The sequence below is a fragment of the Actinoallomurus bryophytorum genome (assembly GCF_006716425.1).
Classification (GTDB): Bacteria; Actinomycetota; Actinomycetes; order Streptosporangiales; family Streptosporangiaceae; genus Actinoallomurus; species Actinoallomurus bryophytorum.
Genome location: NZ_VFOZ01000003.1, coordinates 1 through 56,313, shown reverse-complemented (window position 1 = coordinate 56,313; position 56,313 = coordinate 1). Strand labels below are relative to the sequence as shown.

The following is a 56,313-nucleotide window of genomic DNA, read 5'->3' as shown; positions in this document are numbered from 1 at the left end:
CCTCGCCGACCACCTCGATGCCGTCCTCGGACTCCAGCAGCGCCCGGATGCCGCTGCGGATGAGCGCCTGGTCGTCGGCGAGCAGGATCCGGATCACGCGGGTGCCTGCGCCGGGAGTTCGGCCCGTACACGGAAGCCGCCCTGCTCGCGCGGCCCGGCGTCGAGCCGGCCGCCGAGAGCGGCGACGCGTTCGCGCATGCCGATCAGCCCCAGCCCCCGTGCGGGTGCCGGCTCCCGGCCGTCCTCTGTGCCGACGGGTCCGGAACTGTCCCCGTCGTCCCCGGCGCCCGGGGCGTCGTTGTCGACCTGGACGGTCAGCGTGTCCGGCCCGTACCTGAGCCGCACCGACGCGCATGCCGAGCCGGCGTGGCGGGAGACGTTGGTGAGCGCCTCCTGCACGATCCGGTAGGCGGCCTGGTCCACCTCGGGCGGCAGCGGCCGCTCGGTCCCGGCCACCGTCACGGTCGCCGTCAGCCCGGCCGCCCGCGCCCGGGAGATCAGGCCGGCCAGCCGGCCGAGGCCGGTCCCGCCGTCGGCGTCGCCGTTGCGGAGCACGCTGAGAGTGGCGCGCAGCTCGCGGGCGGCGTCGGCGCTCGCCTCCGTGATCGCCAGCAGCGCGGGCGGGACCTCCTCGCCGCGCTTGCGCGCCAGGTGGGCGGCCACGCCCGACTGCACCCGGATCACGGAGATACTGTGCGTCAGGGAGTCGTGCAGCTCGCGGGCGATGCGCAGCCGCTCCTCCACCGCACGCCGCCGGGCGACCTCCTCCCGGGTCCGCTCCGCCTCCTCCGCGCGCTGCTCGACCTCGCGCAGATGCAGGTGCCACATGCGGAAGGCCACCAGTGTGACGCCCGCCGAGATGAGCCAGCCGGCCCCGTAGAGCCGGCGCAAGCGACGATCCATGCGCATGCCCCGAGCCTAGGTGCTCGGTCTCCCGTCACATCCTCCCTGCGGAGGCATTCCCGCCTACTTCCGGTGGGGTACCGCCGCCCTCTCACGGGAGTACCGGCGCGGTCCATCCGGTACCTGCCGACCAGGCGTAAATGACACCCCGTGCACGACGACGGGCACCCCCGCGTCCCGGCAGCATCGCCGCCATGAAACAGACATCACCGTCCAGATCCGTCCTCGGCCGCCTGCCCGGCGAGGTGCTGGCGCCCGGCACCGTCGGCTACGCCGAAGCCGCGGCCACCCTGTTCGCGGCGGGAACACCCGACCTGGTGGTCCGCCCACGCGACGCGGCCGGGGTGGCCGCCGCCGTGCGCCACGCCACCGCCGCCGGCCTGGCGGTCACCGTGCGGTCCGGCGGGCACAGCATGGCCGGGCTCAGCACGCACACCGACGGCATGGTCATCGACCTGCGGAACCTGCACGACGTCCAGGTGCTGGACCGGGCACGCCGACGGGTCCGCATCGGGGCGGGCGCGACCTGGGGCTCGGTGGCCGCCGCGCTGGCGTGGTACGGGCTGGGCCTGACCGCCGGCGACACCCGGGAGGTCGGCGTGGGCGGGCTCACCCTCGGCGGCGGGATCGGCTGGCTGGTGCGCCGCCACGGACTTGCCATCGACAGCCTGACCGCCGTGGATCTGGTCACCGCGGACGGGGAGCCGCTCCACGCCGACGCCGAACAGCACGGCGACCTGTTCTGGGCGCTGCGCGGAGGAGGCGGCAACTTCGGCGTGGTGACCTCCTTCGAGTTCACCGCCCAGCCGGTCACCACCGTGCACTTCGGGACGATCGCCTACCGCTCCGCCGACCTGACGCGGCTCATGGCCGGCTGGCGGGAGCTCACCCAGGCGAGCGACGAGAACCTGACCACCATTCTCAACCTGATGCCGGGGGTACCCGGCCCGTCCACGGCCACGCTGCAGTGCTGCCACGCCGGCGCCGACCCTGACGCCGCCGCGGCGGCGCTGCGCCCGTTCCGCGCGCTCGCCCCGGTGAGCGCCGACACCGTACGCGCGATGCCGTACGCCGATGTCCTGGAGGCCTGCCCCGCTCTGCCGCCCGGGGCGCGGATGGAGATGCGCAACGCCCTCGTCCCGGCCCTGGACGACGCGATGACCCGCGCCATCGCGGACCTGCACGCCGACGGCGCGGCGATCGGGCTGCGCGGGCTGGGCGGCGCGGTCGCCCGCGTCGCACCGGACGCCACCGCCTACGCCCACCGCGACGCGGAGGCGCTGGTCGTGGCCGGCGCGATGCTGCCGCCCGGTACGCCGCCACGGCTCGCCGCCGCGCCGCTCGCCCGGTGGTCCGCGGTCGCGGACCAGGCCCGCGGCGCCTACGTCAACTTCCTCGGGACCGCGACCGACGCCGACGTCGCGAGCGTCTACCCGCCGGCCACGTACCGGCGGCTGGCCGGCGTCAAGCGGCGCTACGACCCCGGCAACGTGTTCCGCCGTACCCACAACATCCGCCCCGAGCGCGGCTGACCCGGCCCGGACCCCCGGAGGAGATCTCATGTCCGAAACTCAAACGGTGGCCGTGCCGCCTGCGCGGGGCGCCGCGCAGGCCGTCCGCCGCCCCCGGCAGGGCCTGTCGCTGCTGGTCATCGCCACCGCCCAGCTGATGGTGGTGCTCGACGCGACCGTGACGAACGTCGCCCTGCCCCGCATCCAGGAGGCGCTGCGTTTCTCCGCGGCGAACCTGTCCTGGGTGGTCAACGCCTACGCGCTGGCGTTCGGCGGACTGCTGCTACTCGGCGGCAGGGCCGGCGACCTGCTGGGCCGCCGCCGGATGTTCGTCGTCGGCCTGCTGGTGTTCTCCGCCGCGTCGCTGGCGGGCGGGTTCGCCACCTCCACGGGCTGGCTGCTGGCGGCCCGCGCCGTGCAGGGCGCCGGCGGCGCGATCGTCGCGCCGGCCGCACTGTCGCTGATCGTCACCACCTTCCCGGAAGGCAGGCCGCGCGCCCGTGCCATGGGCGTGTACTCCGCGATGAGTGTGGCGGGCGGCGCGCTCGGGCTGGTGGCCGGCGGGCTGCTGGTCAACTACGCGTCCTGGCGGTGGGTGCTGTTCGTCAACGTGCCCTTCGGGGTCGCCGCGGCCCTGGCCGCTCCCCTGGTGCTGGCCGGGGCACCGCGGATGGCCGGCCGTCTCGACATCCCGGGGGCACTGACCGGGACGGCCGGGGTCGCCGCGCTCGTCTACGGCCTGTCCGGTGCGGCGACCGGCCCGGACGGCGTGTCCCACTGGGGCGACGCCAAGGTGGTCGTCTCGCTGGCGGCCGGCGTGGTGCTCCTCGCCGCCTTCGGCCTCGTCGAGGCGCGGAGCCGGCATGCGCTGCTGCCCGGCAGGCTGCTGCGCGACCGCGCCCGGCTCGGGGCGAACCTCATCATGCTCGGCGTGGGCACCGTCCTGTTCGGCGTGTTCTTCTTCCTCACCCTCTTCGCGCAGGAGGTCTGGGGGTATTCCGCCATCCGGACCGGGGTGGCGTTCCTGCCGCTGACCGGCGCGGTGCTGGCCGGTTCCGTCGTCGCCTCCACGCTGTTGCCGCGGGTCGGCGCCCGCCCGCTGCTGCTGGCCGGCACCGCCGGCTGTGCCGGCGGCCTGTTCTGGCTGTCGCTGATGACCGAGAACGCCGGCTACGCGGGCGGACTGCTCGGCCCGATCCTGGTCACCGCGGCCGGGCTGGGCCTGCTGTTCGTGCCACTGCCACTGGTCGCGCTGGCCGGCGTCGCCGACTCGGACTCCGGCGTGGCCGCCAGCCTGCTCAACGCCACCCGGCAGATCGGCGGCGCCGTCGGGCTCGCCATGCTGAGCACCGTCGCCTGGACCGTGACCGCCGGCTCCACCCGCGCCCACGGCGACCACCGGCACGCGCTGGTCGCCGGCTTCGACCGGGCCTTCGCCGTCGCCGCCGGGATCGCGGTGCTCACCCTACTCGTCACGATCGCCACGATCCGGAAAGAAAGGCGCTGAGCGGGCGGCGTGCGCGATCCGGCGACTTGTCCTACCTTGGTAACATGGTACCAATTCAGCGAACACAGACCGGGCTGCGGATCGAGCGGAACACGCTCAAGGTGCTCAAGGGGCTGGCCGAGTATCTCGACCTGTCGCTCGGTGACCTGGTCGAGGGCATCGTCCTGCACGCGTTCGAAGGGCGGGCGCCGTTCGGGCCGGAGACGCTGGCCAAGATCGAGCAGCTCAAGGCCGTGTACGGGCTCGAACTGACCGCCGCCGACGCGCACCGGCTGGGCGAGGAAGGATGAACGGCCCGGCGGGGCGTCTCAGCGGCCGGATCCGGGTCGGCCTGCCACCGGATGAGGCCCTGCGGCTGTTCACCCCACGTGGCGAGCGGGACTGGGTCGCGGGATGGTCGCCGCGCTTCCCGGTCCCGACCACGGACGACGGCGCACCGGGCACCGTCTTCGAGACCGAGGCCCATGGCGCGACGACGACCTGGCTGGTCCTGGCCCGGCAGCCGGGCCGGCACATCTCCTACGCCCGCGTGACCCCACGCGATCGGGCCGGGACGGTCACCGTCACCGTCCACGGCTCAGGCGGTCACAGTGAGGTCGAGGTCACGTACGCCCTCACGGCGCTCAGCGATGCCGCCGCAGGGGGCCTCCAGGACTTCGCCGACGGATATCCCGCCTTCCTCCGGTCCTGGCAGGACGCCATCGAGGCCTGGCTGTCCGGACCGGGCGGCGTACGCTGCCGAGCATGACGGACTTCGACGCGTACGAACGCGACCTGTGGGCGGGCCGGGCCGGAGCGTACGAGCGGGGCTTCGCCCGCCTGACCGCGCGGGCCATCGGACCGCTGCTGGACACGGCCGGGGTGACGGAGGACAGCCGCGTGCTCGACCTGGGCACCGGCCCGGGACTCGTGGCGGCCGAGGCGTCACGCCGGGGCGCGAAGGTCTCGGCGGTGGACGCCGACCCCCAGATGGCCGAGACGGCGGCACGTAACGCACCGGCCGCGGAGGTACGGGTCGCGGTCCTGCCCGACCTGCCGTACGAGGATGAGACCTTCGACGCGGTGGTCGGCAACTTCGTCATCAACCACGTGGGAGAGCCCGAGACGACGCTGAAGGAACTCCGCCGGCTCCTGCGGCCGGGCGGGCGGCTGGCGCTGACCTGCTGGGTGATGCCGGGCAGCGGCGTCCTGGCCGTCGTACGCGACGCGATGGAGGAGGTCGGCGTCCCCTGGCCGGACGACGTGCCCCTGAGCCCGTTCATGGAGCACGGGCGGCCGGACGCGTTCGCCGCCCTGGTGGGCGGCGTGTTCCGCGAGGCGGCGGTGGAACACCTCGACTGGGACTTCGCGTTCGACCCCGGGGAATGGTGGGAGAACGTCGCGACGGCCAGGGTCGGCTCGAACGGCCTCGTCCTGTCCCAGCAGGATCCGCCGACCGTCGCGCGGGTCAAGGACGCCTACTATCGCCGGCTCGCGCCTTTCACCGGCGAGAACGGCGAGGTCTCGTTCCCGGCCCACGCGCTGCTCGCCCGCGGTCTCCGCTGAGAGCGGCCCGCCTCCGCGTACCGGCCCGCCTCAGAGCAGCCGTCTCTGCACGACGTCGGCGATGACCGTGGTCACGACCTTGTCGACGTCTCCGGGCTCCGGCGGGGTTTCCTGCCGGCCGGCGAACAGCAGGTGCCCGGCCCCGACCAGCGCGAGCGCGAGCGTGTCGACGTCGGCATCCGCCGCGATGCGGCCCATCTCGCGCTCGGCGGTGAGATAGGAGGCGAGCATGGCCACCGCCTCGGAGAGCACCGGGACACCCGGACGCGTGGCCTGGCGCAGACGGGCGCGGAGTTCGTCACGGAAGGTGATGAGGCCGACGATCGCCACGGCGACCGACGCGAACAGGTCCGTCAGCGCGCCGCCGAGGTTGCCGGCGACGGTGCCGGTCCCGGCGGAGTCGCGCAGGGCGGTGGCCTGGTCCTCGATCCGGCCGATGCGGTCGAGCACGAGCTCGGCGAGGAAGGCGTCGAAGTCGGCGAAGTGCCGGTGCAGAACGCCCTTGGCGCAGCCCGCCTCCGTGGTGACCGCCCGGCTGGTCAGCGCGTTCGGCCCGTACCGGAGCAGGACGCGTTCGGCGGCGGCGAACAACTGCTCGCGGACGTCGCGGATGGCCACCCCTGTCGGCACTGTGCATCCCTCGTTCGGTCGATCGCCCGCCCGATGACGAGTGGCACGTGCCCACCGCCGCGGGCGCGCGCCCACCATACCGCCGGCGCGAGCACGCGGCCTGGCGCGGCGGTTCGGGGGGCGGGTCGTCACGTGCCGCCGGATCCGGACACTCGGGCATGGACGTCACCAAAGGTTCTTAAGCGGTTAACCGTACGGCGCTTTCTCGGCTCGCGTCCGGGCTTCACACTCTGGCGGGGCGTCGCCCCCAGCCTCTCCTCGCCTCAACCGGAGGTCCATGTGAACCCACTCGCCGGAAGACCCACCCGCCGTGTCCTGACCGCTCTCGCGTCCGCGTTCGGCCTCGCCGCCGCGGCCGCGGGAGTGTGGGCCGGTGTCGGCACCGCCAACGCGGCCGGAAGTGTTCCGACGCCCGACCACGTCGTGGTCGTGATGATGGAGAACCACGCGTACACCCAGATCATCGGCAGCTCCAGCGCCCCGTACATCAACTCGCTCAAGTCCGGCGGCGCGAGCCTGACCTCCTCCTACGCCATCACCCACCCGAGCCAGCCCAACTACTTCACGATCTTCTCCGGCGCGACCCAGGGCATCACCGACGACGGCTGCTACACCGCCGGGTTCAGCTCCGCGCCGAACCTCGCCTCCGAGCTCACCGCCGCCGGCAAGACCTGGGGCAGCTACAACGAGACCCTGCCCAGCCAGGGCTCGACCACCTGCAGCAGCGGCAAGTACGCGCGCAAGCACAACCCCTGGTTCGGGTTCAGCAACGTCCCGACCTCCACGGCCAAGACGTTCGCGCAGTTCCCGGCCGACTACACCACCCTGCCCAAGGTCTCCTTCGTCACCCCGAACCTGTGCAGCGACATGCACGACTGCTCGGTCTCGACCGGTGACACCTGGCTGAAGAACAACCTCGGCGCGTACGCGACCTGGGCCAAGACGCACAACAGCGTCCTCATCGTCACCTTCGACGAGGACAACAGCCTCAGCGGCAACAAGATCGCCACTGTGTTCTACGGGCAGCCGGTCAAGGCCGGCAGCACCTCCGCCACCAAGTACACCCACTACAACGTCCTGCGGACGATCGAGGACATGTACGGCACCTCGCACGCGGGCAACGCCGCCTCGGCGTCGGACATCACCGGCATCTGGGCGAGCTGACCGGATGTACGTCGCGGACAGCCGCGGCGCCACCGCGGCCCGGGACGCGCTGCGTCCCGGGCCCCGGCGGACCGCCGCCATCGCCCCCACCGTCTTCGCGCTCGGCGCCGTCAGCCTGATCACCGACATCTCCTCGGAGATGATCACCGCGGTCCTCCCCCTCTACCTCGTCGCCGGGCTCGGGCTGTCGCCGCTCGGCTTCGGCCTGCTGGACGGCGTCTACAACGGCTTCAGCGCCGTCGTGCGGCTCGTGGGCGGCCACCTCGCCGACCGCCGGGGACGGCACAAGTCCGTCGCGGTGGTCGGGTACGGCCTCTCGGCGGTGTGCAAGCCGCTGCTGCTGCTCGTGCACACTCTCCCGCTGATCGGCGCGGTGCTGGCCGTCGACCGTACGGGCAAGGGCCTGCGCACGGCGCCGAGAGACGCCATGATCTCGCTCGCGTCGGCGCCCGCGACGCACGGCCGCGCGTTCGGCGTGCACCGGGCGATGGACACCGCGGGCGCGCTGCTCGGGCCGCTCGTCGCGTTCGTGATCCTGCGGCAGGCCGCCGAGGGGTACGACGCGGTCTTCACGGTGAGCACGTGCGTGGCGGTGATGGGCGTCCTGGTGCTCCTGCTCTTCGTCCCCGGACGCCAGGCCACCGCGCGCGGCGCCGCCACGACCGGGGACCGTGCCTCGTTGCGAGCCGCCCTCGCCCTGCTGAAGCGACGTGACCTGCGACGCCTCGCGATCTGCGCGCTGCTGCTCGGGCTTGCCACGGTCAGCGACTCCTTCGTCTACCTGGTGCTCCAGCACCGGTTCGACGTCCCGGTCCAGTGGTTCGCGCTGCTGCCGCTCGGGACCGCCGCCGCGTTCCTGACGCTCACCGTGCCGCTGGGCCGCCTCGCCGACCGGCTGGGCCGCTGGCGGGTCTTCCTCGGAGGGCACGTCGCCCTGCTCGCCGCGTACGGGCTGCTGCTGACGCCCTGGCACTTCGGCGCGCTGCCGTACGCCGTGCTGGCCTTGCACGGCACCTTCTACGCGGCCACCGACGGGGTACTCATGGCCGCGGCGTCCGCGACCGTGCCGGCCGCCCTGCGCTCGAGCGGTCTCGCGCTCGTCCAGACCGGCCAGGCCGCCGCGCGCTTCGCCTGCTCACTCGCCTTCGGCGCCGCCTGGACGGCGTGGGGCGACCACACCGCGCTGACCGCGACCGCGATCGCACTCATGGTCTGCGTCGGCGCCACCGCCTGGCTGCGTCCTGTGGAGGCCGCCGTATGAGCACCGGGCAGCCGATGAACCACCGCAACCGCCTGCTCGTCCTGGCCGCCGCGGTGGCGGTGCTGGCCGTCGTCGCGACCGCGTCCGTTCTGCACGCCGCGGGCCGCGCCGACCGCAAGGACCAGGCACAGGCCGGCGGGCCGCCGATCGCCGCCGGGCACGTCTCGCTCGCCGCGAGCGCCGAGCGGCTGATGGTCTTCCGGAACATGGCCTGGGGACCGCACCGGGACGAGCTCTCCACCGTCCCGGCCGCCGCGCCCGACGGCCCGCGTACCGCCTCGGGGGTGAAGTGCCTGCGGTTCTACGCGGCCGCCGGCACCGGGATCTGCCTGCAGGCCGTCCACGGAGCCGTGCAGGACACGTACCGCGCCGTCGTCCTGGACTCCCGCCTGCACGAGCTGCGCCGCTTTCCGCTCGGCGGCATCCCGACACGTGCCCGGGTCTCGCCCAGCGGCCGGATGGTCTCCTGGACCGTGTTCGTCAGCGGCGACTCCTACGCGGGCACCGCGTTCTCCACCCGTACCTCGATCGTCGACACACGGACCTGGCAGCTGGCGAGCAGCCTGGAGTCCTACGCCATCACCAGGGAGGGCCACGCGTACCGGGCCGCCGACGTCAACTTCTGGGGCGTGACGTTCGCCGACGACACCCGTTTCTACGCGACCCTCGCGACCGGCGGGAAGACCTACCTCGTACAGGGCGACGCCGCCGCGCACACCGTCCGCACCCTGCGGGAGAACGTCGAGTGCCCGTCCCTGTCCCCCGACGGCACGCGGCTCGTGTTCAAGAAACGCGTCAAGGGACTGTCGCCGGACGCCCCCTGGCGGCTGTACGCGCTGGACCTGCACACGATGCGCGAGACACCCCTGGCCGAGCACCGCAGCGTCGACGACCAGGTCGTCTGGTCCGACGCCCACACCGTCGTCTACTCCCTGGCCGGCGACTACGGCAGCGACCTGTGGACCGTCCCGGCGGACGGCACGGGCACCGCACGACGAATCATGACCGCGGCACTCGCCCCCGCTTACGTCGGCGGCTGAGCGGCGTCGGTCAGGAGGTGAAGGACCCGAGGCCGGAGTGGCCCCATGCGATGAATGCCGCGAGAGCGAGATAGGCCATGTTCAGCACCACGAACCTGTTGAAACCGCCGTGGCGGAGATGGGTGATCATCGCGCCGACCATCAGCAGGATCCAGCAGACGGCGGTCACCGGCACCAGGACCGGCGCGATGCCGACCACGGCGGGAAGGGTCAGGCCGACCGCGGCCAGGAGTTCGAGGACCCCCAGACTCTTGACGAAGCCGACGCGGGCGTCCTCGGTCCATTCCCCGCCAGGGGCCTCGGCCAGGTTCTCCTTGGGCACGAACGCCTTGCTGATGCCGCCGACCAGGGCGACCACGGCGAGCAGTCCGGCGGCGGTCCACAGTGCCAAGTTCATGAGGCTCTCCTTCGTTTCCAGGGTTCGGCCTCAAGACACCGCCTGTTCGATCGTTGTGACGGCATGTGCGGCAGATCACTTGCGAGCGCGCCGCAGAGCGGTGCCGTGCGGTCCGGTGGAGGGAACGCGCGGACCGGCGCCGTTCAGGGCACCGGGAGGCGGTGGCGTCTCCGGGGACCGGAGGTGTGCGACGTCAGGATGGCCCGCCGAAGGGATCCTCGCCGGGAAGGACCGTGTCCTTCCCTGCGGACGGCAGGCGCGGTCACGGTCGCGGCGTCGTGCCCGCTCGTCCCGGCGACGGTCAGAAACTGGGCTCTCTGACGAAGGCCTTCGGCGCCTGGCAGCGCCAGGCGCCGGTGAGCGGCTCTCTCAGCTCGTCCTCGTCGATGGCCGGCAGCCGGACCAGCACCGCGGGGAAGCCGTTGTAGTGCGGCTCGGTGAAGAACTTCCCGCCGTCGGAGGAGGCGAGGAGCTCCTTCTTCTCACCCTGGCCGGCCACCCTGACGGCGATCACATCCGGCCGCGGGACACGCGGCTTCTTCGGCTCGACGCGTCGAGCCACACCCACGCGATCCCTTTGTTCTTGCCCCGGCTGAGCACGGAGAACGCGAAGCGGTCCTCGTCCTCGACCGTCCCGGGCAGTGAGAGCGCGATACGGCGCACGTCCTCCTGGTCGGCCATCTCCACCTCTCCCGCAAGGGCGTAATCATGCCACCGGCCTCCGCCGCGATGGCCGGCGTGGCCGCTGCCGGGAGCCGCCTCGAGTACGGCGGACACGGGCCGGTGGCCGAATCCGGCGACGCCGAAACGCCGGCGAACCATGCGTCATCGTGGCGAGTCGTGCCCTACTCCTCAGTCCGCCGGAAAGACCGCGACCTCACTCAGGCCGGTGTTGCCCTCCCAGCGTGGGGCCTGGATGGCGACGTAGCGGGCGGTCGCGCCGCCGAGCGGCAGCGTCTCGTCGCCCTTGCCTGCGGCGGTGGTGAGCTGACGGTAGGTGAGCCCGTCGCCGGAGACCGAGATGACCGCCGGTGTGGCGCGGCCCGGCTGCCAGTTCAGGGTGATCCGGTCCAGGGCGTACGTCGCGCCCAGGTCGACCACCATGCGGCCGCCAGGCGTGAGCGGCGTCTGCGACGTGGCCGCCGGCGCGACGTCCGCGCCGTGCTCGTTCCGGGTCGGCTTCATCGACCCCCAGGCCAGGCCGATCGTCGTCGCGACGCCGCAGGGTGACCCGGGCGGCGCCTACTGGGTGAGCGACACGAGCGCCACCGGCTTCACCCTGAACCTCTCCTCGGCGGCCCCGGACTCGGTGGACTTCGGCTACCACGTGGTCGCGCTCTACCCGCCGGCCGCGGCCCGCGCGAAGCTGCCCTCGGCCGCCCGGCCCGAGGTGCGGCGCACACGCCGCTGACCGTTGACGGAGGCGAGCCCCCGCGGAGACACTCCTCCTAGCTTCGACTAGGTCGGATGGGCGGTCGCCGTGGGGTGGTCTGAAGCGTTTCGGGGGCCTGTGGCCATCGCGTCCGGAGTCGCGCTCCTTGCTCTCGGCGGCGCGTCCGTCTCCGCGGGCGCGGCGCCACGTGCCCGGCCCACCGGTCCGTGGGCCGGCACCTGGCAGGGCACGATGGCCGCCGCGATGGACGGTGGCTGCGCGGACTGCACGATCCGCGACGTCGTCCACACGAGCATCGGGGGCACGGCCGTACGCGTGCGGCTCTCGAACGTCTTCGGCACCGCTCCCCTGCTCGTGGGGCACACGACGGTGGCACTGCCCGCGGTCCCCGGCACCGCGCAGGTGGCACCCGGCACTCTGCGCCAGGTCACCTTCCACCGGAGGGCGGCGGTCACGGTGGCGCCGGGCGCCGAGGCCGTCAGCGACCCGGTCCTCCTCACGGTGCCCGCCCGCCATGACCTGCTCGTCACCACGTACACGCCCGGTCGCCGGGTCCGGATGAGCTATCACCCGATCGCGATGCGGCACTCCTTCTTCGCCGGGGGCGCCGACGTGGCGAACGCCCTGGACGCGAGCGCGTTCCCCTCCCCCACGGTGGTCTGGCGCTTCGTCTCGGGCGTCGACGTCGCCGGCGCGACCGCGGCTCCCGGCTCGATCGTGGCGCTCGGCGACTCCATCACCGACGGCTACCGGTCCTCCGACGACGCCGACCACCGGTGGACCGACGTCCTCACCGGACGGCTGCTGCGCGGTCCGGCACAGCGCAGGTTCGGCGTGCTCAACGCCGGGATCGGCGGCAACCGCGTCCTCCTGGACGACGGCGAGGACGGCCCGTCCGCGCTCCACCGTCTCGACCGGGACGTGCTCTCGCGGCCGGGCGTGCGCACGGTGATCGTGCTGGAGGGGATCAACGACATCCAGCGGGCCCCGTACCAGCTCGATGCCGCCAAGATCACCGCGGGGCTCGCCGAGATCGCCGTACGGTCCCGCGCACGCGGCCTGCGCGTCATCGGCGGCACGCTCACGCCCTTCGGTGGCTGCTCGTGCTACACGGCGCGTAAGGAGCGCACCCGGCAGGCCGTGAACTCCTGGATCCGGACCGGCGGCGCGTTCGACGCGGTCGTCGACTTCGACGCCGTGCTCCGCGACGCCCGCCACCCCCACCGCATGCGCCCGGCGTACGACTCGGGCGACCATCTGCACCCGGGTGACGCGGGATACGCGGCGATGGGGGACGCCGTGGACCTTTCGACGCTGTAGTGCACGCGCGGCATCCGGCCGATGAATTCGCCCCCCAGGGGCGACCGGCCGATCGCGCCTCCGCGATGATTGACGACAGACACACCCATATCGGGACAGGTTGGTAGGGATGAGCAGGGGATTCTCCGGCCGGAGCCCGAAACTGAGAGGACCCGTGAAATGCCGTACATCACCGTCGGCGAGGAGAACGGCTCTCCCGTGGAGCTGTACTACGAGGACCATGGTTCGGGAGCACCCGTGGTCCTGATCCACGGCTGGCCGCTGTCCGGCCGGTCATGGGAGAAGCAGGTGCCCGCGCTGGTCGAGGACGGGTACCGGGTCATCACCTATGACCGGCGTGGATTCGGCTCCTCGTCCCAGCCCTGGGACGGTTATGACTACGACACGTTCGCGGCCGACCTGAACACCCTGCTCGAACGCCTGGACCTGACCGGCGTGACGCTGGTGGGCTTCTCCATGGGCGGCGGGGAGGTCGCCCGCTACGTCGGCAGGTACGACAGCGGACGCGTCGCCAAGGCGGTGTTCGCCGCCGCCGTCCCGCCGTACCTGTTCAAGTCCGAGGACAACCCCGAGGGCGGCATCGACGAGGCCACGGTCACCGGCTTCCACGACGGCCTGCGGGCCGACCGCATCGCGTTCCTCGACGGGTTCGTGACGAACTTCTTCGCCGTGAACGGCCGTACGGACCTGGTCAGCGAGCAGCAGCGCGCCTACAACGTCACGATCGCCGCCGCCGCCTCGCCCAAGGGCACGCTGGACTGCACGACGGCGTTCTCCACCACCGACTTCCGCGAGGACCTGAAGGCGTTCACCTTCCCGACCCTGGTCATCCACGGCGACGCCGACGCCATCGTGCCGTTCGAGGTCAGCGGAAAGCGCACCGCCGAGGCGATCGAGAACAGCAAGCTGGTCGTGGTCAAGGACGCTCCCCACGGGCTCAACGTCACCCACGCCGACACCTTCAACGCCGAGCTGCTGGCGTTCCTGCGTTCCTGATCATCGCCCGGTCGGAGGCCGTGCGCCCGGAGGAGAGGATCCCGGCGCGCGGCCTTTGACGGCCGCGGTACTCGGCCCGCCGGATGTGTCGGCAGGGTCAGCCGGCACCGTCCCGAATGTTGCAGTGAAAGCACCGGGCTAGCCCGGTGGTGACACCGCACTCTCGGTTGGACACTTACCGTGAGATTTCCGGTATACACGGTAGCGAATGCCAACGGGGGCAATCATGCTGGGTGACCTTAGGGATACCGCCTGCAAGGTACGCGTCGTCACCACCTATTCCACGTCGTGGCACTACCAGGGCACCTCCTCGGAGGACCTGGGCGACCGCCTCGAGCTGGGCGGCCTGCAGCGGCACTACGAGCTGTACAAAGACCAGCTGCCGCGCCTGCTGCCGTTCGACCTCATCGGCGGCGGCACGGTCGGCGAGGCCGTGGATGTCCGGCTGATCGATCTGGTGGATGGCATCGGGATGGCCAGGACCGACGCCCTTCTCTTCGCCCTTCCATCCAACCAGGTCGTGCTGGCAGTGATCCTGGAGTTCACCACCCAGCCGTTACGCGACCTGTCCAGCGTCAAGCCGATCACCAGGGTGCTGGAGCAGTGCATCGAGAACGAGGTCAGGATCGGCGGGAAGGACCTCCAGGACTTCGTGCGCGACCTCCCCACCGGGGACCTGGTCTGGGAAGGGCTGGCAAAGGATGACCAGACCGGCAGCGACGACGCCCTTCTGCCCGAACGGCATCAACTGGTGTTCGTCGAGCGCAGGAACGAAGAGGAGCGCGCGCCCGGTCCGGTCGTGATCAACGAGATCGTCTACCGGGAGACCCCTCCGTACCGGGAGGAGTTCGGCATTCCAAAGACGCCGGAACAGCTGAACGCGGTCAAACTCTCAGACCGGCCGTTCCCCAATGGCCGAAGCTGGTTGCAGGCCCTCCGGCAGGAGCCCGTGCACGACGCGAACCTCAGCACTCTCGGTGTGGTCACGCCCTACGTCAGTCTTCTCTACGGCCACCAGCGCTACGTCGAGGACAGCATCTTCCTGTCCACGGTCCACGCGGTCGGCACCTCTTCACGCTTCCGCCAGATCTGGCACGACGCCTATCAGCAGGTGCGCCAGTTCAAGGAGCGGAAACAGAGCCAGGAGGCCGGCCTGCAGACCCGGGCCGACCTGGAGGAGCTCGCCGACAACCTGGGCAACCTGGAGTTCGACCTGACGTTCAGCGTGGAGTTCCCGCTGATGCGGATCGAGACCTTCCAGACGGCTCTCTACGAGGCGATGGATCTGTCCAACCAGGCCAAGGCTCTCAGCCAGATGTTCGACCAGCTCGACGGGAGTCTCCGCTCCGAGATCACCGCGATAGACGTACGTGAGCGGCGCAGGAACGACGGCCGCCAGAAATGGAACGCCTTCGCCGCCGGCGTCCTCAGCCTGATCGGTGTGTCGGTGGGATTCGTGATCGCCTTCCTCGGCGTCAACACCACGGAGGTCCCCGACGACGGCGGAAAGCACCTGTCGATGTGGGACCCGCACTTCGCCTACCTCTACCTGATCGCCGGCGTGTTCGCCCTGGTCCCGGTCTTCCTGATCTCCTTTCCCTATCTGCGGGAATGGACCTCCCAGACCAGGGGCCGCCGTCCGCTGTGGTGCGGGCTCGCGGCGACCGCGGCCGGCGCGGTCGTCCTCGCCGCGACCTTGGCGGAGGACTGGGTCGCGGGACGGACGATCGTCTTCGACGCCATCGGGAAGGCCGTCGCCGCCTTCGCCCTGCTGGTCGGGCTCACCATGGGGGCCCTGTGGCTCTGGTACCGCAGAGCCCGCCACGCGCGGCGCCAGGAGATGTCCACGCTCGGCCGCGGCTGAACGGGCGGCCGCGCTCGCCGGCGTGACCCGATCGGGCGGTTCGGGTCACGCCTAGAGCGGGATCGTGATGCGCAGTGACGTGCCCTTGCCCGCGGGACTCTCCACCTGCATCGCGCCCTCAAGGGCCTCGACGCGGTCGCTGAGGCCGATCAGGCCGGACCCGCACTCGAGATCGGCTCCGCCGCAGCCGTCGTCGCGGATCGAAAGGCAGAGCCGGTGTTCCTGCTTCTCCAGGTCGACGCGCACCGTGGACGCGTTCGCGTGCTTGAGCACGTTCGTCAGCGCCTCGCACACGATGTAGTAGATGGTCACCTCGACCTGCTCCGGCAGCCGGTCGGACAGGTGCTCATGGAGCTCGACCGGCACCGGCGACCGGCGCGCGAGCATCTTGAGCGCGGCGTCCAGGCCCGACTTCGACAGCACGGCCGGGTGCAGTCCACGGGAGATCTCCTGGAGCTCCGACAGAATGCCGGCCAGTTCCTCGGCCGTGTCGGACAGGCGCCGCTTCAGCTCCGCCTGCCCGGCCGAGACCGTCGCCTCCGCCGCGCGAAGGTCGAATCCGATCGAGACCAGGTGCTGCTGCACTCCGTCGTGCAGGTCGCGCTCGATGCGGCGGCGCGTCGCGTCGGAGGCGGCGATGACCCGCGCGCGCGAGTCGATGAGGTCGGCGCGGCTCTTGGCCTGCGCGATCGTGCAGGCGACGAGCTCGACGAAGTCACCCAGGCGTTCTTCGGTGTCCGGGGGCGGCGGGCTCTGCCCACGGAACATCACCGCCATTTCTCCCCACAAGCGGCCCTCTACCCAGATAGGGCACGAAACGACGTAACCAATTCCGCACGACCTGGTCCAGGTTCCGATCTCACTGCCGATGGAACTGCTCGTTATCCGTATCGGCTTTCCGGTCCGCAGCACCGCGGCCGCCGCGGTGTCGCTCCCGATCGGCCACCGCCCGCCGAGGGGCGTGACGGCATCGGGGACACCGGGGTCGGACCAGGAGGTGACCACGGTCGCCGTGCGGTCGCGCTCGTACCGGTTGATCGCGGTGTAGTCCGCCCCGATGAGCGCGCCGAGCTCGCCGGCGACCGTCTTGAACGCCTGTGGCGGCGAGACACCCCGGGCGACCAGGGTCGCGACGCGCCGCAGCGCACCCTGCGACTCGGCGAGCCGGTGCAGCTCGACACGGTCGGCGAGCACGCATCGCACCGCCGAGGTGAGGCATGACGCCACCGCGCGCGAGTGGACGGCTACTTCTCGCCGCCCGCTCGTGGCCCAGTGCAGTGCGTGCCTTGCCGCCACCGGTTCGCCTCTTGATCGATTGGGGACAAGTAAATAAGGAGATTAAATGCCTCCGAATACTCTACAGTGGCAGGTCCAGAGTGGCCAAAATTCGCCATTTCCTGCAATTTGGTCGCACGGAACACCGCCACACCGCTGGCCCCATCGGCCTCATGAATGGGAAGATCGGCGGTCGCGACCACAGGAGCGTCCAGATGACAGAGCAGGCCGATCCCGCCGTGCAGGCCGTTCTCGACGCCGCGAACGCCGGTGACCTCGACGCGTTCCTCGCCGGGTTCACCCCGGACGGTGTCGTGGACGACTGGGGCCGCGAGTTCCACGGCAGCGCCCGGATCGCCGGATGGAGCGACGCGGAGTTCATCGGCGTCCAGGTCAGCCTGCGGGTCACCGAGGTGAGCGAACGCGACGGCCAGGTCGTGGTCACCGCACAGGTCGGCGGCAACGGGTTCAACGGCCCCAGCCACTTCGCCTTCCGCGTCGAGGGCGACAAGGTCTCCCGCATGACGATCCGCGCCTGACCCCCGCGACGGCTCGCCGGAATCAGCACTGGTCGGTTGCGGTATTTTTCCGTCACTACATCGGGGTTCGTCCGGGTGGGCAGGTGCCCCCTGGCGGCGTACGGGGGGCTCATGGGCGTTTGGGGCGAGGACGGCTGGGCGGTACGGCCGGGCGAGGGCCGGAGGGTGGACATCGGCGGGCCGCACTGGCTGGAGGTCCTCGTACGAGGAGCCGACGTCGACCAGGCTCTCGGCGCGTTCGTGTTCACCCATGACGTGATCGAGGAGAACCCGCCGCACGCGCACCACGGGTTCATGAAGATCGCGTACGTGCTCGAGGGCGAGTACGCCTTCCGCGTCGGCGACGCGACCTTCTCCGGCGGGCCAGGGACGATCGTCGTGATACCTCAGGGCAGCCAGCACACCTTCACGACGCCGACCGGCGGCCGGATGCTCTTCGTGTCCTCTCCGGCGGGCAACGAGGAGATGTTCCTGGAGATGGGCCGGCTCGGCCCGGACGCCACGGCGGAGCAGTTCCAGGACCTGAACGCGCGCTTCCAGACCAACGGCCTGCCCGGCGACGGGGGAGTGCCCTGGCGCCAGATGCGCGCCGCGGAGTAGCACCGGCGTCCCGCGCTCGGACAGGGAACGCGGACGTCCTCGGCCGGCTCAGTCGGTCAGGGCCTTCTGACGGCGAGGGCCGGGGCGGCGCGAGGACGGCCACGCCCTCCGTGAGCTCCACACGGCCGCCACGGCCCGGGTCGGCGCGAGGATGCCGGTCTGCAGGCGGCGGGCCGCGTCGATGTGGTCCGCGGTCCAGATCACCCGGACCGCCGTCGCCGTCGCGTGCCCGTCCTCGCCGGTCAGGTCGCGGCGTACGGCCTCGATGAGGCGGCCATCCGCGTCCTTGTCATGGGTGAGCGGGCCGGGCACGGGGCCGGCCCCGACCAGCGCCCGTGCCGTGTCCTCGTACCATCCGGCGAGCAGCGTGCCGGCCTCCACGATCTCGGTCCGCGCCGTGGTGCGGTCTCCGGCCGGCGACTCGTCCTGGCGCGCCCACAGGTCGAGGATGGCGTCGGCGGTGAGCCGGAGCACGGCGACGCCGGTGATCAGCATCGTCACGTCCGCGAGCGGGACGTGCTTGGTGCCGCGCTCGGCGAGGAACCCGCGGAACGCGTCGTCGAGCCGGCGGGCCGCGGCGGCGGCGCGACGCCGCTGGTCGTCGGGGCCGGCCGCCGCGGGCACGAGCACGTCACACCGTGTGATGCCGTACTCGACCGCGCCGCGCAGGTACCGCGCGCTGTCGGAGAAGGCCTCCGACAGCGCCCGCCCCAGGGCCGAGCCCGCCCCACGTGGCCAGAAGAGCGCGCCGACGATGAGGCTCACCGCGCAGCCGATCGCCACGTCCTCGATCCGGACCAGGCCGATCCGCCAGCCCGCGGGCTCGATGATGTTGTAGAGGATCAGCAGGACGACGGTGAAGCCCGCCTGGCCCGCCGTGAAGGAGATGGCGGCGGGCGCCAGGCCGACGAACACGATGGCCGGCGGGAGGAGCACCCAGAGCATCGTCGTGCCGGTGCCGACGGCGAACACGAGCAGGCCGCCGATGATGAACCCCGCCACCGTGCCGAGCAGGGCGCGCAGGGCGTTCTGGCCGGTGTTCAGCGCATTGGAACGCAGTACCGCCAGCGTGCCGAAGACGACCCAGAACGAGTGCTGGACGCCCCCCGCCTCGGCCACGAGCACGGCCAGGCCGAGCGCGATCGCCCCGCGCACGCTGTTGTGCAGCCAGACCGAGTGCGGCTCGATGTGGGCACCGGCACGTTCCTGCGCCGACGACAGGGGCGACGTCACGCCCTCGGGCCGGCGGCCCAGAAGGCGCTGCCACCAGGTACGCCTGCGCGCGGCCACGGTGAGTTCGATGTTCGTGGCGATCGCCGAGATCGCGAACGTCATCTCCTGCGCGCGGAAGCTCGGCTCCAGTGAGCTGACGAACTCCGCGACGCCGTCGCCCACGCGCCGCACCGGCAGAGCGGAGGTCACCGCGTGTTCCATGGCCTCCCGCGCCTGCCGCAGCCGGTGCAGATCGGGTTCGAGGCCGTAGGCGTCTCCGGCCACCGACTCCAGCAGCGCCGCGCCGCGTTCGAGAAGCAGCGCCGCGGCCAGCTTGACCTCGCACACCTGCGCGTCGTTCGGTCCCGGCCGCGGGTCCGCGGGCGTCCGCTCGAGCACCGAGCCGAGCCACACCACCTCGTCGATGAGGCGGACGAGCGTACGGGTCGCCGTCGTGAGGCCCGTCGGGCGATAGGGCGTGGCGAAGAACGACTCACGCAGCGCCGTGACGGCGGCCGTCGCCTCGTCTGCGAGCACGCGGAGAGCCTCGCCGCCACCGGTTCCGAGGCCGCCGCGTACGCAGTCGACCTCCGCGCGCAGCCTCCGGGCGAGCAGCGCGCACGCCTGAGCGGTCGAGAGCCGTAGCGGCTCACGCGTGGGAGCGGGCCACATCACGGCGATGGCGAGCATCGACGCCGCTCCGCCCATCAGCCAGCCGGCCAGCCGGTCCGGGATCGTGCCGACCGATCCCGGCAGGGTGACCGGGAGCACGAGGCCGACGAGCAACGCGGTCGTCGCGCCGGCGAGTACCGAGCTGACGACACCGGCGAACAGCACCCCGAAGGCGACGACGAGGGTAGCGAGAGCGGCGAGCCAGTCCTCACGGGACGCCAGGGTGCCGACGCACACCAGGGCCGCACCGGTCAGCACGAGCCCGGCCTGCTGCGCGAGCCGGTCGCGCACCGAGCCGCCGAAGTCGACGAACAGCAACGTCGAAAGGCCGCTGAACGCCGCGAACGTCGCGATCGTCGGGTTGCCGAGCAGCTTGTCGGCGATCGCGAAGACCGCCGGCATGACGACCGCGGCACGGCCCGCTCGGCGCAGGGCCGACAGGTCCGCGTCACGGGTACGGAGCCATCCCAGGACGTTCATCCGCGCGGGGGCACGATCACGCGCCGGCGCTCAGGTTCGTGCTCCGCGTCGAGGTGGCGTGCCATCTCGCTCCTTTCGCCGTCCGCGCGCGGGGACTTCTGTACTGCGGTTCCCGGACGAGGATGGAGCGTGTCACGGCCGCGTCGCCCCGGGCAAGAGGATCATCGCCGGATCGTGCCCAGCGGTCATGCCTGGTCGCCGGCGGCACCCGGCTCCACCGCGTAGGCCCTGACCTGGTCGAGCGCCATGTCAAGGGCGATCTCCATCGGGGTCGTGTCCCGCGCGGTCTGGGCCAGCAGGTATCCGCCCTGCAGGGCCGCCATGACGCCCGTGGCCAGTCTTTCGGCGTCCGCCTCGGGCCGGAGCGCCCCGTTGTCGCGCATCCGCCGGAGCCCTGCGGCGAGCAGCGCCTGCCATGTCGTGAAGTGCGCCGCGAGGGCGAGGCGGGCGTCTTCGTTCTGGTCGGCGAGCTCGTTCGCCAGCGAGCCCAGCTCGCAGCCGTACGCCCCGTTGCGCAACGCGTTGCGCTGGACTATCGCGTCCCGCCAGAGCTCGAGCCCGCGCAGCGACTGGAGCCGCTCCAGCCGCTGCCGCTGGCGTTCGAGCAGCTGCCCCGCCTGCAACGCGATCACCTCGCGCACCAGAGCGTCCTTGTCGGCGAAGTGATGGTAGAGCTGCGACTTGCTCGTGTCGCTCGCCGCCCTCACGTCGTCAAGAGTCGTCGCCCCCACGCCCCTGACGTACATCAGCTCGGCGGCCGCCCGCAGAATCCGGGCCCGGGTGGCCGCTCCACGTGCCGTCAGCCGGGAGGTCCTGTTCTCACCCGCTGTCCGCGCCACAGCCGACAGATTACCGAGTCGGCGACAGTGACAGTTCGTAGTGGACCCAATAGTCCCGTATTTTGGAGCTTCGCCCTTTACGTATGCACTATGTAGGTAAAGAGAAGTTCAGAAGTTGGACGCAGCGGTCCATTAGATGGCAGGATCGGCGCCATGTCCACTCCTGAGTCCTTCGACGCCGGTGTGGCGCACCAGATCGGCCGGTACGCCGATGCCGTGCGTGTGCCGGCCGGCCACGACCAGATCCTCGTCTCGGGAACACCTGGGCTCGGCCCGGACGGCACGCTCCCGGACACGATGGCCGGCGAGGCGACCCAGGCCTGGCAGAACATCACGGAGATCCTCTCGCGGGCCGGCGCGAGCCTGTCCGACATCGTGGGTGTCCGCCAGTGGCTGACCAGCGCCGAGGACATCGCGGCCTATGTCGCCGTTCGCAAGGAGTTCATCCACCACGAGCCGGTCTACATGCTCGCGGTCGTACCCGGCCTGGTGCGGCCGGAGTTCCGCGTCGAGATCGAAGTGATCGCCGCGGTACCCGCCACAGCCGCCTAGCATCCGGACGGTTCGAGAGAAAGGGCGCCGGTCATGGACACCGATCACTCACCACTGACCACGATCGACCTCGACGCGGCACGCGAGCTGGCCGCCCAGCTCCGGGTCGACTCGATCCGGTCCAGCACCAGCGCGGGGTCCGGGCATCCCACCTCGAGCATGTCCGCCGCGGACATCCTCGCGGTGCTGGTGGGGCGGCATCTGCGCTATGACTGGGACCGGCCGGACGCCGACGGCAACGACCACCTCATCTTCTCCAAGGGGCACGCCTCCCCGCTGCTGTACTCGGTCTACAAGGCGGTGGGCGTGGTGTCGGACAAGGAGCTGATGACCGGCTACCGGCGCTTCGGGTCGCGGCTGGAAGGGCATCCCACTCCGGTGCTCCCCTGGGTCGACGTCGCCACCGGGTCGCTCGGCCAGGGGCTGCCCGACGGGGTGGGCGTCGCGCTCGCCGGCAAGTACCTCGACCGGCTGCCCTACCGGGTCTGGGTGCTGTGCGGGGACAGCGAGATGGCCGAGGGCTCCATCTGGGAGGCCATCGACAAGGCCTGCTACTACCGGCTCTCCAACCTGGTGGCGATCGTGGACGTCAACCGCCTTGGCCAGCGCGGGCCCACCGAGCTCCAGTGGGACCTCGGCGCCTATGCCCGCCGCGCCGAGGCGTTCGGCGCGCGCGTACTCACCATCGACGGGCACGACCTCACCCAGATCGACGAGGCACTGACGACGGCCACCGGCGGAGACGAGGACCGGCCGACGGTGATCTTCGCCCGTACGATCAAGGGCCGGGGGTTCTCCGAGGTCGAGGACCGCGAGGGCTGGCACGGCAAGCCCTTCCCCGAGGACATGGCCGCGCGGGCCATCGCCGAGCTCGGCGGCGAACGCGACCTGCTCGTACGGGGCCCGCTGCCCGGCGCGGCCAGCGTGCCGGTCGCCAGGCCTGTGAGCACGGCGGCGCCGGTGTACTCCGTGGGTGACAAGGTCGCGACCCGCAAGGCGTACGGCGACGCGCTCGTGGCGCTCGGCGACCGCGACCCCAGGGTCGTCGCCCTCGACGGCGAGGTGAGCAACTCCACCTACGCCGCCGAGTTCGCCGAGGCGCATCCCGGCCGCTTCTTCGAGATGTTCATCGCCGAACAGCAGCTCGTCGCGGCGGCGGTCGGCCTCGGCGTACGGCACTACATCCCGTTCGCCTCCACGTTCGCCGCGTTCTTCACCCGCGCCTACGACTTCATCCGGATGGCCGCCGTCTCGCGGGCCGACATCCGCCTGGTCGGCTCGCACGCCGGCGTCGAGATCGGCGCCGACGGACCGTCCCAGATGGCCCTGGAGGATCTGGCGATGATGCGGGCGGTCCAGGGCTCGACGGTGCTCTATCCGAGCGATGCCACGAGCACCGTCGCGCTGGTGGACGCGATGGCCGGCCTGCGGGGCGTCGGCTACATGAGGACCACCCGCGGCGCCTACCCCGTCCTGTACGACGGCGACGAGACCTTCCCCGTGGGCGGGGCCAAGGTCCTGCGCTCCGGCCCGGACGACGCGGTGACGCTCATCGGCGCCGGTGTCACCCTCCACCAGTGCCTCGCCGCGGCGGACCGGCTCGCCGAGGACGGCGTACCGGCCCGGGTGATCGACCTGTACTCGGTCAAGCCCGTCGACACCGAGACCCTCGCCGCGGCGGCGGCGGCGACGCGGGGGCGGCTCGTCGTGGCCGAGGACCACCACCCGGAGGGCGGCCTCGGCTCCGCGGTGGCGGACGCCCTGCTGGCCGTACGGACGCAGCCCCTGCGCCTGGTCCACCTCAGCGTTCGTGAGATGCCCGGCTCGGGAACGACCGGCGAGCTGCTCGCCGCCGCGGGCATCGACGCCGCCCACATCGAGTCCGCGGCACGTGCCCTCCTCGACGAGGGCTGAGAGCGCTCCGCTCGGGAGACCACCCGCGTCTTCGCCGCTCCTTCGGTGGCGGACGGCTTCCGGGGACGGGCGTGCCTGGTCCCCTCCCACGCCCGCCGAGGACCAGCGGGCGCCCGCCCGTCCTCGGCGGAGTGCCGTCCGAGGTCATGGCTCACGACAGGGGCACGCGCCGTGCCAGCACCCTGCGGTGGGCGATCCGCCAGTCCTGGTCGCCGCGGGAGATCGTGTCCTCGTACGTCACGCTTCCGCAGCGGCCGTCGACGGTGACGCCGATTCCCTTCGAGCGGGCGTGAACCCGGCCGTCGGCGAGCGGGGTGAGGATGATGTTGGTGACGTGGTGGCCGACGGGGTTCGAGTCCCCCATCGCGAGGGCGGCCGCCCGCAGCGCCGCCAGTCCCTCGATCGCCCCGCCGCCCAGGTCGGTGACGTCGTAGACGACGTCGGCGGTGAAGACCTCGTCCAGCCGGTCGAGCTCGCCACCGTCGACCAGGTGCCCGTGCAGCGAGATCAGGTCGGTGATGACCGTACGGTCCGCGTCGGAGAGCGCCATCGGTGTACCTCCCTATCCGGGGACCTCCCCGGTTGAGGCGCTACACTAATGGGGAACTCCCCGTTTAACGATCGGAGCAGGCGATGGACCGTGGCGAAGACGAGCGGAGCGCACCGAGGCGGGCGCGCCGGGCGGACGCCGCGGCGAACGCCCGCTCACTGGTGTCGGCGGCACGCGAGCTCTTCGACGAGCACGGCCCGGAGGTCGCCCTGGACGTCGTGGCGCGCCGGGCGGGCGTCGGCAACGCGACCCTCTACCGCCACTTCCCGACCCGCGAGGACCTCCTGGTCGCGGTGTACGAGGACGAGGCGGCGGCACTGTGCCGGCGCGGCGCCGGTCTGCTGCGGGAGCCCTCGGCGGGCGGCGCGCTCTTCGACTGGCTGGACGATCTTCTCGGTCACATGGCGGGCATGCGCGCGCTGGTCCTGGCGGCCGGCGGTGGCCCGGGCGATGGTCACACCGAGCTGTTCCGCCGGTCGCACGAGTCGCTGATATCGACCGCGGAGGGCCTGCTGACGAGGGCGAAGACCACCGGCGCCGTACACCCCGACCTCGCCGTGGGCGACCTGCTGGCGCTGACCAGCGCGGCCGCCATCGCCGCCGACGGGACCGAGAACGCGCGGCGGCTCCTGCGGATCATGCGTCGCGGCTTCGAAATGCCGGCCCCACCGGGGTAGGGAATACCGGGACCATGGCGGGCTCGCGCCACGCCGGGGCGCGGCCCGGTAGGAGTACGGTCACCCGGCCGGTGAAGAATCAAAGGACGCAGAGTGCGGTCTGAACACCGTCCTCGGACATCGTCAGAAGGGGAGCCCCGCCATGGCCGGTACGTACATCGCGCGGATCGTCGACGTACACGGCGAAGGGATACGCCTGGAGCCCACCACCGGCTCCGAGGTCCCGGAGCGACCGAACGACGTCAACCTGCTCGCCATGGCCATCGCGCTCGCCCTGGGGGCCGCCGCGTACGAGCACCACCCCGAACCTCGCAACCCCGAGGTCCAGACGCTGGAGGCCCTACTGACCGGCGAGGCCACGATGCCGTGGCGCGGCCCCGCAGACGCCGGCACCCCGTCACCGCACGTCGTCTGTGAGCGCTCGGGCTCCGGTCTCCCCAGATGCCGCGTCCAATCCGGACCCGGCACACCCGCCTAGCTGGGGCCTGTCGAAGTCCTCGGTCTGGAGCCCACCCGTCTGGAGCCCACCCGTCTGGGGGTGCCATCCCACTCTCATTGTCCAGCCAGAACAACGGCGGGTGGAAGTAGAGCGGGGTTCTGTGGATAACCCCGCCCAGGCACCGCTCAGGCGGCGCCACACCGCAACAGCATGACTAGGAGAAAGACCCTAGGACGGGGCGGCGGCCGCGCGTTCGGCCTGGTCGATGGCCCAGGCGGCGTTGATCAGGCCGATGTGGCTGAAAGCCTGGGGGAAGTTGCCCAGCAGCTCGCCGCTGGAGGTATCGACCTCCTCGGCGAGCAGGCCGACGTCGTTGACGTACGCGGCCGCACGTTCGAAGACCGACCTGGCGCGTTCCACCTGGCCGGACATGGCGAGGGCCTCGGCGAGCCAGAACGTGCAGAGCAGGAACGTCCCCTCCTCGCCCGCGAGCCCGTCGACGCCGCCCTCCGTGCGGTAGCGGTAGACCAGTCCGGCGTCGTCGGTCAGCCGCTCGGCGATGGCGTCGATCGTGGCGAGCACGCGCGGGTCGTCTGCCGGCAGGAACCCGGCGATCGGCATCATCAGGTTGGAGGCGTCCAGGTCCTCCGAGCCGAAGTACTGCGTGAACGCGCCGGCGCGGTCGTTCCAGCCCTCGCTCAGGATCGTCTCGCGGATCTCCTCGCGGGTCCGCCGCCACGACTCCACCCGGTCTCCGGCACCGAGGAGGCCGGCCAGTGACACGGCGCGGTCGAGGGCGACCCAGCACATGACCTTGGAGTAGACGAAGTGCCTCGGGGCCCCGCGTACCTCCCAGATGCCCTGGTCCTCATCACGCCAGTGCTCGGCGGCGGTGTCGGCGCAGGCGATGAGGAAGCGGCGTACGTCGTCGTCCACCTCGCCGAGCTGGTCGGACAGGATGCGCGCGGAGTCCAGGAGCTCGCCGTACACGTCGATCTGCCGCTGGTTCCAGGCGCCGTTGCCCACGCGTACGGGGCGGCTGCCGCGCCAGCCGCTCAGGTGCGGCAGCACGCGTTCGGACAGGTCGTGCTCGCCGCCGACGCCGAACATGATCTGCAGCGTCCGGTCCTTGGTCAGTGAGGGCGCCGCTGTGGTGAGGAAGGCGAAGAAGTCACTCGCCTCGTCGGGGCACGCGGCGACCCACAGTGCCGCCATCGTCAGGCACGAGTCGCGTACCCAGGTGTAGCGGTAGTCCCAGTTGCGCTCGCCGCCGACGCCTTCGGGCAGGGAGGTGGTCGCCGCCGCGATGATCGCCCCGCTCGGCTGGAACGACAGCGCCTGCAGCACACGGCCGCTGTGGTGGACCAGGTCCCGCCACGGTCCCTCGTACGCCTGGTGCAGGGCCGACCAGGAGCGCCAGGCCTCCACCGTGGCGTCCAGCCGGGACGCGAGCTCGTCCTGTCCCCAGATCCGGGCCGGGACCTCCTCGAGGGTGGTCCGGTGGAGGCCGAAATGCAGCGTCTCGCCGCTGCGCACCGTGAACGTGCCGCGCGCGATCGAGTCGGCGGCGTTCACCGGCACCGGCGCGGTGAGCACGAGCCATTCGGCGCCGCCTCGCGCGGTCAGGCCGCCCTCGACCGGCGTCAGGATCGGAGCGATGAGCCCGTATTCGGGCCGGGGCCGGTAGTCGAGCTCCATCGGCACCTGCCCGCCGGAGCACGCGACCCGGCGCACGAGGACGTGCGGAACGCCCTTGCCGAGCCGGTGGCCTCCATCGTCCAGGCCGGTCAGCAGGGCGTCGGTGAGCGTCACCGTGCCGGTCTCGGCGTGGAACGTCGTCTCCATCACCATCGCCTGGTCGGCGTACCGCCGGGACACCCGGTACGGCACCGACGGGCGGATCGACCAGTGCCCGGCCTCCTCGTCCAGCAGCCGCGCGAACACGGCCGGGCTGTCGAACCGCGGGAAGCACAGCCAGTCGACGGAGCCGTCACGGCCGACCAGGGCCGCGGAATGGCGATCGGACAACAGCGCGTAGTCGCCGATCGGTGTGTCGCTCATCCCGTCAACCTACCGATCCGGCACGTCACACCTCACGGGCCCGCTGGTAGTGGCGGCGTGCCTTCATCCGGTTGCCGCACACCGCCATCGAGCACCAGCGGGCGTTGCCGACCTTGCTGCGGTCGATCAGGAACAGCCGGCACTCGGTGTTGGCACACGGCCTCAGGCGGCCGGGGCCGGTCTTCTCCAGACCGCTCCAGGCGAGTACGGCGCGGGCGGCCACCTCGTGCGCCGGCGGCACGTCCAGCGTCCAGTCGAGGCCCTCGTCGGACAGAGACGGAACGTAGCTGACCCCCTCGAGGTAGGTGGCCAGGGCGCCGGGGGCACGCTCCCCGCGTACGACGGCCTGCAACGCGTCGCGGACCTGGCGTGTCACGCGCGACTCGGCGGCCGAGCCCGCGCCGCCGTGTTCACGCGACCACGAACGCGCCCACTCCGGATCGTCCAGGCGGTCCTGGGGTACGCCGTCGACGACCGGCGTGGTGTTGAGCAGGTCCAGCAGCATCTCTTCGTCCAACCGGGCACTCGCCATACTAACCTCCAAACGCTCCTTGACAGGTTAGCGGTTCGGCTGGTTGATTGCACCTAACCACCAAAGCAATCTAGAGGGGTTAGTCATGACGACCGTCCACCACCGTTACGCGGACGTACAGGGCCGGCGGCTGTTCTACCGGGAGGCCGGACCGGCCGACGCGCCCGCGCTCGTACTGCTGCACGGCTTCCCGACCAGCTCGTTCATGTTCCGCGACCTGATCCCGCTCCTCGCCGGCCGCTACCACGTCATCGCACCGGACCATCTGGGCTTCGGGCTGTCGGACGCGCCGCCGGTCGAGGAGTTCGACTACACCTTCGACGCCCTGACCGACCTGACCGCCGGGCTGCTCGGCAGGCTCGGCGTCACGCGGTACGCGGTCTACGTCCAGGACTACGGCGCGCCCATCGGGTGGCGGCTGGCCCTGCGGGATCCCGGCGCGATCACGGCGATCATCACCCAGAACGGCAACGGCTATGACGCCGGCTTCGTGCCGGACTTCTGGAAGACGGTCTGGGACTACGTGCGGGAGCGGACGCCCGGCACCGAGGCCGCGATCCGCGAGGCGCTGACCCTGGACGCGATCAAGTGGCAGTACGTCACCGGTGTACCGGACGAGAGCGTGGTCTCTCCCGATACCTGGCACCACGACTTCGCGCTGGTCTCCCGGCCCGGCAACGACCTCGTGCAGCTGAAGCTGTTCGGTGACTACGCCACCAATCCGCCGCTCTACCCCCGCCTGCACCAGTACCTGCGCACGAGCCAGGTCCCGCTGCTGGCGGTCTGGGGCAAGGGCGACAAGATCTTCGGCCCCGACGGCGCCCGCGCGTTCGCCGGCGACGTCCCCGGCGCCCGGATCCACCTGCTCGACGGTGGTCACTTCCTGCTGGAGAGCGCACTGGACGAGGTGAGCGCGCTGATCCTGGCCTTCCTCGCCGAGGTGCACGGCGCCGGGTGAGGCGTCAGGTGCCGGGTGGCGCGGGCTCCGGGGCGTGCTCGGCGGCGAGCCGTGCCAGCTCGACCCGCGAGCCGATGCCGAGCTTGCGGAAGACCTGACGGAGGTGGAACTTCACCGTGTGGGGCGAGATGAACATCTGGTCGGCGACCTGCGGGTTCGTCTTCCCCTGCGCGACGAGTTCGGCGACGCTGCACTCGGTGGCGGTCAGGCTGCTCCATCCCGAGAGCGGGCGTTCGGACTGGGTCCAGTGCCGGCGCCTGATACCCAGCTCACGCAGGCGGGCGCGGACGCGTGCGGCGTCCCGCTCCGCGCCGATCCGCTGGTAGCCCTCCAGGGCCTGGTCCAGACGGTCCACCGACGAACCCTCATCGGCCCCGTCCGCCAGCAGGACTCCCAGGTCCTCCATGGCCGAGGCACGGCTCCACGGTCCGGCATGGGAGGCCACGGCGGAGGCCAGCGCGGCGGCGTCGCGGTAGAGGATGCCGCGAGCGTGCGCGGCCGCGGCGGCCAGCGTGGCGAAGCCCGGATTGTCCTGGGCGAGACATCGTGCCGTCTCGACCACGTCCTCGGCCGCGGAACGGTCCGCGATGGCCAGTGCGGTCCGGGTCATCCAGGCGGCGGCGTCGGGCTCGGCCATGAGCAGCCAGCGCCGCTCGCGAGGCTCGGCGTACGCGGCCCGCAGCAGCCCGGCCGCCTTCGCCGGGCCTTCCTGAACGTCGGCGAGCAGGGCCATCGCCCAGCTCCCCCAGGCGCATCCGTACATCGCACCCTGACCCGCCTGGTGCCGGGCCGCATAGGCCCGCGCCTGGCCGGCGGCGGCGTCGATGTCGCCACGGCGTACCGCCGCGATGGTGAGCACGGCGATGCCGATCAGCACGAAGGCGTTCATGCCCATCTCGTCGGCCATGGCCATGCCGGCCAGGACCTCGACCTCCGCGTCGTCGAGCAGTCCCTCGGCGAGCCGCAGCCGGCCACGGAAGATCGCCGGGCTCGCGGCGTACGCGGCGTGCCCGAGCGCGCTGATCTCCTCGATCGAGGTCTGGAGGTGGGATTCTGCCTCCTCGAACCGCCGCATGTCCGTCAGGAACGTGGCCAGGAGCATTCGCGGGTGCGCGCGCCTGGCCTGGGCGGGGTCCCCGGCCGTGATCCGGACCGCCTCACGGATGTGCGCCAGCCCGTTCGTGGCCCGCCCCTCACCCCACGCGGCGTAGGAGAGCAGCATGTGCGCCCCGACCAGGGCGGACTGGCTCGGGCACTCCTCGTCGGCCACGACCGCACGTGCCCGCTCCACCCCACGGCCGTAGTCATGGCTCGCGAACAGCGCGCGGAACAGCACCTGCTGGGCCAGGCCCCGCAGCTCGCTGGACAGGTCCTCCTGGCTGAGCGCCTTCTCGGCCTCGGCCACCGACAGCACCGGCCGTCCGGACAGCAGCAGGGCGTAGGCCAGCTCGTAGCGCAGCCGCGCCATCTCGCACGGCAGCGCGACCTGGCCCAGCGCGGAACGGGCGAACTCCGCCGCCTCCGGCAGGCGGCCCGCGGTCGTCAGCGCGAACACCGCGGTCACCGTACGGTCGAACCGGCGGGGGTCCCCCGGATCGGTCAGGTCGAGAGCGCGCACGGCGAGCTCGGCGGCGGTCTGCGGCGAGGACGGCAGCACTTCGTGCGTCGCCTGGTCGAGCCCGGCGAGGGCGCACGTGTCCCCCGGCCGGGCGTAGCGCATCAGGTGGGCGGCGGCCGGGATGGCCGAGCCCCCGCGTCTCAGCAGCATCTCCCCGGCCTGCCGGTGCAGGGCCCGGCACACCGAGGGAGTGAGCGTCCCGCTCACGGCCCGCCACAGCAGGTCGTGCCGGAAGCTGAGCAGGTCCCCGATGGGCACGACGACTCCCGCCGTCGCGGCCTCCTCCAGCGCCGGCAGCAGCTGGCTGCTGGGTTCACCGAGCATGTCGGCGAGGTCGGAGGCGTCGAAGGAGCGTCCCAGAACGGCCGCCACCTGGAGCAGGTGGCGGGTGCGTGAGGACAGCCGGCTCAGGCGGCTGCGCGCGATCTCCTGCAGCCGCTGCGGCAGACGCTCCGAGACCAGGTGCGCGCGGCCGTCCTCGATCTCGACCGCGTCTTCGTCGCGGAGTCCCAGGAGCAGCTCGACCAGCATGAACGGGTTGCCGCCTGCCCCGGCCGCCAGCCTGAGCAGCCCGGCCTCCGGGGGAACGCCGAACACGTCGGCGACGATCTCGGCCACCGCGTCGTCGCCGAGCGCCGCCAGCGCGATCCGCAGGGCCCCGTCGCGCTCCAGCAGCCCGTACAGCCGGTCCACGTCCGACTCGAGCCCACCGGTCGTACGGGACAGGACCCACAGCAGCGGGTACGAGGCGAGTTCGGGCACCAGCGACCGCAGGGCCATCAGGGTCGTCGGGTCGGCCCACTGCAGATCGTCCAGCGTGAGGAGGAACGGACCGCGCGCGGCGTGTTCCTCCAGCCGGGCCTGCAACCGCTCCACCAGCCACATCCGCTGGTCGACCGCGTCCGGGGGCGGCGTCCCATCGCCCCGCATCATCTGCCCCGACTGCCCCAGCGCGGCCAGCAACGGCGCCAGCGGCGTCAGCCGGCCGGGCTCGTCGGCGGCGCCGCGGGCGAGGATGAACCCCCGGCGCGCCGCGGCGTCGGCGGCATCGCCGAGCAGCTGGCTCTTGCCCATGCCCGACTCGCCCTCGACCAGCAGCACGCCGCCGCGGCTGTCCTCGGCCGCCTCGAGCAGCCCGGCGAGAACATCCCACTCACGATCGCGGCCACGCCACCCACGCCGCGACGACCGCGCGAGGTCGGCACCGGCCGAGGAGTCCGAGGCGAACGGTGAGGCGTTCGCCGGAGATCCGTGAGACACAACGCTTGCAGCTTATCCGGTCGGCCCGATTACAGGCCCTGACCTGCCCCGATGGCCTCCTCGGCGAGGATGACACCCAAGGTATTCCATAGTAATTAGGTAGGAATGATTGACTATCTCGTCCGCTCCGTGTTCTCATCCTCGTATGCGCGCCCGGCACACCCTCACCCGCCGGCGGCACGTGGACCTCGTCCGGGTCACCGCCGCCCGCTGTCGCAGCTGACGCCTTTTCTCCCCCTTTCATCTCCCGCCTGAGGGCAGCGTGGCCCATTCAAGGAGCGCATTTCGCCATGCCCAGAAAGTCCTTCCCCGTCGTCGTCTCCGCGCTCGCGGCACTCGCCGGAGTCACCGGTTGCGGAGCATCCGCAGACGCCGGAGCGTCCACACTCAAGATCGGCTATTTCCAGGGCGCGGTCGCCGGCCCCGAGGCCGTCGTGGCGGCCAACCCGGATCTCGCCTCACACGTCAAGTCCACGATCCGGCTCCGCCCCATCGACAGCGGGGTCGCCGGGATGGCCCAGCTGCGCGCCGGCGCGTTCCCCGTGGTCTCCGGCGTCGGCAACCCGCCGTTCGTCGGAGCGTTCACCTCCGGCACCGACGTGCGGGCCGTGTTCGTGGAGAGCATCGACGAGTCCGGCCTGGTCGTCGACGGCAAGATCGGTTCGAATGCCGACCTGAGGAAGATCGGCGTCCTCGTCGGCTCCACCCTCGACTTCCAGCTCCGCGGCTGGCTCACCTCGCAGGGACTGACCGGCAAGGTGCAGATCGCCAGCTTCGCGAGCGAGGCCGCCGAGGCCGCCGCGTGGAAGTCCCACAAGATCGACTCGGTCTACATCAGCCAGGCGTACCTGCTGGAGCTGAAGAAGCACGGTGGCCGTGTGCTCACGACCGCCGCCGACGTGGCCAAGCTGGGGTACGCGGCCGTCAACATGCTCGCGGTCCAGACGTCCTACGTGAAACGGCATCCCGCCATCGTCCAGCAGCTGGTCTGCCAGGTCGCCCGGGCGCAGACCCTGGTCAAGGGCGCTCAGGCCGCCAAGTACGTCACGCCGGCGAGCCGCTTCCTCGGCGTGAAGCCGGCCGACGCGATCGCCGCCACGAGGGACTACCCCTACATCCCGCAGAACGAGGAGACCGGCTGGCTCAAGGGCGCGGACGGCAAGGCCGCCTCGGGCAGGCTCGCCAAGACGTTCCACCTCACCGGCGACTTCCTGGTCGGGCAGGGCCGGGCGAAGACCTCCCCGCCACTCGGCCAGATCGCCGCGCACATCGACCCGTCGTTCTGGGACAAGGCACAGCAGCCCGGCGGCTGCTCATGAGCGCCACCGCCCTGGACCCGCCCGTCACCGAGCGGCCCGCCGCCGTACGGCTCCGCGGCGTCGGCAAGACCTTCCGGCAGCGGCGGCGCGAGACTCCGGCGCTGGAGGGAGTGAGCCTGGACATCGCCGCGGGTGAGTTCCTGTGCCTGGTCGGCCCGTCCGGATGCGGCAAGTCCACGCTGCTCAGCATTCTCGCCGGTTTCACCACGGCCGACTCCGGCGAGGTGCTCGTGGACGGCCGCCCGGTCGAGGGGCCGGGCCCGGACCGCGGCGTGCTGTTCCAGACGCCCACGCTCTTCCCCTGGCTGACCACCCGGCAGAACGTGCTGTACGGCCCGCGTGCCCGTGGTGCCCTCACCCCCGGGGTACGCGAGGAGGCCGGCGAACTGCTGGAGACCGTCGGGCTCACCGACTTCGCCGACGCCTACCCCCACGAGCTGTCCGGGGGGATGCGGCACCGCGCGGCGTTCGCGCGTGTCCTGATCAACCATCCCCGTGTCCTGCTCATGGACGAGCCGTTCGGCGCGCTCGACGCGATCACGAGGGCCGGGATGCAGCGCTTCCTGCTCGAACTCTGGCAGCGGCAGCGCACCACCATCGTCTTCGTCACCCACGACGTCGAGGAGGCCACACTGCTCGGCGACCGCGTGTCGGTGCTGTCCGGCAGGCCCGGCCGGACCAAGGCGGTCATCGACATCGAACTTCGGCGGCCCCGCACGTACGACGACACCGAGACGCTGGAGTTCGTCACCGCCAAACGCCGCATCCGGGAGGTGCTGGAGCGATGAGCTCGACGCTGGCAGAGGAGACGGACGCTCTCGCCGCCGCGGGCGGGCGCCGGGCGGCACGGCGGCGGCGGTCCTGGCGCCGGGTGCTCATCGGCGCGGCCGGGCTCGCCCTGGCCCTCGCCGGGTGGGAGGTCGCGGCGTACGCGGTCGGGGATCCGGTGACGATGCCGACCATCCAGGAGACGGGACACGACCTCCTGCGTTACCTGACGAAACCGTACCCGGAGGTCCAGGGCAGGACCCTGGTGCAGGACGCGCTGATCAGCACCGCCCGCATCCTGGCCGGCTTCCTCCTGGGGACGGCCGCAGGTCTCGTGCTGGGCGCGGCGATGGCGGGCATGCGGGTGATCCGTGAGCTCGCCGACCCGATCGTCGGCGTCATGCGGCCCCTCCCGCCGATCGCGTTCATCCCGCTTCTCGTCGTGTGGTTCGGCATCGGCGAGACGTCCAAGGTGGCACTGATCTTCTTCGGCGTGCTGCCGGTCGTCACCGTCGCGACGTTGAGCGCACTCGACGCCGTACCGGACGAGCTGCTCCACGCGAGCCGCAGCCTCGGCGCCTCGCCCCTCTACACGATGCTGCACGTACGGCTCCGCGCCGCCGTGCCCGGCGTCATCACCGGCATGCGCATCGCCATGGGCGGAGCCTGGACCAGCATCGTCGCCGCCGAGATGATCGCCGCGACCGGGGGCGTGGGCTTCCTCATCCTGCAGGCCGGCAACTACCTCCAGACTCCACTGATCTTCAGCGGGATCGCCGTGATCGCCGTTCTCGGCTTCGTCTTCGACGGGCTGTTGCGGCTCGTCCTTCGCGCGGCCGATCCCACCGCTCGTCCCTGAGGAAAGGAAATGACCATGTCCGGTCTCGACCTCACCAGAATCGGCGGACGGATCGGCGCGGAGGTCTCCGGCGTCGACCTCAACGCCCTGTCCGACGGCCTGTTCGAAGCGATCAACTCCGCGCTGCTGGAGCACAAGGCGCTGATCTTCCGTGGCGCCGGGCTCGACGACGAGGGGCAGATCGCCTTCGCGTCCCGGTTCGGCGCGCTCACCCGTGCGCATCCGACCGTGCCCTCGGTGGACGGCCAGCCCAACATCCTCCCGGTCGACGGGGAGGAGGGCATCCGCTCCAACAACTGGCACACCGACGTGACGTTCGTCCGCACGCCGCCGAAGGTCAGCACGCTGCGGGCCCTCGTCGTGCCGCCGTACGGGGGCAACACGCTGATCGCCAACGCCGGGGCCGCCTACCGCGACCTCCCCCAGCAGCTGCGGGACTTCGCCGACCGGCTGTGGGCGGTGCACACCAACGACTACGACTACGCGCTGCCGCGGAACAACGCGGCCAAGGCCGCGGAGTACCGGAAGGTCTTCGTCTCCACGCGCTACCAGACCGGCCATCCGGTCGTGCGCGTGCACCCGGAGTCGGGGGAACGCGGCCTGTTCATCGGCGGTTTCGCGCAGCGGATCGTCGGGCTCAGCGGCACCGAGTCGCGCGACATCCTGCGCATCCTCCAGGCCTATGTCACCCGGCCGGAGAACATTCTGCGCGTCGCGTGGAAGCCCGGTGACCTCGTCGTCTTCGACAACCGCATCACCCAGCACTACGCGCCCGACGACTACGGCGACCAGCCGCGCCGCCTGCACCGCGTCACCGTGGCCGGCGACGCTCCGTCGGCCATCGGCGGAGAGACGAGTTACGTCATCGAAGGTGACGAGGCCCACCACTACACACCGGCCGCCGCCGCCTGACGGGTGCCGTGGCCCGGTATGGCGGGCCGGGCCACGGCGCCATTTCCGCGCCGGCGTCCTTGCGATTCTGGAATTCGCCGAAAATACATTCGGCGACCAGGGCGGATGCCGATGCTCGCGCTATTCATCGCCATTGCGAGCCAATAGAATCGGCCGCCGGGACAGACGCCCCCAGAGGAGGCGGACGTGAGTCGACCCCCCGGCGAGCCTCGATCCGGCAAGGACCCCGAGGCCGGCGAACCGGAAGAGCCGGCGGAGTCCGGCCTGCCAGCACGGACCGCTCCCGCACCGGGGACGGAATCCCCGCCGGGCGTCCCTTCCGCCGAGGAGGAGGACGGCTCCGGGCCGATGCCGCCCCCTCCCTCCGGGGAGGGTCCTCCCCCGACCGGAGCCTTCCCCGCGACGGCCCCTCCCGCGGAGGCGGACCCGCCGCCGGGACCTGGGTCTCCGCAGGAGCCGGTTCCCGCGCCCGTGGCCGCTCCACCCACCGGGCCCGCGGGGACTCCGCCCGGCGGCGGGCAGCAGCCCTGGTGGGCCGTCGGGCAGAGCCCTCCCCCCGGCGGGCCACCACCACCGCCCTACCGGGCTCCCTATCAGCCGCCCTACCAGCCACCGGGGGGACCACCCTGGTCCCAGCCCGGCGGACCGCCGCCCGTCGCACCCGGACGGGCGCCGATGGCGGCCTCGCCACCCACCTCGGACGACGCCGACCGTGACCGGCTGGCCGTGCACCTGATCTGGGAGGGCGTGCTCGCGTTCATCGCGGTCGTGCTCATCGTCGCGACGGCCGCGTTGACTCCGCACCAGAACCTCACGAGCGCGTTCAGCCAGGCCGGGTATCTCGGCCTCGTGGCGGCCGGGCTCGCGTTCTCGCTGCGGACCGGCTCACCGAACCTCGCGGTGGGATCCATCGTCGCCTTCTCCAGCACGCTGGGCGCGTACCTCATCACCGATCACCAGTGGGGAAAGCCGGCCGCGATGGTGGTGGCGATCGTGCTCGCGACGCTCATCGGGCTCGTGCTCGGGCTCCTGGTCGCGGTGCTGTCCGTACCCGCCTGGCTCGTGACGCTCGCCGCCGTCGCCGTCATCCAGGCGATCGCGCTCGCGCTCACGGACGGTTCGGTCATCCCGGTGCGCTTCGAGGGGAGCTACCCGACCGCACTCTGGTACGGCCTCTTCTTCATGGTGTCGGTCGGCGGCGGGGCGCTGTGGCTCCTGCCCGGGGTACGCCGCCCGCTCGCCGCGAGCCGCGGTCCCGTCGACCCGGCCCGCTGGACCGGCCCGCGCGCGGGCCTGGGCGCGATCGCCGGGCTCACCGGATCCAGCTTCCTGGCCGGGCTCGCCGCCGTCCCGCTGCTCATGCGGATCCAGGCGGCCGAGGGCAGCGGCACGAATCTCACCACGGTCGCGCTCGCCGCCGTGCTGCTCGGGGGCGCCAGCGTCTTCGGACGGCGCGCCGGTGTGTTCGGCACCCTGCTCGCCGTCACGATCCTGGCGATCATCCAGGTGCTGGTCGCCTACAACGACGGCCCGCTCTGGGCGTCGACCCTCGTCGTCGGCCTGGCGGCGCTGTTCGGCGTGGCGGCCTGCCGCGGACTCGAGAGCGTCACCGACCAGCTGAACCGGCGGCGTCCCGCGACCCTGGCTCCTCCTCCGCCCGCCCTGCGGCCGCCACCGGGCTGGGGGCCGATGTCGTGAGCACTTCCGCCGGCCGGAACGCCGCCATCGTGGTGGCGGTTCCGGCGACTGTCAGCCCTGCAGGACCGTGGACAGGACCCTGATCGTGTTCTCCCACTCGGTGGCGTCGTCACGGTTCGCCATCCCGCGCAGGCCCTGCGCGGTGTTCTTGTAGAAGTCCCCCAAGGCGCCGACTCCCGCCAGGACCTGGGCACCGGCGGCCTCGTACCCCGGCTTTCCCTCCGCCCCCTTGAAGAACTTCGTTCCCGTGTCGTCGCCGCCCCAGAAGTTCCCGATGGCGTCGAGCCGTCTTTTCGCCGCCTCGAGCTTCGTCGCGATCTCCGTGGCCTCGCCGTCGAGGCCGCCCGCCACCAAGCGTATGTACGCGGGATGGACCTCCTTGGGCGGCAGGAGAAGGCGCATGCCCACCCGGAGGCCGCCGGGATCGGCGCCGATGGCCGTCTCGTTCGCGGCGTAGATGTCACGCCACTTGGAGCCGTCCTCGAAGACGTCCTCTGCGATGTCCCACAGGGAACCGTGGGGTGTTCCCCAGTCGGTGACGACGACGTACTTCGGTGGGTCCGGTGGTATCGAGGGAGCCACGTTGGCATCATCCTTGTCGGTCGCGAGTGGAGCTCTATCCGGCCGGCTTGTGCGCCATCGTCGAATAGAGGAGTACCCGCAGAGTCGTGTCCTTGACGGTGGGTACCAGCTCGTCGTCGCGCTTGCCGTTCAAGAAGCCGTAGACAGGGCCGTAGCCGACCGATCCTCCGGCGAGGCGCGAGATGAAGTACCGCACGTCGGCATTGCTTGTGATCTTGGTCATCGGCTTGGCGGCGGCGTCGAACACGCCGTAGAAGGCGACGGAGGCGGCGAACTCCTTCATGACCTCCTCCACGTTGCTCTTCAGTGAACCGACGTCCTCGTGGCGCCACGCCTTGACGCCGTCCATGACCGCCACATCGCCCACGGCGAAGAACGCGCTGCCGATCGAGTACTCCATCAGCTTGGCGAGCAGTGTCCTGGCGATGGCGCTTTCGAGAAGCCTCGCCAGGAATCCCGCCTGCGCTCTCCTCGCGATGACCTGGGCGATCTCGTAGGCGACGCCCGCCTGCCAGGGGAAGGTGGAGATGTAGAGCAGGCTGGCGAAGTTCGCGAAGGCGAGGGTGCGGAACGCGTACTGCGCCTTTGTGATCAGGTCCGCGAACTCCTCGCACGCCTCGCTCACGCGCTGACAGTAGGCGGCGAGCCGGGCGGCCTCTCCCGTCGCCGGAGGAGAGGGCGACAGGTGGGTGTGCCAGAAATCGCCGAACGCCTGGATGCTCTCACCCGCGTTGTGCGACGTGATCGCTCGTGCGGCGGCGTTCCCGTTCTCCGCCCATTCGACGATGTCGCCCTTGAGCTCGGACCAGACCTTCGCCGCCTCACGGGCTTTGCCCGGGTCACCTTCCGGATATGGGGTGGTGAGCATCGTGAAGACGAAGAGCGCGATGTTCCCGCCGACGAACAGGCCACCGCGAAGAGGGGTCACGCCGGCCATGGAAGCTCAGAGTCGTCTCGTGGCGGGCTCACTGTGAAGGCCCTCCGAAGAACTCGCCCGCCGGGAAGTCGGGAAACGTCGCGCTTATCTTGGTCGCGGTCTCCTGCCGCACGAGGTCGTTCGCGTCATTCACCATCTCGACGATCCGTTCGGCGAGGACGTCGACGTCCAGCCGTTTCACGCGGGGATCGAGCTTGAGCTGGTGCAGGCGCCCCTGACTTCCGACGATCAGATGAATCAGGCCGTCCTTGCTCTTCGCCTCCACCGCGAGGTCCGCGATCTCCTCCTGGGCCTGCCGGCTTCGGGATTCGAGGTCCCGGATCTCGTCCTCGAGGAGCCCCCTGTCGAGGTCCATGCCGCAGCCCCCAGTTCGCCGACGACGCCGCTCCACCCGGTAACCGAACAATTCAGGTAGACATTAGGGGATGGTACCAGTTGGGCGTTTCGTCCCGTCAACGACGGGCCTCGCCGCGCACGGCGAGGGCGAGGGCGCAGCCGATACCGACGGCGCGCTCGACGGGCCGGCGACTCGCGAATTCTCTCCACTACGCCATCAGAAAGCGAGGGGAATTCAGCGGGTGAACGACTTCACACGCCGCGATCAGAGCCGTTGCGGCCGAGCCTGCCGGGACGGTCGTGGTGGGTGACCGGCCCGGCAGGCGGAGTGCCGACTCAGCGCTCGACCCCGAGGGCGCGGCTGAGGGTGTGGAACAGGTCGGTCTGGTCGGTGACACCGACCACGCCCGCGGCCTGCGGCCCCTGGGCGGCGATCCGCACCTCGGTGCCGGTGTGCTCCTGGGAGACGCCGGGCTTGGTGGTGGCGTAGTTGATCTTCATCTGGGCGCCGTCGGCCGTGATGAGCGTGGCGGTCTGGCCGGGGCTGTCGGTCTCCAGCGGGACGATCTGGCTGGTGTGACCGTGGTCCGCGGTGACGACCACGAGGGTGTCACGGTGGTGGCCGGCGTAGTCCAGGGCCGCCTTCACGGCCTTGTCGAACTCCACGTTCTCCCCGATCTGACCGCACGGGTTGGCGGCGTGGTCCTGCTTGTCTATCGACGCGCCCTCGATCTGCAGGAAGAAGCCCTTCTTACTGTGCCTGGTCTGGGTGTCAAGGAGCTGGAGGGCCTTGCCCGCCATGTCGGTGAGGTGCGGGCCGCCGAACTCCGCATTGGGTGCGCAGCGCGCCGGCTCGGTGCCACCGACCTTGGCCAGTGGGCCGGTCTGCTCCAGTGGCATGTTGCCGTCGGCGAACAGGCCGAGCAGCTTCTTCCCCGGCTTGGCCGCGGCCAGCCCGGCTGGATCGGTGACGACGCCGTAACCCGCCGCCGTGGCCTGGTCGATCACGGTCCTGCCCTGGTAGGGGCCCGCCTTGATCGTCTGCGCGAACCGGGCCCTCCCTCCGCCGAGATAGACGTCGGCGCCGGTCTGCACCTGCTGTTCGGAGATCGAGCCCGGACCGCCGTTCACCTTGTCCTGCCGGGGGCACTTGGCCATGTCGGCCGGCCCCTCGCAGGACCGGTCCTCGACATGCGCGGCAAGCACGGCCGGTGTGGCGTCGCCGAGCTCGGCGGTGGAGACGTCGCCGGTGCGGAATCCGGCCTTCTTGGCCAGCTCCAGCACCGTGGCCTGCGGCCTGCCGTCCGGCGTCACCGAGATCGCGCCGTTGTAGGTCTTGTGGCCGGTCGACCAGCCGGTGCCGCTGGCGGCCGAGTCGGTGACGTAGTCCGGCTTGCTCGGGTCGGCCTTGCTCACCGCGTACGTGGTGTACTCGCCGGTCAGCGGCAGCGTGTCCATCGCCAGCCGGCCCGCGGCGCCCTTGGCGTAGTTCCGGGCGATCGTGATCTCCGAGTCGCCCATGCCGTCACCGATCAGCAGGATGACGTTGCGCGCCTTCCCGTCCTGGATCGCCGACCGGAGCCCGGAGCTTCGGTCGCCGCCCGAGGCGAACGTCGGCAGGGCCGCGGCGGTCAACGCTCCCACGGCGACCACGGCGACGACGCCACGGCGGATCAGCCTCGACGATGAGGTCATAAGGGTGTTCTCCTCTGCGGGGTGGCTCGACTGGTCGTACGCCGTCGGCGCTCGGCGGCGTACCTGACCCGCAAAAGGCAAATTACAGGCAAAGAAACGTTAAAGAAGGCTGGTCACAGGCTGCTCAGCCAATGTTCACCTTGACCGCGCCGTCTCACCAGGTGGACGGTGCGGGCGGCGCGACGACCGGCGGGCGATCGTCGCAGGTGATGGTGTTCGGCAGCTCCCACGGGGCGAGCCAGGGCCCGGTCGTGCCGCCCCCGTCATTGCCGCCGAGGTCGGTCAGCGAGAACTCCGAGCCGGCCGGGGTGAAGTGGAACGACCCGCAGTTGTTGACGCCCACCGCACCGACGTTGCGGGCATCGACGTTCTGGAAGGACGCGGACCCGGCCACGCGCGCGCTGAGCACCGAGGTGCCCGTGCCGTCGACTCTGATGTCCTTGAAATGGACGTTCGTGATCGAGTAGAGGTCCTTCACCGGGAAGTCGCTGACCAGCATCATCGCGTTGTAGGTGTTGTCGAGGAAGTGGTCACCGACGACCTGGACGTCGGCGTCGATGTTCTTCTCGAGTGCGTAGAGCCAGATGGCCCCCAGGCCGATGTTCCAGTTCAGCTCGTACGTGCCGGCACGTACCGTGGTGTTGTCGCTGATCCGCAGGTGCCCGGTGAACGCCTCGGCGCCGAACCGGGACCCGGCATGGATCGCGCTGCCCTCGCGAATGGGATCGGCGACGAGGTTGCCCGAGACGGTGTTGTCGGTGCCCCCGTAGACCGCGATGCCGTTCGCGAGGACCGGCGTCTGCACGGTGTTGTGGGAGAAGGTGTTGCGGGCGTCCTCGGTCTTCTCCGACCACAGGGCGAGGCCGTCGTCGCCGGAGTTGCGGACCACGTTGTTCGACACCACCGAATCCGTGACGCCGGTGTGGAAGTTGAGACCGTCGGCGATCTGGTCGGCGATGACGTTGTTCGTCACGCGCAGCCTGGTCATCGGGCCGTCGAACCACATGCCGACCTTGGTGTGGTGCACGTACAGGCCGTCGATGGTCGAGTCGCTCATGGCGCCGCCGACGCCGTTCACCTGGTCGGTGTCGATCCGCTCGCGTACGTCGCCCTCGATCGCGAAGCCGGACAGGTGGACGTTCTCACTCCCCCCTGCCGACGCGTCCTTGCCGTAGAAACCGACGCCGGTGTGCACGGAGCCGTCGGGCGCCGGGGTGGCGAGGGAGACCTGGTGACCCTTGATGATCGTGTACCAGCTGCCGGCGCCCTCGATGGTCACGTCGTCGACGATGATGTGGCGGTTCACCTGGTAGGTGCCCGGCGGGACGTAGACCTCGAGGTGCCCTCGCCTGGCCGCGGCGATGGCCCGGTCGAACGCACCGGCGGAGTCACGGCGGCCGAGCGGGTCGGCGCCGAACGCCAGCACGTTGGCCGCGACCGGCCTGACGCGGGGCGCGCCGACGAGCTGTGAGTCGAGCAGGTCGACGACCGTCCACGCGGCCCTGCTCCCGGTGGGGACCGTCAGCCGGATCTTGTCGCCCGCACGGTAGGTGTGGCCGAGCAGCAGGCGCTGCTCGTCGTAGAAGTGGTTCGGGCGGAACGGCTTGGTGATCGTCGGTGCCGGCGTCGTGTCGGCCGGCACGCAGGAGCACTCGGTGATCCACCAGTCCGGGTGCAGCAGGCCGGCGTCCGGGTCGTTGGAGAACGGGTACTGGTTGTACAGCCACGCGTACTGCGACGTGAGGGTCATGGTGGCCCGGTGCCTGCCGTTCACCGCCACGTCGAGGGGCGCGGTGATGCCGCCGCCGCCCGTGGCGTCGGGGATGCTGTACCGCACGGTGATCGCGTTGGCCGCGCTCGGCAGCGTGAACTCCACGTGCCGTCCGGGCGCCAGTTTCACCGCACTGCGGCCGGACGCCTCGGCCGGGAGCGTGTACGCGGCGCGGTCCGGGCCGATGACGGTACCGTCCGTCGGAGCGTTCTCCGCCTCCTGCTCGGCGAAGCCGGCGGTCGCGCCGCGCCCGGCGACGAGTGCGGGGTCGAGGGCGGCGCGGGTCACGACCGGGGCCGGGACGTCATGCGCGCCCGAGGCGACGGCCGTGCCACCGAGCGCGACGCTGAGCCCGAAGACGGCCGCCACCATCGCCGCGATCCTGGGTCTGCGGGACCACCTCGCGACGGCTCCTGCGGTGCTCGGTGACATCGAATGCTCGTTTCTGTCGGGGAGGCCGCGCTCGAGGTGGAGCGGACACCATGAGGGTGACGTGACACTAAACCGCCATCTCTCCCCCGACAAGGCCCATGAGCGGGATATTTCACATGTCTGATTTACCCATGCAGATTTCTCTCGATTTCTTGCGAGTAATTACGTGCTTCTTGCGCCACCTCACAACGGCACACGCGGACGGGCGGCGAAACGCTCAATGCGATCATGCACCCGATCCGCCCTGCGACCACGATCGCGAACGCCTGGTAATTCGCGCAGACATTGCGCGGTTATGAGCAGTTGTGCTATCAAACCATCAGATCTGCTCACTGCTGCCCGAGCCGGGCGGCCAGAACGGAGTTGCCGTGACGACCCACGTCGAGACAGAGATCGCGGACCAGCCTGACTGCTGGCAACGGGCCGCCGAACTCGCCTCAACGCCCCTGCCCGGTCTGCCCGAGCCCGGCGAACGCGTCGCCGTGGTCGGCTGCGGCACCTCGCTGTTCATCGCGCAGGCGTACGCCTCGTTGCGAGAGGGCGCGGGCCTGGGCGAGACGGACGCCTTCGCGGCCTCGGAGATGCCCTCCCATCGCCGCTACGACCGGGTTCTGGCGCTCACGCGCTCCGGCACCACCACCGAGGTGCTCGACCTGCTCGGTGAGCTCCACGGCGCGGTGCCCACCACCGCGATCACCGCCGACGCCACCACCCCGGTCATGACCGCGGCCGACGAGGTGATCGTCCTCGACTTCGCCGACGAGCGGTCGGTCGTGCAGACCCGGTTCGCGACCACGACCCTCACGCTCCTGCGCGCCCACCTCGGGCAGGACCCGTCGAAGGCCATCGCCGACGCCCGGCGTGCCCTCGCCGACGCCCTCCCCGCCGGGCTCACCGACCGTACCCAGTTCACGTTCCTGGGGACGGGCTGGACCGTCGGCCTGGCCGCCGAGGCGGCGCTGAAGATGCGGGAGGCGTCACTGAGCTGGACGGAGTCCTACCCGGCCAAGGAGTACCGGCACGGGCCGATCGCGATCACCGACGAACGCTCCGCGGTCTGGATGTTCGGGCCCGCGCCCGAAGGGCTGGAGGAGCAGGTCACCGCGACCGGAGGACTCTGGGTCCAGCCCGACCTCGACCCGCTGGCGTCGCTCATCATGGCCCAGCGCCTGGCCCTCGCGCTGGCGACCGCCCGTGGCCTGGACCCCGACGTCCCACGGCACCTGTCCCGCTCGGTCATCCTGCGCCCGGCCGCCGGCTGAGAAGGAGCGCCATGCCACTCGTCCCCACCGGGGCCATCGTCGGCGCCGCCCGTGCCCGGCGGCGCGGTGCCGCCGCGTTCAACGTCATCCAGATCGAGCACGCCCAGGCGATCACCGCGGGCGCGTCGCAGGCGGGCGCGCCGGTGATCCTGCAGCTCAGCCAGAACGCCGTCCGCTACCACGGCGCGCTCCGGCCGATCGCCATGGCGGCCCGCGCCGTCGCCGAGCTCGCCGGTACGCCGGTCGCGCTCCACCTCGACCACGCCACCGACACCGGCCTGGTCCACGAGGCCGTCGCCCTGGGCTTCGGGTCGGTGATGTACGACGCGTCGGCCCTCGGCTATGAGGACAACGTCGCCGCCACCGCCGAGGTCGCGCGGTTCTGCCATGACCAGGACGTGTGGGTCGAGGCCGAGCTCGGGGAGATCGGTGGCAAGGACGGCGTGCACGCGCCCGGCGCCCGTACCGACCCCGGCGAGGCCGCGGCGTACGTCGCGGCCACCGGGGTGGACGGACTCGCCGTGGCGGTGGGCACCTCGCACGCCATGCTCACCCGTGACGCCGCCCTGGACCTGCCCCTCATCGCCGCGCTGCGCGAGGCGGTCCCGGTCCCGCTGGTGCTGCACGGGTCCTCCGGCGTGGCCGACGCCGATCTGACCGCCGCCGTCGACGCCGGCATGACCAAGATCAATATCGCCACCCAGCTGAACAAGGTGTTCACCGGCGCCGTACGCGACCGGCTGGCCGCGGACCCCGCCCTGGTCGACACCCGCAAGTATCTCGGCGCGGCGCGTGACGTCACCGCGGCCGAGGTGGCGCGGCTGCTCGGCGTCCTGCGCTCCACTCCCCCGGAAGGCTCCACGGCATGACCGGCAACGGCACTTCGAACGCGCCCATCAACATCGTCTTCATCGGCGCAGGCTCGGTGGAGTTCACCCGGCAGCTGCTGCGCGACATCTTCTCCTTCCCCGAGCTGGGAGGCGTGCGGATCGCCCTGCACGACATCGACGCCGAGCGGCTGTCGGTGGCCGAGGCCCTGGCGCACCGTACGGCCGACCGCCACGGCGCCAAGCCGCAGATCGTCGCCAGCACCGACCGCCGCACCGCCCTGGAGGGCGCGCAGGTGGTGGTGAACATGGTCGCCGTCGGCGGTCATAGCGCCACGGTCACCGACTTCGAGGTGCCCGCGCGGTTCGGCCTGCGGCAGACGATCGGCGACACCCTCGGCATCGGCGGGATCTTCCGCGCGCTGCGGACGTTCCCGCTGCTGGAGGGGCTGGCCGCCGACATGGCCGCGGTGTGCCCGGCCGCATGGCTGCTCAACTACACCAACCCGATGGCGATGAACCTGAGCTACCTCGCCGGGATCGCCCCGGGGCTGAAGGCCGCCGGGCTCTGCCACTCGGTCTACTGGACCGTACGCGACCTGTGCGAGATCGTCGGCGTTCCGCACGAGGAGGTCGACGTCGTCTCGGCCGGGGTCAACCACCAGGCGTGGATCCTGGGCTGGGAGCACCGGGGACGCGACCTGTATCCGGCGCTGGACGAGGCGATCGCCGCCGACCCGGAGCTGCGCCGCCGCGTGCGCGTCGACATGTACCGGCGGCTCGGCTACTACCCGACCGAGACCAGCGAGCACTCCTCGGAGTACGTGCCCTGGTACCTGCGGCACGACGCGGAGATCGAGCGGCTGCGCATCCCGGTCGACGACTACGTGGGGATCAGCGCGGGCAACCTCGCCGAGTACGGCGCCGTACGCGACGCGCTGGCGGCCGGCCGCGAGCCCGAGCCGCGCGAGGAGGAGGACGCCGCCGAGTACGCGCCCCAGGTCATCCACAGCATGGCCACCGGCACACTTCGCACCATCCAGGTCACCACGGCCAACACCGGGCTCATCACCAACCTGCCCGCGGGCGCGGGCGTCGAGGTCCCGGCCACCCTGGACCGGCTCGGCGTGCACCCGCACCACGTGGGGGCGCTGCCGCCGCAGCTGGCCGCGCTGAACCGGAGCTTCCTGAACGTCGTGGAGCTGACCGTCGCCGCCGCGATCGAGGGCGACCCGCGTCACATCCGGCACGCCGCCATGGCCGACCCCGCCACCGCGGCGGCGCTGACCGTGGACGAGATCTGGGCGCTCTGCGACGCCATGGTGGCGGCGCACGGGGACGCCCTGCCGCCCGCGTTGCGCTCGTCGCTCCAGCCGTGATCGACCTGCTGGTCGTCGGTGACGCCAACCCCGACGTGCTGGTCTCGGGCGCGCCCGAGACGCCACCGGCCGGACAGGCCGAGACGCTCGTCGACACCGGCACGCTGGCCCTGGGCGGGTCGGCGGCGATCGTCGCCCACGGCGCGGCCGTGCTCGGGCTGTCGACCGCGCTCGCGGCGATGGTCGGCCGGGACGCGGCCGGGGACTTCGTGCTCGACACGCTGTCCACGGCCGGCGTGGACATCAGCGGATGCGTGCGGCACGAGAGCCTGCCGACCGCGCTGACCGTGTGCCTCAACCGGCCGGACGGTGACCGGGCGATCCTGACCGCGCCGGGCTGCCTGCCCGCGTTCGGTCCCGAGCAGGTGCCGGCGGTGGCGGCGCGTCACGTGCACGCCGCCTCCTACTTCCTGCAGCCCCGGCTCGCCGCCGGGCTGGCCGGGCTGCTCGAAGGGTTCCGGCGTGCGGGTGCCTCCACTTCGCTGGACACCAACGACGATCCGGCGGGTGAGTGGCGGCTCTCCCCCGGTCTGCTGGCCGCCTGCGACCTGGTCCTGCCCAATGAGGCCGAGGCGGTCGCCCTGGCCTCCGCGACGGGGGACCGACCGGGCCCGGCCGGCGGGCTCCACGCGGCCCTGGCCGCGCTGGCGGCGCGCGGCCCGGTCCCGGTGGTCAAGCGCGGCGGGGAGGGCGCCCTGGCGCTGTTCGAGGGCGCTCTAGTCGGCGCGCGTGGCCCGCTGGTCACTCCGGTCGACACGGTGGGCGCCGGAGACGGCTTCGACGCGGGATTCCTGGCGGGCTGGCTGACGTCCCGTGACATCGCCGACGCGCTGGCCTGGGGCTGCGCGTGCGGCGCGCTGTCCACCCGCGCGGCGGGGGGCACCGCCGCCCAGCCGACCGCCGGCGAGGCCGAGTCCGTCGTGGCCCAGGTGCAGGTCACGAGGGCACGAGCAGGCTGAAACGCCCACCGGCGTGACCGAATGAGCAGTCCCGGTGCGCGAATAAAGCGCTAAACAGCTATTAATAAGCTTGAAATCTGCTTTATAGTGAGCGAATGCGTCAACAGGAGCGCCTGGGTCTGATCCTCGACCGGCTCGCGAAACACGGCACGGTCTCCGTCCTCGACCTCACCACCGAGCTGAGCGCCTCGCCCGCCTCCATCCGGCGTGACCTGAAGGCACTGGAGGATCAGCAGCTGCTCAAGCGCACGCACGGTGGCGCGGTGGCGGCGGAGGTCATCTACGAGCTGCCGATGCGCTACCGGACGGGCCGCCACCAGGAGGAGAAGAACCGCATCGCCCAGGCCGCCGCGCGGCTGGTCACCGACTCGGTGCATTCGGTGGGGCTCGGCGGAGGCACCACCACGACCGAGCTGGCCCGCGCGCTCGGGTCGGTCGGCCGGTCCCTGAAGGTCGTCACCAACGCGCTCAACATTGCCGGAGACCTGTCGGTGCGGTCCGCCATCGACCTGGTCGTCACCGGCGGCAGCGTACGCCCGGAGTCGTATGAGCTGGTCGGCCCGATCGCCGACCGCGCGCTCGCCGGGATCCACCTGGACCTGGTGTTCCTCGGGGTCGACGGCATCGACGCGACCGGCGGCATCAGCACCCACGACGAGGTCGAGGCCCAGACCGACCACTGCCTGATGCAGACGGCGACGCGGGTCGTCGTGCTGGCCGACAGTTCCAAGGTCGGCAACCGGGCCTTCACGCGCATCGCCCCGATCGAGGAGGTCGCGATGCTCATCACCGACTCCGCGGCCGGCGCGCCCGACCTGGAGCGCCTCCGCGCCGCGGGTGTCGAGGTCATCACCGTATAGGCGACCACTGGCCGATCGGCGGCTCACTTGAAACCGGACGAGGCGATCGAGCGCACGAAGAACCGCTGGGCGAGGACGAAGAGCACCAGCACGGGGATCTGGCTCATCACGGTCGCCGCCATCAGCACGGGCCAGTTGGTCAGGTGCGCGCCCTGGAAGTTCTGCAGGCCCAGCTGAATGGTCATGTTGCCAGGGCTCTGGATGGCGATCAGCGGCCACAGGAAGTCGTTCCAGACGTTCAGGAACGTCAGCACGGACAGCGTCGCCAGGGTCGGGCCCATCAGCGGCACCATGATGCTCAGCAGCGTACGGAGACGGCCGGCCCCGTCGATGCGGGCGGCCTCCTCCAGCTCGCGGGGCACCGTCGTGAAGAACTGGCGCATGAGGAACACCCCGAACGGGGTGGCGAGGTTCGGCACGACCAGCGCGCCGAGTGTGTCGGTCATGTGGAGATCGCGCACCACGATCAGCGTCGGCAGCATCACGATCTGGAACGGCACCATCAGGGTGGCGAGCACGGCGATGAACAGCAGCCGGCTGCCCAAGAACGGGATCCGCGCGAAGGCGTACCCGGCGAGCGAGCAGAACACCAGGTTGCCGACGACGCAGGCCACCGACACGATCGTGCTGTTGAGCAGCCAGTGCCCGAACGGCGCCTGCTGCCAGGCGTCGAGGTAGTTGTGCCAGTGCACGCCACCCGGCAGGCCGGGCGGGAAGCGCCGGGTCTCCGCCTCGGTGGAGATCGACAGCAGCACCATCCAGATCAGCGGCGCGAGCATCACCACGGTGAGCGGGACGAGCAGCAGGTGCAGCGGGCTGGGACGCCGGCGCCGCGGCCGCGGGCCCGTCTCCGCCGGGGTGGCCCGCGGAGGAGCCGCCAGGGTCGTCGTCTGGCTCATCTCAGCCCGCCTCGTAGTGGGAGGTGCGGCGTCCCAGCCACAGCTGGACCACCGTCACGATGAGGATGACCACGAACAGCGCGACACCGATGGCCGCGGCGTAGCCACCGTCGAAGTTCACGAACGCCTGCTGGTAGAGGTAGTAGACGAGAACGGTGCTGGCGTGCAGCGGGCCGCCCTTGGTGGTCACGTAGACCTCGTCGAACAGCTGCAGGGCGTTGATGGTCAACCAGACCAGCAGGAACGACGAGGCGGGCGCGAGCAGCGGAAGCTCCACCTTGAAGAAGGCGCGCACCCGGCCGGCGCCGTCCAGTGCCGCGGCCTCCATCAGCTCGCGCGGCACGTTCTGCAGAGCCGAGAGGTAGATGATGACCGCGAAGCCGAGCCAGCCCCACACGGTCATGCCGACCACGGCCGGCAGCGCCTCACCCGTGCTCTGGAAGAACCCCTGCTGGGGCAGTCCGAGCTTGTCCAGCCCCGCGTTGATGAGCCCGATCTGCGGGTTGTAGAGCCAGCTGAAGATCACGCCCGTGGCGACGGTGGAGGTGACGAGCGGGGCGAACACCGCCATCCGGTAGAAGGTCATGCCGCGCACCTTCTGGTTGAGCAGCACCGCGATCGGCACGGCCAGCACCATGGTGATCGGCACGAACAGCACGCAGTAGAGCAGCGTCTGCCTCGCCGCCTGCCAGAACACGGGGTCGTGCACCATCTTGGTGTAGTTCGCCCCGCCGGACCACGTGCCGGCCGACGTCAGGTCCGTCTGCTGGACGGACAGCAGCAGCGACCAGACCACCGGGACCAGGCCGAACACCGCGATGAGCACCACGGCCGGCGAGACGAACGCCCAGCCGGCGAACTGGTCGCCCCGTCGTACGCCCCGCTGCCGGCCCCGGCGCCGGGGCCCCTTTCCTACGGCCCTGGCGGCCGTGGCCACCGTCATCACTCCCCCGCGAGGATCTGGTCGACCTGCTGCCGCGCGTCGTCGAGCGCGGCCTGCGGCTGGGCCTTGCCGAGCAGCACGGACTGTACGGCGGTGCCGAGGACCTGGGAGATCTTCGGGTACGCCGGGATGTTCGGGCGGGACTTGGTCGCGTTCTTGCTCAGGTTGTCGACGAAGACCTGGTTGGCCGGGTAGCGCTTGAGGAAGTCCTTGTAGCCGGGGAGCTGGGTCTCCGACTGGCGCAGGGGCAGGTCACCGGTGGCGATCGCGAACTTCAGGTGCGTCTGGGCCGAGTCCAGCCACTGCACGAACGCCCATGCGGTCGTGCGGTCGCCCTTGTTGAACAGCATGTAGTTGTCCGGGCCCGCGATGGTCGCGTGGGTGACCTTGCCGGGCAGGAACTGCGCGCCGTAGGAGATGTCCTTGTTGATGGTCCCCAGGTCCCAGGGCCCGGTCCAGAGCATCCCGATCTTTCCGGAGTTGAAGAGGTTCTGGTACTGCCCGTCGCCGGTGTCCAGGTAGACCGAGTGGTCGGTCACCGCCATGTCGTGCAGCAGCTGCATGGCGGCCAGCCCGGCCGGCGAGTCGAAGGCGGACTTCTTGCCGTCCGGGGTGAGCAGGTCACCGCCCGCCTGCCACAGCATCGCGATGTACCGCCAGACGGTGTCCTCCGTGCCGTCGTTGACGTACGCCCAGCCGTACTTGTGCTGGGAGGGTTCGCTCAGCTTGCGCGCCGCGTTGCGGAAGTCGTCCCAGGTCCAGTTCGCCGTCGGGTAGGACAGCCCGGCCGCGTCGAAGAGCTTCTTGTTGTAGACGAGCGCGAGGTTGTCCACGAGCGCCGGGACACCGTAGATCTTGCCGTCGGGCGTGGTCGCCGCCTGACGGGCCGCCGGGAAGAAGTCGTTCCACTGGAAGGACGGAGTGCCCTTGACCAGTGACGTGAGGTCCTGTGTCTGGGAGCGCTGGGCCAGGGTCGTGATCGAGGAGCCGTACTCATAGGCGACGCCGGGGGTCTTCCCGGAGACGAAGGAGGCCAGCGTCTTCTTCAGCGCGTCGTCGTTGCTGCCGGCGAAGGTCACGTTCACCTTCTGGTCGGGGTGCGCGGCGTTCCACTCCTGGCCGAGCTGGGTGATCGCCTTGTTCTCGACGTCGGTGTAGCCGTGCCACATGATGATCGCGTCATGTGACTTCCCGGAGTCGCCGCCGCCGCCGGAACAGGCGGCCAGGGTCCCGAGGGCGAGCACTGCCGCGCCGGCAGTGATCCGTACGCCGAGCCGCCGACCGGCTCGTTGTGGTGTTGCGCGCATGTCCACGACTCCCTAGGAAAACCGGGCTCCCGAGTGACCCACGCCCGGGTTTAGTGCTCGTTCACGATTGTTGTTGGGGACTTTAGATCAGAAACAATCACCAAACAAGGCATAACGTGAAGAAAACGCCAAACCGAGAGCTTGGGTCCGCCCCCGGCTCTGACCTGCGGCCCGTCGCAGGTGGCGGCTCGGGCGGCACCCGGCCCAGAGTGCGCCGGGAGGGCCCAATCGGGTAAAGTCAGACACTGACGGTTGCCTGACGACAAGTATTGGCCGCCACGCGCGGCCGAAGTGGTCGCACGCAGTGAACGTAGGAGCGAGGGGGCGGCCGTGATGACGCGGAGTCATGTGATCTTGGTGGTCGAGGACGATCCCGGGGACCAGCTGCTCATCCAGGAGGCCTTCGCCGAGCACACCACGGACAGCCGGCTGGAGATCGTCTCCGACGGAGAGGACGCGCTGAACTTCGTCCACCGAACCGACCCGCACGCCGAGGCACCACGCCCCGACCTGGTCCTGCTGGACCTGAACCTGCCCCGGTTCGACGGCCGCGCCGTGCTCCGTGCCCTCAAGGCCGACGAGAACCTGCGCTCGATCCCCGTGGTCATCTTCACCACCTCCTCGCGCGAGGAGGACGTGAGCGGCACGTACGAGCTGCACGCCAACGCCTTCATCACCAAGCCGGTCGACTTCGATGACTTCAGCAACGTCGTCCAGCGGATCAACAGCTTCTTCACCCGCGTCGCCCGCCTGCCCCGTCCGCCCGAGGCCGCCTGACCCAGGGGGCCTTGACGGCCGCAGGTGCCCATGATTCGATTCCGGCGATTCGCTTGATCGTGGTGTAGGCCACGAGCTTTCCGGGGGAACTGGAACGCGGGGGCGCGCTCCCCGCGGCATCGTCCACGAGCCGGGAGCGACGAATGGGCCGGACAAGACGTGTGACAGCGATCGCGGCGGCGCTCATGACGCTGGTCCCACTCGCCTCGGCCGGAACGGCCGCCACGACGAGCCCGCCGGACGAGACGGCGATGAGGCCGACACGGCGGCCGGCGGACACGAACATCGAGGCGCGCGTCAGCGCCCTGCTGGCGCGGATGACCGTGGACGAGAAGCTGCAGCAGCTCCAGTTGCTCTCCGACGGCCAGGTCACGGACGACGATGCCAAGAAAGGCGTCGGCGCGGTGTTCAGCCTCACCGACCCGGCAAAGATCGATCACCTCCAGCACGTCGCCGTGGAGCAGTCGCGGCTGCACATCCCGCTTCTCTTCGCCTACGACACGATCCACGGGTACCGGACGATCTTCCCGGTCCCGCTGGGCGCGGCGAGCAGCTTCGACCCCGACGTCGCGGCCGCCGACGACAGGTTCGGCGCACGGGAGTCGGCGGCGGCCGGCATCAAGCAGATCTACTCCCCCATGGTCGACGTCTCGCACGAACCACGCTGGGGACGGATCGCCGAGGGCGCGGGCGAGGACCCGTACCTCGGGTCGGTGTTCGCGGCCGCCCGCGTCAAGTCCGCGCAGGGCAGCGACTACAGCGCGCCGGACAAGGTCGTGACCAGCGTCAAGCACTACGCGGCGTACGGGCAGCCCGAGGGCGGCCGTGACTACAACACGACCGACATGTCCGAGCAGCGGCTGCGCAACCTGTACCTGCCGCCGTTCAAGGCCGCGGTCGACGCCGGCGCCGACACGGTGATGTGCTCGTTCAACTCGATCAACGGCTCGCCGGGGTGCGGCGACAGCCACACCGAGACCGACATCCTCAAGCGCGAGTGGGGCTTCGACGGCTTCATCGAGAGCGACTACACCGCGGTCTCGGAGATGCGCACCTGCCCGCCCAAGACGCCGGACGAGGGCCCCTGCGGCCACGGCGTCGCGGCCGACGGTCCCGGGGCCGGCGCGCTGGCGCTGAACTCCGGCACCGACTCGGAGATGGTCAGCACGAACCTCCGCGACCACGGAAAGCAGCTGCTCGCCGACCACCGGATCTCGATGTCGCGCCTCGACGACGCCGTACGCCGGATCCTGCGGGTCAAGTTCCGCGCGGGGCTGTTCGACCACCCCTACGCCGACCCGTCCAAGGCCGACGCCGCGCAGCTGCTGCCCGACGCGGTCGCGGCGGCGCGTACGGCGGCGAGCCGCTCGATGGTGCTGCTGAAGAACGACGGCGGCACGCTGCCCCTCGACCCGGAGAAGTCGACCGCGGTGATCGGCCCGCTCGGCGACGACCAGCACGACATGCTCGGCCCCTGGTGGGGCCAGGGCCGTGACCAGGACGCCGTGTCGGTCTACCAGGGCATCAAGGCGCAGAACCCGGACACGACCTTCACCCCCGGCTGCCAAATGATCGACAAGGACCCGCCGGACGTGACGCCCGCGGACGAGTGCGGGTCCGACGCCGGCTTCCCCGGCGCGGTCGCGGCGGCCAAGAAGGCCGACCAGGTCGTCCTCGCCCTCGGCGAGTCACGCGGCCAGAGCGGCGAGGCCGCGGCGCGCAGCGACATCGACCTGCCGGGAAAGCAGCAGGAGCTCATCGACGAGATCAAGGCCACGGGCAAGCCCTTCACCGTCGTGCTGTTCAACGGACGGCCGCTGACGCTCGCGAAGGTGGCCGCGAGCGCGCCGTCGATCCTGGAGGCCTGGTTCCCCGGCGTACAGGCCGGCAACGCGGTCGCCGACGTCCTGTTCGGAAAGGTCGACCCGGGCGGCAAGCTCCCGGTGTCGTTCCCGCGCGCGATCGGCCAGGTCCCGATCTACTACGACCACGAGCCCACCGGACGCCCTTGCGACGCCGGCCAGAAGTACACCTCGCGCTACCGCGACCTGCCGTCCTGCGATCCGCTCTACCCGTTCGGCTACGGGCTCAGCTACACCAAGTTCGCCATCTCGGGTCTCAAGCTCAGTTCGGCGAAGATGCCGGTCGACGGCCGGATCAGCGCCTCGGTCGAGGTGCGGAACACCGGCGGGCGCGGCGGTGACGAGGTCGTGCAGCTCTACATCCACGACCCGGTGGCGAGCATCTCGCAGCCGGTACGCCGCCTGCGCGGCTTCCAGCGCGTCACGCTGGCGCCCGGTCAGACGAAACACCTGACGTTCACGCTCACCAGGCAGGACGTCGGCTTCTACGACAACGGCGGCCACTTCGTCGTCGAGCCCGGCACCATCGACGTGTACGCGGGTGACAGCTCCACCGCGAGCCTGCACGACGCGTTCCAGGTCACGGCGCGGTGAACGGGAAGGTCACATGGGACGCTCGGCGAGCGTCCTGTCCAGCCGCGCCTGGGCGCGTGCCGCCTGCCGGGCGCGGTAGGCGATCGGCATGTAGCGCAGGCGCTCCGGCAGGCCGGCGGTGCTGCGGGCGATGGCCTTGCCGAGCCGCCGCAGCCGCCGTTCGTCGGCGTCGTCCCAGCTCAGGCCGAGTTTGTCGCGCGCGGCCGCGGGCAGGGTGCCGATCGTGACGAACCGGCCGACGTGGCCGCTGACGGCACTGAACGGCGCCAGGACCGGACGCAGCGCGGCCGGGGTTCCCGGAGGCACGCGGGCCATCATGTCCAGCACGTCGTACGCCACCTTGTGGTCGACGAGGGTGTTCTCGACCATGTCGTCGAAGTAGGTCCAGTAGTCGGCGATGGTGGCCGGGAGCATCCGCTCGGGCACCTGGAGGATCCGGCCCAACCGCATGAACTCCTCGAAGACCTGCTGCTCCTCGCCCGGCTCCGGCTCCTCGACGGCGAAGTAACGGGCGGCCACCACGGCGGCGTAGAAGCCGGTCAAGTGCACCCAGGCCCACGGCCCGGCGGAGAGGGCGTGGTGAGTACGGCCCTCCTCGTCCTGGGCGCTGATCGTGGCGTGCATCTTGCGCAGGCGTTCCCCCTCCTCGATGGCCGTCTGTCCTCCGTAGATCCAGGTCTGCACCGAGGTGAAGCTGCGGATCGCGCGGCCGACCGGGTCGACGCGGAAGCTGGACCTCTGGTCGACCACCGTGCCGATCGTGGGGTGCATCGTCTGGAGGACGAAGGCACAGTTGCCCGCGAGTGCCGAGGTGTACAGGCCTGCTCTCGGTGCGCTACGTCCTGGACCGCCCGCCCATCCCCCGCGACCTCATGGTCGAGCAGCTCACCGCGCTCATCACCCGCTACATCGGCCGGTGAACCCGGTGCGACCGCTTCAGTCGCCGAACCGGAGCTCGGCGATCTGCAGGAAACCGTCGGGCGTGCCCGGCGCCCGGCTGGTCATGTCCAGCCTCACGCCCGTGGTGCGGACCGGGTCGAAGGTGATCGTCGTCGGCTGGTTCGACCCGGCGGCCCAGGCGACGTTCAGGTGCCGTACCGGGACGTAGTGTCCGTCGCGCAGGTAGGAGACCTCGATCCCGGCGGGCAGCGCCCGGCCGGCTCCGATGGTGAAGTAGGGCTGGAGGGTGCCGGCCTGCCGGGGGGACGGCCAGGAGACCGAGACCCACTCACGCGCGTGGGCCAGGCTGAACGCGGGCAGGAGCGCCGTCGGGGCCTTGTCGTAGAAGTTCGACCAGCCTCCGGAGGTCGTGTCGCCGTCCAGCATGGCGGCCGGGACCGTACCAGGGGCACCCGAGTAGCTCGCGTCCGCGCTCACCGGTTCGGGCGCGGCCGGTGCGGTCGTCACCGGTGCCGGTCCGGCGGTCCCGGCGCCCTTCGTCCCGCCCGTGGCGTGGATGACCGTCGTCGCGGGGCGCAGACCGGGCGAGGTGACGGTGACGGTGATCGGGCCGGGCGCCCTCCCCGACCGTACGATCGCCAGCGCCTTGCCGGCCCACGCCTCACGGGAGGACGCCTTGTAGTTCTCCGCGCTCTCCTCGCGCCCGTTGTCCAGGCCGGCCACGAG

55 protein-coding genes (1 of these 55 only partly in view) are annotated in these 56,313 nt (G+C 71.2%); 31 read left to right on the top strand and 24 right to left on the bottom strand.

Annotated elements, in window-relative coordinates; translation table 11 throughout:
* Positions 1-97 carry the 5' portion of a response regulator gene (locus FB559_RS41570; protein ID WP_141963438.1) on the bottom strand. It extends 581 nt beyond the left edge of the window, so the window shows 97 of its 678 coding nt (coding positions 1-97); its start codon is at positions 95-97; its stop codon lies off the left edge, out of view.
* Positions 94-909, bottom strand: a complete 816-nt coding sequence (locus FB559_RS41565) for a sensor histidine kinase (protein WP_141963436.1) — start codon at positions 907-909, stop codon at positions 94-96. Before FB559_RS41565 ends, FB559_RS41570 begins: the two co-directional genes overlap by 4 nt.
* A 188-nt stretch (positions 910-1,097) precedes the next feature.
* Here FB559_RS41565 and FB559_RS41560 point away from each other — a divergent pair, with 188 nt between their 5' ends.
* From FB559_RS41560 to FB559_RS41540, 5 genes are read left to right on the top strand one after another with little or no spacing between them, the layout of a single operon-like run.
* Entirely contained in the window at positions 1,098-2,435 is a 1,338-nt protein-coding gene (locus FB559_RS41560) for an FAD-binding oxidoreductase (protein ID WP_141963434.1), read from the top strand.
* Between the two features lie 28 nt (positions 2,436-2,463).
* A complete protein-coding gene (locus tag FB559_RS41555) occupies positions 2,464-3,921 on the top strand; it encodes an MFS transporter (protein ID WP_141963432.1) in 1,458 nt (485 codons plus the stop codon).
* A 44-nt stretch (positions 3,922-3,965) separates the two neighbouring features.
* Positions 3,966-4,211: a hypothetical protein gene (locus FB559_RS41550; RefSeq protein WP_141963430.1), complete on the top strand. Its 246-nt coding sequence runs from the start codon at positions 3,966-3,968 to the stop codon at positions 4,209-4,211.
* Complete coding sequence (locus tag FB559_RS41545; RefSeq protein ID WP_141963428.1) at positions 4,208-4,669, top strand: SRPBCC family protein; 462 nt, start codon at positions 4,208-4,210, stop codon at positions 4,667-4,669. Before FB559_RS41550 ends, FB559_RS41545 begins: the two co-directional genes overlap by 4 nt.
* Positions 4,666-5,466: a class I SAM-dependent methyltransferase gene (locus FB559_RS41540; protein ID WP_141963426.1), complete on the top strand. Its 801-nt coding sequence runs from the start codon at positions 4,666-4,668 to the stop codon at positions 5,464-5,466. The genes FB559_RS41545 and FB559_RS41540 overlap by 4 nt, the downstream gene beginning before the upstream one ends.
* 30 nt (positions 5,467-5,496) lie before the next feature.
* Here FB559_RS41540 and FB559_RS41535 read toward each other — a convergent pair whose 3' ends face one another.
* Positions 5,497-6,096, bottom strand: coding sequence for a TetR/AcrR family transcriptional regulator (locus FB559_RS41535; protein WP_141963424.1), 600 nt, complete (start codon positions 6,094-6,096; stop codon positions 5,497-5,499).
* Positions 6,097-6,375: 279 nt separating this feature from the next.
* Between FB559_RS41535 and FB559_RS41530 the strand changes: the two genes are divergently transcribed.
* Genes FB559_RS41530 through FB559_RS41520 form a run of 3 tightly spaced genes read left to right on the top strand, consistent with a single transcriptional unit; the run spans position 6,376 to position 9,561 of the window.
* A complete protein-coding gene (locus FB559_RS41530) occupies positions 6,376-7,260 on the top strand; it encodes an alkaline phosphatase family protein (protein WP_185792740.1) in 885 nt (294 codons plus the stop codon).
* Positions 7,261-7,264: 4 nt separating this feature from the next.
* On the top strand, positions 7,265-8,521 hold the full coding sequence (locus FB559_RS41525; protein ID WP_141963422.1) for an MFS transporter: 1,257 nt from the start codon (positions 7,265-7,267) through the stop codon (positions 8,519-8,521).
* The gene (locus tag FB559_RS41520; RefSeq protein ID WP_221640723.1) at positions 8,518-9,561 is read left to right on the top strand and encodes a TolB family protein; all 1,044 of its coding nucleotides are present in this window, start codon (positions 8,518-8,520) and stop codon (positions 9,559-9,561) included. The genes FB559_RS41525 and FB559_RS41520 overlap by 4 nt, the downstream gene beginning before the upstream one ends.
* 10 nt (positions 9,562-9,571) lie before the next feature.
* Here FB559_RS41520 and FB559_RS41515 read toward each other — a convergent pair whose 3' ends face one another.
* The 4 genes from FB559_RS41515 to FB559_RS41505 form a co-directional block, all read right to left on the bottom strand.
* Positions 9,572-9,958 carry a DoxX family protein gene (locus FB559_RS41515; protein WP_141963419.1) on the bottom strand — a complete coding sequence of 129 codons (387 nt, stop codon included), beginning with the start codon at positions 9,956-9,958 and terminating at the stop codon, positions 9,572-9,574.
* A gap of 301 nt (positions 9,959-10,259) precedes the next feature.
* The gene (locus FB559_RS45135) at positions 10,260-10,472 is read right to left on the bottom strand and encodes a hypothetical protein (RefSeq protein WP_221640722.1); all 213 of its coding nucleotides are present in this window, start codon (positions 10,470-10,472) and stop codon (positions 10,260-10,262) included.
* Positions 10,469-10,780, bottom strand: a complete 312-nt coding sequence (locus FB559_RS45130; RefSeq protein WP_221640721.1) for a hypothetical protein — start codon at positions 10,778-10,780, stop codon at positions 10,469-10,471. The genes FB559_RS45135 and FB559_RS45130 overlap by 4 nt, the downstream gene beginning before the upstream one ends.
* Before the next feature lie 30 nt (positions 10,781-10,810).
* A complete protein-coding gene (locus FB559_RS41505) occupies positions 10,811-11,062 on the bottom strand; it encodes a discoidin domain-containing protein (protein WP_185792739.1) in 252 nt (83 codons plus the stop codon).
* 13 nt (positions 11,063-11,075) lie between these two features.
* Between FB559_RS41505 and FB559_RS44415 the strand changes: the two genes are divergently transcribed.
* From FB559_RS44415 to FB559_RS41490, 4 genes are all read left to right on the top strand, one after another.
* A complete protein-coding gene (locus FB559_RS44415) occupies positions 11,076-11,369 on the top strand; it encodes a hypothetical protein (RefSeq protein ID WP_185792738.1) in 294 nt (97 codons plus the stop codon).
* Between the two features lie 99 nt (positions 11,370-11,468).
* Positions 11,469-12,671 (top strand): SGNH/GDSL hydrolase family protein, encoded by a 1,203-nt coding sequence (locus FB559_RS41500; RefSeq protein ID WP_141963415.1) that lies wholly within the window; start codon positions 11,469-11,471, stop codon positions 12,669-12,671.
* A 159-nt stretch (positions 12,672-12,830) separates the two neighbouring features.
* The gene (locus FB559_RS41495) at positions 12,831-13,667 is read left to right on the top strand and encodes an alpha/beta fold hydrolase (protein WP_141963413.1); all 837 of its coding nucleotides are present in this window, start codon (positions 12,831-12,833) and stop codon (positions 13,665-13,667) included.
* 226 nt (positions 13,668-13,893) lie between these two features.
* On the top strand, positions 13,894-15,531 hold the full coding sequence (locus FB559_RS41490; protein ID WP_141963411.1) for a hypothetical protein: 1,638 nt from the start codon (positions 13,894-13,896) through the stop codon (positions 15,529-15,531).
* Between the two features lie 51 nt (positions 15,532-15,582).
* On the opposite strand, the gene FB559_RS41485 is transcribed toward FB559_RS41490, so the two are convergent.
* On the bottom strand, positions 15,583-16,827 hold the full coding sequence (locus tag FB559_RS41485; protein WP_141963409.1) for a GAF domain-containing sensor histidine kinase: 1,245 nt from the start codon (positions 16,825-16,827) through the stop codon (positions 15,583-15,585).
* 194 nt (positions 16,828-17,021) lie between these two features.
* On the opposite strand from FB559_RS41485, the gene FB559_RS41480 reads away from it, so the two are divergent.
* Together FB559_RS41480 and FB559_RS41475 are read left to right on the top strand one after the other, a co-directional pair.
* Entirely contained in the window at positions 17,022-17,345 is a 324-nt protein-coding gene (locus tag FB559_RS41480; RefSeq protein ID WP_141963407.1) for a nuclear transport factor 2 family protein, read from the top strand.
* A 111-nt stretch (positions 17,346-17,456) separates the two neighbouring features.
* On the top strand, positions 17,457-17,945 hold the full coding sequence (locus tag FB559_RS41475) for a cupin domain-containing protein (RefSeq protein ID WP_141963405.1): 489 nt from the start codon (positions 17,457-17,459) through the stop codon (positions 17,943-17,945).
* A gap of 48 nt (positions 17,946-17,993) precedes the next feature.
* On the opposite strand, the gene FB559_RS41470 is transcribed toward FB559_RS41475, so the two are convergent.
* Both FB559_RS41470 and FB559_RS41465 read right to left on the bottom strand, forming a co-directional pair.
* On the bottom strand, positions 17,994-20,309 hold the full coding sequence (locus tag FB559_RS41470) for an FUSC family protein (protein WP_141963403.1): 2,316 nt from the start codon (positions 20,307-20,309) through the stop codon (positions 17,994-17,996).
* Between the two features lie 185 nt (positions 20,310-20,494).
* Complete coding sequence (locus FB559_RS41465) at positions 20,495-21,148, bottom strand: TetR/AcrR family transcriptional regulator (protein WP_246122908.1); 654 nt, start codon at positions 21,146-21,148, stop codon at positions 20,495-20,497.
* A 153-nt stretch (positions 21,149-21,301) separates the two neighbouring features.
* On the opposite strand from FB559_RS41465, the gene FB559_RS41460 reads away from it, so the two are divergent.
* Positions 21,302-21,700 (top strand): Rid family hydrolase, encoded by a 399-nt coding sequence (locus FB559_RS41460; protein ID WP_141963401.1) that lies wholly within the window; start codon positions 21,302-21,304, stop codon positions 21,698-21,700.
* A 33-nt stretch (positions 21,701-21,733) separates the two neighbouring features.
* Positions 21,734-23,614, top strand: a complete 1,881-nt coding sequence (locus tag FB559_RS41455; RefSeq protein WP_141963399.1) for a transketolase — start codon at positions 21,734-21,736, stop codon at positions 23,612-23,614.
* A gap of 151 nt (positions 23,615-23,765) precedes the next feature.
* Here the strand turns inward: FB559_RS41455 and FB559_RS41450 are convergent, their stop codons facing one another.
* The gene (locus FB559_RS41450; RefSeq protein ID WP_141963397.1) at positions 23,766-24,164 is read right to left on the bottom strand and encodes a nuclear transport factor 2 family protein; all 399 of its coding nucleotides are present in this window, start codon (positions 24,162-24,164) and stop codon (positions 23,766-23,768) included.
* Between the two features lie 83 nt (positions 24,165-24,247).
* Between FB559_RS41450 and FB559_RS41445 the strand changes: the two genes are divergently transcribed.
* Positions 24,248-24,841 (top strand): TetR/AcrR family transcriptional regulator, encoded by a 594-nt coding sequence (locus FB559_RS41445; protein WP_141963395.1) that lies wholly within the window; start codon positions 24,248-24,250, stop codon positions 24,839-24,841.
* Positions 24,842-24,983: 142 nt separating this feature from the next.
* Positions 24,984-25,319 carry a hypothetical protein gene (locus FB559_RS41440; RefSeq protein WP_141963393.1) on the top strand — a complete coding sequence of 112 codons (336 nt, stop codon included), beginning with the start codon at positions 24,984-24,986 and terminating at the stop codon, positions 25,317-25,319.
* Positions 25,320-25,508: 189 nt separating this feature from the next.
* Here FB559_RS41440 and FB559_RS41435 read toward each other — a convergent pair whose 3' ends face one another.
* Together FB559_RS41435 and FB559_RS41430 are read right to left on the bottom strand one after the other, a co-directional pair.
* Positions 25,509-27,341, bottom strand: a complete 1,833-nt coding sequence (locus FB559_RS41435; protein ID WP_141963391.1) for a glycoside hydrolase family 15 protein — start codon at positions 27,339-27,341, stop codon at positions 25,509-25,511.
* 25 nt (positions 27,342-27,366) lie between these two features.
* Positions 27,367-27,873: a CGNR zinc finger domain-containing protein gene (locus FB559_RS41430; protein WP_141963390.1), complete on the bottom strand. Its 507-nt coding sequence runs from the start codon at positions 27,871-27,873 to the stop codon at positions 27,367-27,369.
* A gap of 85 nt (positions 27,874-27,958) precedes the next feature.
* Here FB559_RS41430 and FB559_RS41425 point away from each other — a divergent pair, with 85 nt between their 5' ends.
* Positions 27,959-28,831, top strand: coding sequence for an alpha/beta fold hydrolase (locus FB559_RS41425; RefSeq protein WP_141963388.1), 873 nt, complete (start codon positions 27,959-27,961; stop codon positions 28,829-28,831).
* 4 nt (positions 28,832-28,835) lie between these two features.
* On the opposite strand, the gene FB559_RS41420 is transcribed toward FB559_RS41425, so the two are convergent.
* Positions 28,836-31,709: a helix-turn-helix transcriptional regulator gene (locus FB559_RS41420; RefSeq protein ID WP_141963386.1), complete on the bottom strand. Its 2,874-nt coding sequence runs from the start codon at positions 31,707-31,709 to the stop codon at positions 28,836-28,838.
* A 290-nt stretch (positions 31,710-31,999) separates the two neighbouring features.
* Between FB559_RS41420 and FB559_RS41415 the strand changes: the two genes are divergently transcribed.
* The 5 genes from FB559_RS41415 to FB559_RS41395 all read left to right on the top strand — a co-directional run bounded on the left by FB559_RS41415 (position 32,000) and on the right by FB559_RS41395 (position 37,265).
* Positions 32,000-33,028, top strand: coding sequence for an ABC transporter substrate-binding protein (locus FB559_RS41415; protein ID WP_141963384.1), 1,029 nt, complete (start codon positions 32,000-32,002; stop codon positions 33,026-33,028).
* Entirely contained in the window at positions 33,025-33,816 is a 792-nt protein-coding gene (locus FB559_RS41410; protein WP_141963382.1) for an ABC transporter ATP-binding protein, read from the top strand. Before FB559_RS41415 ends, FB559_RS41410 begins: the two co-directional genes overlap by 4 nt.
* Positions 33,813-34,655, top strand: coding sequence for an ABC transporter permease (locus tag FB559_RS41405; protein ID WP_141963380.1), 843 nt, complete (start codon positions 33,813-33,815; stop codon positions 34,653-34,655). The genes FB559_RS41410 and FB559_RS41405 overlap by 4 nt, the downstream gene beginning before the upstream one ends.
* Before the next feature lie 9 nt (positions 34,656-34,664).
* A complete protein-coding gene (locus FB559_RS41400) occupies positions 34,665-35,567 on the top strand; it encodes a TauD/TfdA dioxygenase family protein (RefSeq protein ID WP_221640720.1) in 903 nt (300 codons plus the stop codon).
* A 675-nt stretch (positions 35,568-36,242) separates the two neighbouring features.
* Complete coding sequence (locus FB559_RS41395; RefSeq protein WP_141963376.1) at positions 36,243-37,265, top strand: ABC transporter permease; 1,023 nt, start codon at positions 36,243-36,245, stop codon at positions 37,263-37,265.
* 51 nt (positions 37,266-37,316) lie between these two features.
* Here FB559_RS41395 and FB559_RS41390 read toward each other — a convergent pair whose 3' ends face one another.
* The 5 genes from FB559_RS41390 to FB559_RS41370 all read right to left on the bottom strand — a co-directional run bounded on the left by FB559_RS41390 (position 37,317) and on the right by FB559_RS41370 (position 42,958).
* The gene (locus FB559_RS41390; RefSeq protein WP_141963374.1) at positions 37,317-37,847 is read right to left on the bottom strand and encodes a LysM peptidoglycan-binding domain-containing protein; all 531 of its coding nucleotides are present in this window, start codon (positions 37,845-37,847) and stop codon (positions 37,317-37,319) included.
* Positions 37,848-37,881: 34 nt separating this feature from the next.
* Positions 37,882-38,775 carry a WXG100-like domain-containing protein gene (locus FB559_RS41385; RefSeq protein ID WP_141963372.1) on the bottom strand — a complete coding sequence of 298 codons (894 nt, stop codon included), beginning with the start codon at positions 38,773-38,775 and terminating at the stop codon, positions 37,882-37,884.
* 37 nt (positions 38,776-38,812) lie between these two features.
* Positions 38,813-39,139: a YbaB/EbfC family nucleoid-associated protein gene (locus tag FB559_RS41380; RefSeq protein WP_141963370.1), complete on the bottom strand. Its 327-nt coding sequence runs from the start codon at positions 39,137-39,139 to the stop codon at positions 38,813-38,815.
* 317 nt (positions 39,140-39,456) lie between these two features.
* Entirely contained in the window at positions 39,457-40,815 is a 1,359-nt protein-coding gene (phoA, locus tag FB559_RS41375) for an alkaline phosphatase (protein WP_141963368.1), read from the bottom strand.
* A 154-nt stretch (positions 40,816-40,969) separates the two neighbouring features.
* Positions 40,970-42,958, bottom strand: coding sequence for a glycosyl hydrolase family 28-related protein (locus FB559_RS41370; protein WP_246122907.1), 1,989 nt, complete (start codon positions 42,956-42,958; stop codon positions 40,970-40,972).
* Positions 42,959-43,386: 428 nt separating this feature from the next.
* On the opposite strand from FB559_RS41370, the gene FB559_RS41365 reads away from it, so the two are divergent.
* The 5 genes from FB559_RS41365 (at position 43,387) to FB559_RS41345 (ending at position 48,305) form a co-directional block, all read left to right on the top strand.
* Positions 43,387-44,280: an SIS domain-containing protein gene (locus tag FB559_RS41365; RefSeq protein ID WP_141963364.1), complete on the top strand. Its 894-nt coding sequence runs from the start codon at positions 43,387-43,389 to the stop codon at positions 44,278-44,280.
* Positions 44,281-44,291: 11 nt separating this feature from the next.
* A complete protein-coding gene (locus FB559_RS41360) occupies positions 44,292-45,149 on the top strand; it encodes a class II fructose-bisphosphate aldolase (RefSeq protein ID WP_141963362.1) in 858 nt (285 codons plus the stop codon).
* Positions 45,146-46,486: an alpha-glucosidase/alpha-galactosidase gene (melA, locus tag FB559_RS41355; RefSeq protein WP_141963360.1), complete on the top strand. Its 1,341-nt coding sequence runs from the start codon at positions 45,146-45,148 to the stop codon at positions 46,484-46,486. Before FB559_RS41360 ends, melA begins: the two co-directional genes overlap by 4 nt.
* Positions 46,483-47,445 (top strand): carbohydrate kinase family protein, encoded by a 963-nt coding sequence (locus FB559_RS41350; protein ID WP_141963358.1) that lies wholly within the window; start codon positions 46,483-46,485, stop codon positions 47,443-47,445. Before melA ends, FB559_RS41350 begins: the two co-directional genes overlap by 4 nt.
* 95 nt (positions 47,446-47,540) lie before the next feature.
* Positions 47,541-48,305 carry a DeoR/GlpR family DNA-binding transcription regulator gene (locus FB559_RS41345; RefSeq protein ID WP_141963356.1) on the top strand — a complete coding sequence of 255 codons (765 nt, stop codon included), beginning with the start codon at positions 47,541-47,543 and terminating at the stop codon, positions 48,303-48,305.
* Between the two features lie 23 nt (positions 48,306-48,328).
* On the opposite strand, the gene FB559_RS41340 is transcribed toward FB559_RS41345, so the two are convergent.
* Genes FB559_RS41340 through FB559_RS41330 form a run of 3 tightly spaced genes read right to left on the bottom strand, consistent with a single transcriptional unit; the run spans position 48,329 to position 51,454 of the window.
* On the bottom strand, positions 48,329-49,204 hold the full coding sequence (locus FB559_RS41340) for a carbohydrate ABC transporter permease (protein ID WP_141963354.1): 876 nt from the start codon (positions 49,202-49,204) through the stop codon (positions 48,329-48,331).
* A gap of 1 nt (position 49,205) precedes the next feature.
* On the bottom strand, positions 49,206-50,147 hold the full coding sequence (locus FB559_RS41335) for a carbohydrate ABC transporter permease (protein WP_141963352.1): 942 nt from the start codon (positions 50,145-50,147) through the stop codon (positions 49,206-49,208).
* Entirely contained in the window at positions 50,147-51,454 is a 1,308-nt protein-coding gene (locus tag FB559_RS41330; RefSeq protein WP_141963350.1) for an ABC transporter substrate-binding protein, read from the bottom strand. Before FB559_RS41330 ends, FB559_RS41335 begins: the two co-directional genes overlap by 1 nt.
* A gap of 333 nt (positions 51,455-51,787) precedes the next feature.
* Between FB559_RS41330 and FB559_RS41325 the strand changes: the two genes are divergently transcribed.
* Together FB559_RS41325 and bglX are read left to right on the top strand one after the other, a co-directional pair.
* Complete coding sequence (locus FB559_RS41325; protein WP_141963348.1) at positions 51,788-52,231, top strand: response regulator; 444 nt, start codon at positions 51,788-51,790, stop codon at positions 52,229-52,231.
* 161 nt (positions 52,232-52,392) lie between these two features.
* On the top strand, positions 52,393-54,687 hold the full coding sequence (gene bglX, locus FB559_RS41320) for a beta-glucosidase BglX (protein WP_221640719.1): 2,295 nt from the start codon (positions 52,393-52,395) through the stop codon (positions 54,685-54,687).
* A gap of 9 nt (positions 54,688-54,696) precedes the next feature.
* Here bglX and FB559_RS41315 read toward each other — a convergent pair whose 3' ends face one another.
* Together FB559_RS41315 and FB559_RS41310 are read right to left on the bottom strand one after the other, a co-directional pair.
* The gene (locus tag FB559_RS41315) at positions 54,697-55,458 is read right to left on the bottom strand and encodes an oxygenase MpaB family protein (RefSeq protein WP_141963344.1); all 762 of its coding nucleotides are present in this window, start codon (positions 55,456-55,458) and stop codon (positions 54,697-54,699) included.
* A gap of 165 nt (positions 55,459-55,623) precedes the next feature.
* A partial coding sequence (locus FB559_RS41310) for a discoidin domain-containing protein (protein WP_141963342.1) occupies positions 55,624-56,313 on the bottom strand: 690 nt, incomplete at its 5' end.

Bases quoted from the DNA above. Each gene is read 5' to 3' on its own strand.
- FB559_RS41565 (WP_141963436.1), bottom strand. From the start codon at position 909: ATGCGCATGGATCGTCGCTTGCGCCGGCTCTACGGGGCCGGCTGGCTC.
- FB559_RS41560 (WP_141963434.1), top strand. From the start codon at position 1,098: ATGAAACAGACATCACCGTCCAGATCCGTCCTCGGCCGCCTGCCCGGC.
- FB559_RS41555 (WP_141963432.1), top strand. From the start codon at position 2,464: ATGTCCGAAACTCAAACGGTGGCCGTGCCGCCTGCGCGGGGCGCCGCG.
- FB559_RS41550 (WP_141963430.1), top strand. From the start codon at position 3,966: ATGGTACCAATTCAGCGAACACAGACCGGGCTGCGGATCGAGCGGAAC.
- FB559_RS41545 (WP_141963428.1), top strand. From the start codon at position 4,208: ATGAACGGCCCGGCGGGGCGTCTCAGCGGCCGGATCCGGGTCGGCCTG.
- FB559_RS41540 (WP_141963426.1), top strand. From the start codon at position 4,666: ATGACGGACTTCGACGCGTACGAACGCGACCTGTGGGCGGGCCGGGCC.
- FB559_RS41525 (WP_141963422.1), top strand. From the start codon at position 7,265: ATGTACGTCGCGGACAGCCGCGGCGCCACCGCGGCCCGGGACGCGCTG.
- FB559_RS41520 (WP_221640723.1), top strand. From the start codon at position 8,518: ATGAGCACCGGGCAGCCGATGAACCACCGCAACCGCCTGCTCGTCCTG.
- FB559_RS41515 (WP_141963419.1), bottom strand. From the start codon at position 9,958: ATGAACTTGGCACTGTGGACCGCCGCCGGACTGCTCGCCGTGGTCGCC.
- FB559_RS45130 (WP_221640721.1), bottom strand. From the start codon at position 10,780: ATGGTTCGCCGGCGTTTCGGCGTCGCCGGATTCGGCCACCGGCCCGTG.
- FB559_RS41505 (WP_185792739.1), bottom strand. From the start codon at position 11,062: ATGGTGGTCGACCTGGGCGCGACGTACGCCCTGGACCGGATCACCCTG.
- FB559_RS41495 (WP_141963413.1), top strand. From the start codon at position 12,831: ATGCCGTACATCACCGTCGGCGAGGAGAACGGCTCTCCCGTGGAGCTG.
- FB559_RS41490 (WP_141963411.1), top strand. From the start codon at position 13,894: ATGCTGGGTGACCTTAGGGATACCGCCTGCAAGGTACGCGTCGTCACC.
- FB559_RS41480 (WP_141963407.1), top strand. From the start codon at position 17,022: ATGACAGAGCAGGCCGATCCCGCCGTGCAGGCCGTTCTCGACGCCGCG.
- FB559_RS41475 (WP_141963405.1), top strand. From the start codon at position 17,457: ATGGGCGTTTGGGGCGAGGACGGCTGGGCGGTACGGCCGGGCGAGGGC.
- FB559_RS41470 (WP_141963403.1), bottom strand. From the start codon at position 20,309: ATGAACGTCCTGGGATGGCTCCGTACCCGTGACGCGGACCTGTCGGCC.
- FB559_RS41460 (WP_141963401.1), top strand. From the start codon at position 21,302: ATGTCCACTCCTGAGTCCTTCGACGCCGGTGTGGCGCACCAGATCGGC.
- FB559_RS41455 (WP_141963399.1), top strand. From the start codon at position 21,734: ATGGACACCGATCACTCACCACTGACCACGATCGACCTCGACGCGGCA.
- FB559_RS41450 (WP_141963397.1), bottom strand. From the start codon at position 24,164: ATGGCGCTCTCCGACGCGGACCGTACGGTCATCACCGACCTGATCTCG.
- FB559_RS41445 (WP_141963395.1), top strand. From the start codon at position 24,248: ATGGACCGTGGCGAAGACGAGCGGAGCGCACCGAGGCGGGCGCGCCGG.
- FB559_RS41440 (WP_141963393.1), top strand. From the start codon at position 24,984: ATGGCCGGTACGTACATCGCGCGGATCGTCGACGTACACGGCGAAGGG.
- FB559_RS41435 (WP_141963391.1), bottom strand. From the start codon at position 27,341: ATGAGCGACACACCGATCGGCGACTACGCGCTGTTGTCCGATCGCCAT.
- FB559_RS41430 (WP_141963390.1), bottom strand. From the start codon at position 27,873: ATGGCGAGTGCCCGGTTGGACGAAGAGATGCTGCTGGACCTGCTCAAC.
- FB559_RS41425 (WP_141963388.1), top strand. From the start codon at position 27,959: ATGACGACCGTCCACCACCGTTACGCGGACGTACAGGGCCGGCGGCTG.
- FB559_RS41415 (WP_141963384.1), top strand. From the start codon at position 32,000: ATGCCCAGAAAGTCCTTCCCCGTCGTCGTCTCCGCGCTCGCGGCACTC.
- FB559_RS41410 (WP_141963382.1), top strand. From the start codon at position 33,025: ATGAGCGCCACCGCCCTGGACCCGCCCGTCACCGAGCGGCCCGCCGCC.
- FB559_RS41405 (WP_141963380.1), top strand. From the start codon at position 33,813: ATGAGCTCGACGCTGGCAGAGGAGACGGACGCTCTCGCCGCCGCGGGC.
- FB559_RS41400 (WP_221640720.1), top strand. From the start codon at position 34,665: ATGACCATGTCCGGTCTCGACCTCACCAGAATCGGCGGACGGATCGGC.
- FB559_RS41395 (WP_141963376.1), top strand. From the start codon at position 36,243: ATGGCGGCCTCGCCACCCACCTCGGACGACGCCGACCGTGACCGGCTG.
- FB559_RS41380 (WP_141963370.1), bottom strand. From the start codon at position 39,139: ATGGACCTCGACAGGGGGCTCCTCGAGGACGAGATCCGGGACCTCGAA.
- phoA (WP_141963368.1), bottom strand. From the start codon at position 40,815: ATGACCTCATCGTCGAGGCTGATCCGCCGTGGCGTCGTCGCCGTGGTC.
- FB559_RS41370 (WP_246122907.1), bottom strand. From the start codon at position 42,958: ATGGTGGCGGCCGTCTTCGGGCTCAGCGTCGCGCTCGGTGGCACGGCC.
- FB559_RS41360 (WP_141963362.1), top strand. From the start codon at position 44,292: ATGCCACTCGTCCCCACCGGGGCCATCGTCGGCGCCGCCCGTGCCCGG.
- melA (WP_141963360.1), top strand. From the start codon at position 45,146: ATGACCGGCAACGGCACTTCGAACGCGCCCATCAACATCGTCTTCATC.
- FB559_RS41345 (WP_141963356.1), top strand. From the start codon at position 47,541: ATGCGTCAACAGGAGCGCCTGGGTCTGATCCTCGACCGGCTCGCGAAA.
- FB559_RS41340 (WP_141963354.1), bottom strand. From the start codon at position 49,204: ATGAGCCAGACGACGACCCTGGCGGCTCCTCCGCGGGCCACCCCGGCG.
- FB559_RS41335 (WP_141963352.1), bottom strand. From the start codon at position 50,147: ATGACGGTGGCCACGGCCGCCAGGGCCGTAGGAAAGGGGCCCCGGCGC.
- FB559_RS41330 (WP_141963350.1), bottom strand. From the start codon at position 51,454: ATGCGCGCAACACCACAACGAGCCGGTCGGCGGCTCGGCGTACGGATC.
- FB559_RS41325 (WP_141963348.1), top strand. From the start codon at position 51,788: ATGACGCGGAGTCATGTGATCTTGGTGGTCGAGGACGATCCCGGGGAC.
- FB559_RS41315 (WP_141963344.1), bottom strand. From the start codon at position 55,458: ATGCACCCCACGATCGGCACGGTGGTCGACCAGAGGTCCAGCTTCCGC.